General features: G+C 58.0%; 51 protein-coding genes, 5 tRNA genes and 1 other RNA gene (2 of these 57 running past the window's edge). 13 read left to right on the plus strand and 44 right to left on the minus strand.

Features of this window, described 5'->3' with window-relative positions; all coding sequences use genetic code 11:
- From DV711_RS18765 to DV711_RS18885, 25 genes are all read right to left on the minus strand, one after another.
- On the minus strand, positions 1–1,723 hold the 5' portion of the coding sequence (locus DV711_RS18765) for an efflux RND transporter permease subunit (RefSeq protein ID WP_114697269.1). 1,403 nt of this gene lie to the left of the window's left edge; 1,723 of the gene's 3,126 nt are visible here — the first part of the coding sequence; its start codon is at positions 1,721–1,723; its stop codon lies off the left edge, out of view.
- Positions 1,723–2,754, minus strand: coding sequence for an efflux RND transporter periplasmic adaptor subunit (locus DV711_RS18770; RefSeq protein WP_165840171.1), 1,032 nt, complete (start codon positions 2,752–2,754; stop codon positions 1,723–1,725). The genes DV711_RS18765 and DV711_RS18770 overlap by 1 nt, the downstream gene beginning before the upstream one ends.
- Before the next feature lie 106 nt (positions 2,755–2,860).
- Complete coding sequence (locus DV711_RS18775) at positions 2,861–3,676, minus strand: hypothetical protein (protein ID WP_114697271.1); 816 nt, start codon at positions 3,674–3,676, stop codon at positions 2,861–2,863.
- Between the two features lie 169 nt (positions 3,677–3,845).
- Positions 3,846–5,069 carry an elongation factor Tu gene (tuf, locus tag DV711_RS18780; protein WP_114697272.1) on the minus strand — a complete coding sequence of 408 codons (1,224 nt, stop codon included), beginning with the start codon at positions 5,067–5,069 and terminating at the stop codon, positions 3,846–3,848.
- A 37-nt stretch (positions 5,070–5,106) separates the two neighbouring features.
- Positions 5,107–7,203 carry an elongation factor G gene (gene fusA / locus DV711_RS18785; RefSeq protein WP_114697273.1) on the minus strand — a complete coding sequence of 699 codons (2,097 nt, stop codon included), beginning with the start codon at positions 7,201–7,203 and terminating at the stop codon, positions 5,107–5,109.
- A gap of 15 nt (positions 7,204–7,218) precedes the next feature.
- Positions 7,219–7,689: a 30S ribosomal protein S7 gene (gene rpsG, locus DV711_RS18790; RefSeq protein WP_114697274.1), complete on the minus strand. Its 471-nt coding sequence runs from the start codon at positions 7,687–7,689 to the stop codon at positions 7,219–7,221.
- A 144-nt stretch (positions 7,690–7,833) separates the two neighbouring features.
- On the minus strand, positions 7,834–8,205 hold the full coding sequence (rpsL, locus tag DV711_RS18795) for a 30S ribosomal protein S12 (protein ID WP_114697275.1): 372 nt from the start codon (positions 8,203–8,205) through the stop codon (positions 7,834–7,836).
- A gap of 175 nt (positions 8,206–8,380) precedes the next feature.
- Complete coding sequence (gene rpoC / locus DV711_RS18800; RefSeq protein WP_114697276.1) at positions 8,381–12,625, minus strand: DNA-directed RNA polymerase subunit beta'; 4,245 nt, start codon at positions 12,623–12,625, stop codon at positions 8,381–8,383.
- A gap of 65 nt (positions 12,626–12,690) precedes the next feature.
- A complete protein-coding gene (rpoB, locus tag DV711_RS18805) occupies positions 12,691–16,770 on the minus strand; it encodes a DNA-directed RNA polymerase subunit beta (protein ID WP_114697349.1) in 4,080 nt (1,359 codons plus the stop codon).
- Between the two features lie 180 nt (positions 16,771–16,950).
- Positions 16,951–17,322: a 50S ribosomal protein L7/L12 gene (gene rplL / locus DV711_RS18810; RefSeq protein WP_114697277.1), complete on the minus strand. Its 372-nt coding sequence runs from the start codon at positions 17,320–17,322 to the stop codon at positions 16,951–16,953.
- A gap of 63 nt (positions 17,323–17,385) precedes the next feature.
- Positions 17,386–17,880 (minus strand): 50S ribosomal protein L10, encoded by a 495-nt coding sequence (rplJ, locus tag DV711_RS18815; RefSeq protein WP_114697278.1) that lies wholly within the window; start codon positions 17,878–17,880, stop codon positions 17,386–17,388.
- A 284-nt stretch (positions 17,881–18,164) separates the two neighbouring features.
- Positions 18,165–18,860, minus strand: a complete 696-nt coding sequence (gene rplA, locus DV711_RS18820) for a 50S ribosomal protein L1 (RefSeq protein WP_114697279.1) — start codon at positions 18,858–18,860, stop codon at positions 18,165–18,167.
- Entirely contained in the window at positions 18,860–19,294 is a 435-nt protein-coding gene (gene rplK / locus DV711_RS18825) for a 50S ribosomal protein L11 (RefSeq protein WP_114697280.1), read from the minus strand. The genes rplA and rplK overlap by 1 nt, the downstream gene beginning before the upstream one ends.
- A 130-nt stretch (positions 19,295–19,424) precedes the next feature.
- The gene (nusG, locus tag DV711_RS18830; RefSeq protein WP_114697281.1) at positions 19,425–19,967 is read right to left on the minus strand and encodes a transcription termination/antitermination protein NusG; all 543 of its coding nucleotides are present in this window, start codon (positions 19,965–19,967) and stop codon (positions 19,425–19,427) included.
- A 12-nt stretch (positions 19,968–19,979) separates the two neighbouring features.
- Positions 19,980–20,348 (minus strand): preprotein translocase subunit SecE, encoded by a 369-nt coding sequence (gene secE, locus DV711_RS18835; RefSeq protein ID WP_114697282.1) that lies wholly within the window; start codon positions 20,346–20,348, stop codon positions 19,980–19,982.
- Between the two features lie 93 nt (positions 20,349–20,441).
- Positions 20,442–20,517, minus strand: a tRNA-Trp gene (locus tag DV711_RS18840).
- A gap of 56 nt (positions 20,518–20,573) precedes the next feature.
- A complete protein-coding gene (gene tuf, locus DV711_RS18845) occupies positions 20,574–21,797 on the minus strand; it encodes an elongation factor Tu (protein ID WP_114697283.1) in 1,224 nt (407 codons plus the stop codon).
- 115 nt (positions 21,798–21,912) lie between these two features.
- Positions 21,913–21,987: transfer RNA gene (locus DV711_RS18850), tRNA-Thr, on the minus strand.
- Between the two features lie 35 nt (positions 21,988–22,022).
- Positions 22,023–22,097 (minus strand) — tRNA-Gly (locus DV711_RS18855).
- A gap of 25 nt (positions 22,098–22,122) precedes the next feature.
- A tRNA-Tyr gene (locus tag DV711_RS18860) sits at positions 22,123–22,206 on the minus strand.
- 56 nt (positions 22,207–22,262) lie between these two features.
- Positions 22,263–22,338 (minus strand) — tRNA-Thr (locus DV711_RS18865).
- A gap of 29 nt (positions 22,339–22,367) precedes the next feature.
- Positions 22,368–23,090 (minus strand): hypothetical protein, encoded by a 723-nt coding sequence (locus DV711_RS18870; RefSeq protein WP_114697284.1) that lies wholly within the window; start codon positions 23,088–23,090, stop codon positions 22,368–22,370.
- Complete coding sequence (locus tag DV711_RS18875; RefSeq protein WP_114697285.1) at positions 23,090–23,845, minus strand: type III pantothenate kinase; 756 nt, start codon at positions 23,843–23,845, stop codon at positions 23,090–23,092. Before DV711_RS18875 ends, DV711_RS18870 begins: the two co-directional genes overlap by 1 nt.
- Positions 23,835–24,815 carry a bifunctional biotin--[acetyl-CoA-carboxylase] ligase/biotin operon repressor BirA gene (gene birA, locus DV711_RS18880; protein ID WP_114697286.1) on the minus strand — a complete coding sequence of 327 codons (981 nt, stop codon included), beginning with the start codon at positions 24,813–24,815 and terminating at the stop codon, positions 23,835–23,837. Before birA ends, DV711_RS18875 begins: the two co-directional genes overlap by 11 nt.
- A 1-nt stretch (position 24,816) precedes the next feature.
- A complete protein-coding gene (locus DV711_RS18885) occupies positions 24,817–25,323 on the minus strand; it encodes a dihydrofolate reductase (protein ID WP_114697287.1) in 507 nt (168 codons plus the stop codon).
- 194 nt (positions 25,324–25,517) lie between these two features.
- Between DV711_RS18885 and DV711_RS18890 the strand changes: the two genes are divergently transcribed.
- A complete protein-coding gene (locus DV711_RS18890) occupies positions 25,518–26,171 on the plus strand; it encodes a YiiX/YebB-like N1pC/P60 family cysteine hydrolase (RefSeq protein ID WP_114697288.1) in 654 nt (217 codons plus the stop codon).
- A 21-nt stretch (positions 26,172–26,192) separates the two neighbouring features.
- Here DV711_RS18890 and DV711_RS18895 read toward each other — a convergent pair whose 3' ends face one another.
- The 4 genes from DV711_RS18895 to DV711_RS18910 are packed head-to-tail and all read right to left on the minus strand — an operon-like array spanning position 26,193 to position 29,681.
- Positions 26,193–27,161: a DMT family transporter gene (locus tag DV711_RS18895; RefSeq protein ID WP_114697289.1), complete on the minus strand. Its 969-nt coding sequence runs from the start codon at positions 27,159–27,161 to the stop codon at positions 26,193–26,195.
- A 12-nt stretch (positions 27,162–27,173) separates the two neighbouring features.
- Entirely contained in the window at positions 27,174–28,025 is an 852-nt protein-coding gene (locus DV711_RS18900) for a thymidylate synthase (protein ID WP_114697290.1), read from the minus strand.
- Positions 28,022–28,855 carry a prolipoprotein diacylglyceryl transferase gene (lgt, locus tag DV711_RS18905; protein ID WP_114697291.1) on the minus strand — a complete coding sequence of 278 codons (834 nt, stop codon included), beginning with the start codon at positions 28,853–28,855 and terminating at the stop codon, positions 28,022–28,024. Before lgt ends, DV711_RS18900 begins: the two co-directional genes overlap by 4 nt.
- Positions 28,856–28,880: 25 nt before the next feature.
- A complete protein-coding gene (locus DV711_RS18910) occupies positions 28,881–29,681 on the minus strand; it encodes a sulfite exporter TauE/SafE family protein (protein ID WP_114697292.1) in 801 nt (266 codons plus the stop codon).
- 109 nt (positions 29,682–29,790) lie between these two features.
- On the opposite strand from DV711_RS18910, the gene DV711_RS18915 reads away from it, so the two are divergent.
- On the plus strand, positions 29,791–30,549 hold the full coding sequence (locus DV711_RS18915; RefSeq protein WP_114697293.1) for an NRDE family protein: 759 nt from the start codon (positions 29,791–29,793) through the stop codon (positions 30,547–30,549).
- A gap of 50 nt (positions 30,550–30,599) precedes the next feature.
- Positions 30,600–32,399, plus strand: a complete 1,800-nt coding sequence (locus DV711_RS18920) for an ATP-binding protein (RefSeq protein WP_114697294.1) — start codon at positions 30,600–30,602, stop codon at positions 32,397–32,399.
- A 48-nt stretch (positions 32,400–32,447) separates the two neighbouring features.
- Here the strand turns inward: DV711_RS18920 and ptsP are convergent, their stop codons facing one another.
- Together ptsP and rppH are read right to left on the minus strand one after the other, a co-directional pair.
- On the minus strand, positions 32,448–34,724 hold the full coding sequence (gene ptsP, locus DV711_RS18925) for a phosphoenolpyruvate--protein phosphotransferase (RefSeq protein WP_114697295.1): 2,277 nt from the start codon (positions 34,722–34,724) through the stop codon (positions 32,448–32,450).
- A gap of 6 nt (positions 34,725–34,730) precedes the next feature.
- The gene (rppH, locus tag DV711_RS18930; protein ID WP_114697296.1) at positions 34,731–35,294 is read right to left on the minus strand and encodes an RNA pyrophosphohydrolase; all 564 of its coding nucleotides are present in this window, start codon (positions 35,292–35,294) and stop codon (positions 34,731–34,733) included.
- A gap of 254 nt (positions 35,295–35,548) precedes the next feature.
- On the opposite strand from rppH, the gene DV711_RS18935 reads away from it, so the two are divergent.
- The gene (locus DV711_RS18935; RefSeq protein WP_114697297.1) at positions 35,549–36,205 is read left to right on the plus strand and encodes a histidinol-phosphatase; all 657 of its coding nucleotides are present in this window, start codon (positions 35,549–35,551) and stop codon (positions 36,203–36,205) included.
- A gap of 23 nt (positions 36,206–36,228) precedes the next feature.
- Here the strand turns inward: DV711_RS18935 and DV711_RS18940 are convergent, their stop codons facing one another.
- The 7 genes from DV711_RS18940 to DV711_RS18970 all read right to left on the minus strand — a co-directional run bounded on the left by DV711_RS18940 (position 36,229) and on the right by DV711_RS18970 (position 43,833).
- The gene (locus DV711_RS18940) at positions 36,229–37,266 is read right to left on the minus strand and encodes an NADP(H)-dependent aldo-keto reductase (protein ID WP_114697298.1); all 1,038 of its coding nucleotides are present in this window, start codon (positions 37,264–37,266) and stop codon (positions 36,229–36,231) included.
- Positions 37,267–37,316: 50 nt separating this feature from the next.
- Positions 37,317–38,525, minus strand: a complete 1,209-nt coding sequence (locus DV711_RS18945; RefSeq protein WP_243633888.1) for a class I SAM-dependent rRNA methyltransferase — start codon at positions 38,523–38,525, stop codon at positions 37,317–37,319.
- Between the two features lie 186 nt (positions 38,526–38,711).
- Positions 38,712–39,104, minus strand: coding sequence for a glycine cleavage system protein GcvH (gene gcvH / locus DV711_RS18950; RefSeq protein WP_114697299.1), 393 nt, complete (start codon positions 39,102–39,104; stop codon positions 38,712–38,714).
- A 137-nt stretch (positions 39,105–39,241) separates the two neighbouring features.
- Positions 39,242–40,552: an FAD-dependent monooxygenase gene (locus tag DV711_RS18955; protein ID WP_114697300.1), complete on the minus strand. Its 1,311-nt coding sequence runs from the start codon at positions 40,550–40,552 to the stop codon at positions 39,242–39,244.
- Complete coding sequence (ubiH, locus tag DV711_RS18960; protein WP_114697301.1) at positions 40,549–41,847, minus strand: 2-octaprenyl-6-methoxyphenyl hydroxylase; 1,299 nt, start codon at positions 41,845–41,847, stop codon at positions 40,549–40,551. The genes DV711_RS18955 and ubiH overlap by 4 nt, the downstream gene beginning before the upstream one ends.
- A 3-nt stretch (positions 41,848–41,850) precedes the next feature.
- Positions 41,851–43,221, minus strand: coding sequence for a Xaa-Pro aminopeptidase (gene pepP, locus DV711_RS18965; protein WP_114697302.1), 1,371 nt, complete (start codon positions 43,219–43,221; stop codon positions 41,851–41,853).
- Positions 43,222–43,236: 15 nt separating this feature from the next.
- Complete coding sequence (locus DV711_RS18970; RefSeq protein WP_165840172.1) at positions 43,237–43,833, minus strand: UPF0149 family protein; 597 nt, start codon at positions 43,831–43,833, stop codon at positions 43,237–43,239.
- A gap of 257 nt (positions 43,834–44,090) precedes the next feature.
- Here DV711_RS18970 and DV711_RS18975 point away from each other — a divergent pair, with 257 nt between their 5' ends.
- The 4 genes from DV711_RS18975 (at position 44,091) to DV711_RS18990 (ending at position 45,550) form a co-directional block, all read left to right on the plus strand.
- Positions 44,091–44,294 (plus strand): DUF904 domain-containing protein, encoded by a 204-nt coding sequence (locus tag DV711_RS18975; RefSeq protein ID WP_114697304.1) that lies wholly within the window; start codon positions 44,091–44,093, stop codon positions 44,292–44,294.
- Between the two features lie 5 nt (positions 44,295–44,299).
- Positions 44,300–44,608, plus strand: coding sequence for a cell division protein ZapA (locus DV711_RS18980; RefSeq protein ID WP_114697305.1), 309 nt, complete (start codon positions 44,300–44,302; stop codon positions 44,606–44,608).
- 94 nt (positions 44,609–44,702) lie between these two features.
- Positions 44,703–44,882: non-coding RNA, 6S RNA (ssrS, locus tag DV711_RS18985), on the plus strand.
- A gap of 50 nt (positions 44,883–44,932) precedes the next feature.
- A complete protein-coding gene (locus DV711_RS18990) occupies positions 44,933–45,550 on the plus strand; it encodes a 5-formyltetrahydrofolate cyclo-ligase (RefSeq protein WP_114697306.1) in 618 nt (205 codons plus the stop codon).
- Positions 45,551–46,059: 509 nt separating this feature from the next.
- On the opposite strand, the gene DV711_RS18995 is transcribed toward DV711_RS18990, so the two are convergent.
- The 3 genes from DV711_RS18995 to DV711_RS19005 all read right to left on the minus strand — a co-directional run bounded on the left by DV711_RS18995 (position 46,060) and on the right by DV711_RS19005 (position 50,012).
- Positions 46,060–48,687 carry a GAF domain-containing protein gene (locus tag DV711_RS18995; protein ID WP_114697307.1) on the minus strand — a complete coding sequence of 876 codons (2,628 nt, stop codon included), beginning with the start codon at positions 48,685–48,687 and terminating at the stop codon, positions 46,060–46,062.
- Between the two features lie 2 nt (positions 48,688–48,689).
- Complete coding sequence (locus DV711_RS19000; RefSeq protein ID WP_114697308.1) at positions 48,690–48,872, minus strand: hypothetical protein; 183 nt, start codon at positions 48,870–48,872, stop codon at positions 48,690–48,692.
- Between the two features lie 219 nt (positions 48,873–49,091).
- A complete protein-coding gene (locus DV711_RS19005) occupies positions 49,092–50,012 on the minus strand; it encodes an AEC family transporter (RefSeq protein ID WP_243633889.1) in 921 nt (306 codons plus the stop codon).
- Between the two features lie 133 nt (positions 50,013–50,145).
- Here DV711_RS19005 and DV711_RS19010 point away from each other — a divergent pair, with 133 nt between their 5' ends.
- The gene (locus tag DV711_RS19010; protein ID WP_114697309.1) at positions 50,146–50,661 is read left to right on the plus strand and encodes a glycine cleavage system transcriptional repressor; all 516 of its coding nucleotides are present in this window, start codon (positions 50,146–50,148) and stop codon (positions 50,659–50,661) included.
- An 80-nt stretch (positions 50,662–50,741) separates the two neighbouring features.
- On the opposite strand, the gene argH is transcribed toward DV711_RS19010, so the two are convergent.
- Positions 50,742–52,130, minus strand: coding sequence for an argininosuccinate lyase (gene argH, locus DV711_RS19015; protein ID WP_114697310.1), 1,389 nt, complete (start codon positions 52,128–52,130; stop codon positions 50,742–50,744).
- Positions 52,131–52,410: 280 nt separating this feature from the next.
- Here argH and hemC point away from each other — a divergent pair, with 280 nt between their 5' ends.
- The 4 genes from hemC to DV711_RS19035 are packed head-to-tail and all read left to right on the plus strand — an operon-like array spanning position 52,411 to position 56,765.
- Positions 52,411–53,346 (plus strand): hydroxymethylbilane synthase, encoded by a 936-nt coding sequence (gene hemC / locus DV711_RS19020; RefSeq protein ID WP_114697311.1) that lies wholly within the window; start codon positions 52,411–52,413, stop codon positions 53,344–53,346.
- Complete coding sequence (locus tag DV711_RS19025; RefSeq protein WP_114697312.1) at positions 53,343–54,176, plus strand: uroporphyrinogen-III synthase; 834 nt, start codon at positions 53,343–53,345, stop codon at positions 54,174–54,176. Before hemC ends, DV711_RS19025 begins: the two co-directional genes overlap by 4 nt.
- Before the next feature lie 16 nt (positions 54,177–54,192).
- Positions 54,193–55,461, plus strand: coding sequence for a uroporphyrinogen-III C-methyltransferase (locus DV711_RS19030; protein WP_114697352.1), 1,269 nt, complete (start codon positions 54,193–54,195; stop codon positions 55,459–55,461).
- Positions 55,458–56,765 (plus strand): heme biosynthesis HemY N-terminal domain-containing protein, encoded by a 1,308-nt coding sequence (locus DV711_RS19035; RefSeq protein WP_114697313.1) that lies wholly within the window; start codon positions 55,458–55,460, stop codon positions 56,763–56,765. Before DV711_RS19030 ends, DV711_RS19035 begins: the two co-directional genes overlap by 4 nt.
- Positions 56,766–56,837: 72 nt before the next feature.
- Here the strand turns inward: DV711_RS19035 and DV711_RS19040 are convergent, their stop codons facing one another.
- Together DV711_RS19040 and ubiD are read right to left on the minus strand one after the other, a co-directional pair.
- Entirely contained in the window at positions 56,838–57,587 is a 750-nt protein-coding gene (locus DV711_RS19040; RefSeq protein ID WP_114697314.1) for an NAD(P)H-flavin reductase, read from the minus strand.
- Positions 57,588–57,648: 61 nt separating this feature from the next.
- Positions 57,649–57,671: the final stretch of a 4-hydroxy-3-polyprenylbenzoate decarboxylase gene (gene ubiD, locus DV711_RS19045; RefSeq protein ID WP_114697315.1), read on the minus strand. It continues 1,453 nt past the right edge of the window; the window shows 23 of its 1,476 coding nt (coding positions 1,454–1,476); its start codon lies off the right edge, out of view — the gene reads right to left on this strand; it ends in the stop codon at positions 57,649–57,651.

Here is a 57,671-nt window from a genome sequence, read left to right on the forward strand (position 1 = left end):
GCATCGTCAGCGCCAGCGGTGTCGCCGGGGGCATCTCGACATTGACGTAAAAAACCCGCAGCGGGTCGGCGGCAAAGAAGTCGGTTTTGATCTTTCCGGCGGCAACCATCCCGACCGCCACGGTAAAGGGCAGCACCGCCACCAACAGCGAAATCAGCGGTCGACGCAGCGCCTTGATCAACAATCGGATATAGCGGATCTGTAGCCAGTGAGTGGCACGGGCGCGAACCCGCTGGACCGCCGATGGTCGTTCAAAATTAACCTTGGCCGCCATCACGTGGGCCGGCAACATCCAGAACGCCTCGACCAGGCTGATCGCCAACGCGATACAGACCACCATCGGGATCACCCGCATAAAGTCACCCAGGATGCCCGGCATCAACATCAACGGTAAGAAGGCGGCGATCGAGGTCAACACCGCGGTGGTGATCGGCGTGCCCACCTCTTTAAGGGACTCCAGCGACGCCTGCAGCGGCGCCATCCCACGCTGCAACCGGTAGTAGATCGATTCAACCATCACCACGGCATCGTCGACCAGCATCCCCAGCACGATCACCACACCCAGCAGCACCGTCACATTGAGGGTCTCGCCGACTCCGGACAGAACCCAGAAGGTACCGGCCAGGATGAAAGGAATACCGATCGCGGTCAGCAGTGCGATATGGGTACCCAGGAACAGCCAGGCCACCAGCAGCACAAACAGTAGTCCAAGCAGGGCGTTGTTCTGCATGATCGAGATCGACTCGCGGGTCGGAATGGTCTGGTCGTCGACCAGCACCAACTCCACCCCGGTCACCTGGCTGCGCTGATTGCGCTGCTCCAGGTAGCGTTTGAGGCGATCTACCAACTCCAGCGTATTGGCGTTGTCTTTTTTCATCACCGCCAGCATCACGCTGGGACGGGTATCGATCTGGGCCAGCTTACGGGGCTTCTGCCGCGCCCGCTCCACGGCCGCAACCCGGGACAGTGGCACCTCTCCCTGCACCCCGAGCAGCGGCCGTTGCGCCAGCGCATCGGGATCCGACTCGGTGCCATCGATCTGTACCAGCCAGCTCTGGTTACCCTGGGTCAGGGTCCCGGCCGAAGCATCCTTGAAGTACGCCATCACGGTGTCGGACAACTGTACCGGCGAGACACCCAGCGCTTCCAACTGCTGCGGATCGAAGCTGACCAGCAGCTCCGGATCATGCAGACCGACCGCCTCAACCCGGTCAACGCCCTTAAGGCGCTCGATATCCTTGTTGATCTGATAGGCCTGACGGCGCAGATTCTCATCATCAGCCCGACCGATGACCGCCACCGTCGCCGACGGAAAGGCATTGGCACTGGTAATCTCGACAATTCGGGTGTCTTCCGCCTCAGCGGGCAGCTCATCCTCGGCATTCTGGATCTCACGCCGCAGGTCGGCGATCCGCTTGTCGTAAGTGCGGGTGTCGATATCCTCAAACCGCACCAGAATGCTCGATACCGCTTCACGGCTATTGCTGGAGACAAATTTGATATCGGAGATATTGCGAATCGCATCTTCCAGCGGTTCGGTGACCCGCTGCTCGATATCACTGGCCGAAGCCCCCGCCAGTACAGTGGTGATCTGCACCCAGTTGAAGTTGATGGTCGGGTCCTGCTGCCGCGGCAGCATCTGGTAGGCCAGAAAGCCGATCACCAGCACCAGCACGAAGGCCAGGTTGGCCAATACATGATTTTGTAGGAAGCGGGCGTACATCAGGGTGATTCCATCACACTGTCACCGGAGAACAGCGCCTGACGCCCATCGATGATTACCGGCGTATCGGAGCGCAATCCCAGCTCGCCCAGGCTATCCAACGGTAACGGTGCAGGCTGACCTTCAATCGCGTCGGGTAGCGCAACAAACTGAGCCTGGGGAGGCTGGGTTTGGCTATTGAGCACCATGATGCCCAACTGCTGCTGGCGCCGGATCAACAGATCCGCCGGCAGACGCCCCAGGGTTGAGCGCCACAACAGCCGTCCGCTGCTCCCCGGTAGCGCCTGCTCGATATCAAACTCGAGCCGTAGCTCACGGGTACGGGCGGTCGCGTCGATAACCGGTAACGCCGTGCGTAAGCGCACGGGCAAGCGGCGCTGTTGAAACTCGAACTCAAACTTATCGGGCAAGGCGTTCAGCTGCTGCGGTCGCAATTGCGCCACCACCTCCAAGGCATCGAGTTGTTGCAGCGCCAGTAACGGTGTACCCGGGTCCGCCAACTCCCCCAGCCCGACCAACCGCTGCCGTACCAAACCGGCGTAAGGGGCACGGATCTGACAGCGTTCGACCTGCAACGTGGCCTGCTCCAGCTGTTGGCGGTGAGAGGCGTATCGGGCGCGAAGGACATTGAGATCGGTCTCGTGCTGTTCGACCTTCTCTTCACTGATGCTGTTACGGCTGCGAAGATTCTGGGAGCGTTTGAGCTGCGCCCCGGCCAACTTGATCTGGCTCTGGAACTGACGGCTGATCGCCTGCAGCGCCTGATGCTGTGAAACCCAATCGCGGCAGTCCAGTTCCAGCAGCAGCTGACCGGGTTCAACCCGATCGCCGACTCGAACCAGGATGCGATCGATGCGGGCACTGAGCTGGGCACTCAAACGGCTGCTGTTAAGGCTCTCGACCCGAGCCGGTGCACTCTGCTCAGGGTGGAACAGCAGCTGGGATAGCGGTTTACTGGTGACCGGCACCTGGGCCTGTGCCGATCCCACCGCCAAGCTCAACAATCCCAGCCCCCAAAGTAGCCCGCGCATGGTCTCCCTCCAATATGGCCATCCGTTGATCAAGGCCATCATAATGCAGCAAGGGCCAAGTCAGGCCAAGCGTCCCGATAGAAACTCTGACAGTAACCCAGCGTTGCTAAGGGCGACGGACCCTGTGGGCCGCGACTGCCTGCTTGTACCAACAGGGCGGACGGGCCGCCTCGGGAAAATCGTCGGCCAGGCAAAGCCAGCTCGGCTCCGGATGATCCAACGGCTGACGGGCCACGTTGCACTGGGCGGCGGCGAAATAGGTATCCAACCGGCACTGGGGAGTCGCGGGCGTTAACAGCGTCGAACTGACCGACGATTGTGCCGGACGTGAAAACAGCGGGCTTAGTTGACCCCGCTTGCGGGCAAAATAGCGTGCCAGGGTCGCACCGGCCAGTGCGATGCGCTGGCAACCCTGGCGCCCCTGTTGGTGACTAAAGGCCTGGGCACAAGCTTCACGGACCCGCTTGGGAGCGTGCTGCCGACTGGCCGGTAACGCATCCCCCATCCGGATGAACAGCTTGCGCAGACAGCTGGAAGCACCGAAATAATCCGATTGCCCCTCGGCCGAGAAACGCCAGAGATGGGGAGGGCCGGCGATATGGTGGCCTATTTCATGACAGAGCACCAACGCGAAGGCGTCCGGAGTCATATCCGGGTGCCTCGCCAAGCCCCCGGAAATCATAATCAGTCCTTTTTCACCATTAGCATCTTCCATCTTCCAAGCGTTGGCATAGACCCCGTCGGCATCCCAACGAGCGGAAATATTCAGGCGCTGATCATGACGATGAAATTCACGGTGATAGAGCCGCTCCGCCGCTGTGACGATGCGATCAAAGAGTGACTGGTCCATCTCCAAGGCGGCTAACGCAGGGCTGAAGCTGATAATAAGACCAAATAGCGTAGTACGAAGGAAAACGCGCATGGCCGCTCTCCTATTTCAGACCCTCCCTGGCAAATGAGTGGTTCTGATAGCAGGCTCGGCTGCGTCGCTTTAAGTTTAGATGGAATTGGAAGGCAGGCTTGCTACTGACCGTTGACAGTCAGGCACAAAAAAGGCCACCCGAAGGTGGCCTTTTTGAATCAAGTAATAATTACTCGATGATCTTAGCTACAACACCAGCACCAACGGTACGGCCACCTTCGCGGATCGCGAAGCGCAGGCCGTCGTCCATGGCGATCGGTGCGATCAGCTCAACGGTCATCTGGATGTTGTCACCCGGCATAACCATCTCAACGCCTTCCGGCAGTTCAACAGCACCAGTTACGTCAGTAGTACGGAAGTAGAACTGAGGACGGTAGCCTTTGAAGAACGGAGTGTGACGGCCGCCTTCGTCTTTGCCCAGTACGTAAACTTCAGCTTCGAACTTAGTGTGAGGGGTGATAGAACCCGGAGCAGCCAGAACCTGACCACGCTCAACTTCGTCACGCTTGGTACCACGCAGCAGGATACCGCAGTTCTCACCAGCACGGCCTTCGTCCAGCAGCTTGCGGAACATCTCAACACCAGTACAGGTAGTCTTGGTGGTTTCCTTCATGCCAACGATTTCAACTTCTTCGCTGACCTTGATGATGCCACGCTCGATACGACCGGTAACAACGGTACCACGACCCTGGATGGAGAATACGTCTTCGATCGGCATGATGAATGCACCGTCGATCGCACGCTCCGGCTCAGGGATGTAGGTGTCCAGAGTCTCAACCAGGGTCTTAACCGCAGTGGTACCCATTTCGTTGTCGTCTTCACCGTTCAGAGCCATCAGGGCAGAACCTGGGATGATCGGAGTGTCGTCACCCGGGAAGTCGTACTCGGACAGCAGGTCACGCAGTTCCATTTCGACCAGCTCCAGCATCTCGGCGTATTCTTCGCTGTCGGCGCCGCCGCAATCTTCGGCCAGCAGGTCAGCTTTGTTCAGGAATACAACGATGTAAGGTACACCTACCTGACGAGACAGCAGGATGTGCTCACGAGTCTGAGGCATCGGGCCGTCAGTGGCGCCACATACCAGGATCGCGCCGTCCATCTGAGCAGCACCGGTGATCATGTTCTTGACGTAGTCGGCGTGGCCGGGGCAGTCAACGTGGGCGTAGTGACGGTCGTTGGAATCGTACTCTACGTGAGAGGTAGCGATGGTGATACCACGCTCACGCTCTTCCGGAGCATTGTCGATGCCGTCGAAAGCAACAGCTTCACCACCGAATACTTCGGCGCATACGCGAGTCAGTGCAGCGGTCAGAGTAGTTTTACCATGGTCAACGTGGCCGATAGTACCAACGTTGACATGGGGTTTTGTACGTTCAAAAGTTTCCTTAGCCACGGTAATAAACCTCTTAATTTGGCGTATTCGAAATCAATTAAGATTCAGCGTTGATAACAGCTTCGGCGACGGTCTGCGGCGCCTCTGCGTATTTTTCAAACTCCATAGAGTAGGTCGCACGACCCTGAGTCGCCGAGCGCAGGTCGGTTGCATAACCGAACATTTCACCCAGCGGCACCTCGGCACGGATTACCTTGCCAGAGGAGCTTTCCTCCATACCCTGTACGATACCGCGACGACGGTTCAGGTCGCCCATTACGTCGCCCATGTAATCTTCAGGGGTAACAACTTCTACCTTCATCATCGGCTCGAGCAGGCAAGGACTGGCTTCCATGGCGTACTTCTTCAGTGCCTGTGAAGCGGCAATCTTAAATGCCATTTCGTTCGAGTCAACATCGTGGAAGGAGCCGTCGTAAAGACGGGCTTTTAGACCCAGCAGCGGATAACCGGCGATAACGCCGTTTTGCATCTGCTCGGCAATACCCTTTTCGACCGCCGGGATGTATTCCTTCGGAATCGCACCACCCACGATCTCGTTGATGAACTCCAGACCGTCTTCATCGGACGGGGAGAATTCAACAACAACGTGACCATATTGACCACGACCACCAGACTGCTTGGCAAACTTGTGGTTTGCGTCGACAGTTGTACGGATCTTTTCACGGTAGGCAACACGCGGTTTACCGATGTTGGCCTCTACCTTGAATTCACGCTTCATCCGGTCAACGATGATGTCCAGATGCAGCTCACCCATACCTGAGATGATGGTTTGGCCGGATTCTTCATCGGTTTCTACACGGAAAGAGGGGTCTTCCTGGGCCAATTTACCCAGTGCCACACCCATTTTTTCCTGGTCAGCCTTGGTCTTAGGCTCGACCGCAACCGAGATGACCGGCTCCGGAAATTCCATCCGCTCAAGCACGATCACGTCGTTCTGGTCACACAGGGTGTCACCGGTGGTGACGTCCTTCAGACCGATGGTCGCGGCGATGTCGCCGGCCAGAACTTCTTTGATCTCTTCACGGTTGTTGGAGTGCATCTGAACCATACGGCCGACGCGCTCTTTCTTCTGCTTAACAGAGTTGTAAACAGAGTCACCGGAATTGAGCTTACCGGAGTAGACCCGGATAAAGGTCAGCGTACCGACGAAGGGGTCGGTGGCAATCTTGAACGCCAGTGCGGCAAAGGGCGCATTGTCGTCGGCCGGACGAGTAGCGACGGTTTCTTTACCGTCATCCAGCGTACCTTCAATGGCTTTAACGTCCAGCGGTGAGGGCATCAGTTCGATGACCGCATCCAGGACTGCCTGAACACCTTTGTTCTTGAATGCCGAACCGGCCTGCATCGGCACGATTTCATTGGCTAGCGTACGGGCCCGCAGACCTTGCTTGATCTCTTCAGCGGACAGGTCACCCTCTTCGAGGTACTTGTCCATCAGCTCTTCGGACGCTTCCGCGGCGGCTTCGACCATCTGCTCGCGCAGTTCATCGGCCTTGTCCTGCAACTCAGCCGGAATTTCGGCTTCGTCGTAGGTCATGCCCTGGTCGGCTTCGTTCCACAGAATCGCCTTCATCTTGATCAGATCGACAACACCTTTGAACTCATCCTCGGCACCGATCGGGAAATTGATCGGCACAGCGGCAGCGCCCAAGCGTTCTTCGAGCTGATCGACAACCATGAAGAAATCAGCACCGGCACGGTCCATCTTGTTGACGAAGACCATCCGCGGTACTTCGTACTTATTGGCCTGACGCCAGACAGTTTCCGTTTGCGGCTGCACACCGGAAGAGGCGCACAGCACGACAACCGCACCATCGAGAACACGCAGGGAACGTTCAACTTCGATGGTGAAGTCAACGTGCCCCGGGGTGTCGATGATATTGATGCGGTGCTGGTCAAACTGCTGGTTCATCCCAGACCAAAAACAAGTGGTCGCAGCAGAGGTGATAGTGATACCACGCTCTTGCTCCTGCTCCATCCAGTCCATGGTGGCTGCGCCATCATGGACCTCACCGATCTTATGAGACAGGCCGGTATAGAACAGAACACGCTCAGTCGTCGTCGTCTTACCGGCATCAACGTGTGCGCAGATACCGATGTTACGGTAGCGGTTAAGAGGTGTTTTACGGGCCACAGCTTAATCCTCTGATTAGAAGCGGTAGTGGGAGAAAGCTTTGTTAGCTTCTGCCATGCGGTGAACGTCTTCACGCTTCTTAACAGCAGCGCCACGACCTTCAGCAGCATCACCGATCTCACCAGCCAGGCGCAGAGCCATGGACTTCTCGCCACGACGACGTGCGGCGTCTACCAGCCAACGCATGGCCAGAGCGGAACGACGAGCAGGACGAACTTCAACCGGTACCTGGTAAGTCGCACCACCGACACGGCGGGACTTTACCTCAACCATCGGCTGAATGGTTTCGAGAGCTTTGATGAAGGTTTCGAGAGGATCGCTGGCACCACGCTCCTGGATCTTGTCCAGAGCGCCGTATACGATTTTCTCAGCAACAGATTTTTTACCGCTGACCATGACGTGGTTCATGAATTTGGCCAGGGTTTGGTTACCGAATTTGGGATCCGGCAGAATTTCGCGTTTTGCGACGACGCGTCTTCTAGGCATGATAAGCCCCTTAAAATTAGGTCTTCAGGTTAGTCCGGGCACCTACACAACGCATAAAGGCCCGACCTTACTCTTATCGTTAACAATGTCCGGTAGCGCAAGGCTACAGCGGCACAGTGTCAAGCGGTCTGTAATCGAGAGCGATTACTTCGGACGCTTGGCACCGTACTTGGAACGACCTTGCTTACGATCGGAAACACCAGAAGTATCCAGTGCACCGCGAACGGTGTGATAACGCACACCCGGCAGGTCTTTAACACGACCGCCACGGATCAGAACAACAGAGTGTTCCTGCAAGTTGTGACCTTCACCACCGATGTAGGAAGTCACTTCATAGCCGTTGGTCAGGCGTACACGACATACCTTCCGCAGGGCCGAGTTCGGCTTCTTCGGGGTAGTGGTGTAAACCCGGGTACAAACGCCACGACGCTGAGGACATGCCTGCAGAGCAGGTACGTCGCTCTTAGCGACTTTGCGCTTACGCGGCTTACGAACCAGTTGGTTAATAGTAGCCATTCAGCTTAACTCCACGCTTTACTAGAGTTGCCTCTAAAAGCACATACAAAAAGACAGGACACACACGCATCCTGCCAACGAAGGGGCGAAATTTTAATCACCTCGCCCACCAGTGTCAACACAGACCGCCAGCATCATCGATGCCAGCGATCCGAGTGTTGAATTTTTATGGCGATCAGCCTTCCGAGTTCAGTGCCTCGGCCAGTGCCGCCTGGATATCTTCGGCGCTCACGGTAGCAGAACCGGAATCCAGTGCTGCTTCGTGACGCTTACGCTTACGCTCTGAGTGGTACGCCAGACCGGTACCGGCCGGGATCAGACGACCCACAACGACGTTCTCTTTCAGACCGCGCAGCGAATCACGCTTACCGGTTACTGCACCTTCGGTCAGTACCCGGGTGGTCTCCTGGAACGAAGCCGCCGAGATGAAGGATTCGGTCGCCAGCGAAGCCTTGGTGATACCCAAGAGAACACGCTCGTACTGAGCGGCGATCTTGTCTTCAGCCAGGGCCTTCTCGTTCTCTTCCAGCGCCTGGGTGAACTCGACCTGGTCACCCTTGATCAGCGAGGTGTCGCCACCGCTGGTGACATCGACCTTGCGTAGCATCTGACGAACGATAACTTCGATGTGCTTATCGTTGATCACAACGCCCTGCAGACGGTAAACGTCCTGGATCTCGGAAGTGATGTACTTGGCCAGCTCCTCGACACCCAGGATCCGCAGGATATCGTGCGGGTTGGACGGACCGTCGGAGATAACCTCACCCTTCTCAACGTGCTCACCTTCGAACACGTTCAGGTTACGCCACTTGTGGATCAGAACCTCATACGGATCCGCTCCATCGGTCGGAGTGATGACCAGACGCTTCTTACCCTTGGTCTCCTTACCGAAGGAGATGGTGCCGGAGATCTCTGCCAGGATAGACGGCTCTTTCGGCTTACGGGCTTCAAACAGGTCGGCAACACGGGGCAGACCACCGGTGATGTCCTTGTTAGCCGCGCCTTCCATCGGGATACGGGCGATGACGTCACCGACTTCTACGGCACCGCCGTCGTCGATGTTCAGTACTGCTTCACCCGGCATCATGTACTGAGCGGGGCTGTCGGTACCCGGGTGGCACAGCTCGGTGCCGGAGGCATCAACGAAGCTGACCATCGGACGCAGATCTTTACCGGCGGCCGGACGCGCAGCCGGATCCATTACCTCGATCGAGGTCAGGCCGGTCAGTTCATCGGTCTTCTTATTGACCGTGATGCCCTCTTCCATACCGGTGAAGACAACTTTACCGGCTACTTCAGAGATGATCGGGTGGGTGTGCGGATCCCAGTTGGCCACGATGTCGCCAGCGTTGACGGTATCGCCATCCTTAACCTTGATCACAGAACCGTACGGCAGCTTGTAACGCTCGCGCTCACGACCGTGCTCGTCGGTTACACCCAGCTCGCCGGAACGGGAGGTCGCCACCAGGCTACCGTCCTTCTTCTCAACGAACTTGAGGTTGTGCAGGCGGATCTCACCGCCGTTCTTAACCTGGATGCTGTCTACCGCAGCAGCCCGCGATGCCGCACCACCGATGTGGAAGGTACGCATGGTCAGCTGGGTACCCGGCTCACCGATCGACTGGGCGGCGATAACACCAACCGCTTCACCGATGTTGACCAGGTGGCCACGACCCAGATCACGGCCGTAACAGCTAGAACAAACACCATGACGGGTTTCACAGGTGATCGCCGAGCGAACCTTGATTTCGTCGATGGAGGACAGTTGCTCGTCGGTCTCCAGACGGACAACCCAAGATTCATCGATCAGGGTACCGGCCGGAATCAGTGTTTCATTGCTGGACGGATCAACCACGTCTTCAGCCACGACACGACCCAGTACACGATCGCCCAACGGTACGGTCACGTCGCCGCCTTCGATCATCGGTGCCATGATCACACCGCGGTCGGTGCCACAGTCGTGCTCGGTGATAACCAGATCCTGAGCCACATCGACCAGACGACGAGTCAGGTAACCGGAGTTCGCCGTCTTCAGAGCGGTATCGGCCAGACCCTTACGAGCACCGTGGGTCGAGATGAAGTACTGCAGTACGTTCAGACCTTCACGGAAGTTTGCGGTGATCGGCGTCTCGATGATCGAGCCGTCCGGCTTGGCCATCAGACCACGCATACCGCCCAACTGACGCATCTGGGCAACACTACCCCGGGCGCCGGAGTCGGCCATCATGTAAACGGAGTTGAAGGACTCCTGGGTCTGCGGCTTGCCGTCTTCACCCAACACCTGATTGCCGTCGGCGTCGATTACGTCGTCAACCTTCAGGTCGTCCATCATCGCTTCGGTGACCTTTTCGTTGGCACGGGACCAAAGGTCGATCACCTTGTTGTATTTCTCGCCCTGGGTTACCAGGCCGTCGGCGTACTGAGATTCGATCTCTTTAACTTCGGCTTCCGCCTCGTCGATGATCTCTTTCTTCAGGTCCGGGATAACGAAGTCGTTAACACCGACGGAAGCACCGGAGCGGGTCGCGTAAGCAAAGCCCATGTACATCAGTTGGTCAGCGAAGATAACCGCATCTTTCAGACCACAACGACGGTAGGCTTCGTTGATCAGGCGGGAGATAGCCTTCTTCTTCATCGGCTGGTTAACCAGCTCGAACGACAGACCTTCCGGAACAATTTCGAACAGCAGCGCACGACCAACGGTGGTCTCGATGATGCTGGTGGACTCGCTTTCGCCACCGTGGATATCACGGACTTTCTGCGAGATACGCACCTTCACCTTGGCCTGCAGGTCAACCTGCTTGGCGCCATAGGCGCGACTGGCTTCGGCAATATCGGCGAAGGCCATGCCTTCACCCTTGGCGCTGGCTTTCTCACGGGTCATGAAGTACAGACCCAGTACCACGTCCTGAGACGGTACGATGATCGGCTCGCCGTTGGCCGGAGACAGTACGTTGTTGGTGGACATCATCAACGCACGGGCTTCGAGCTGGGCTTCCAGGGTCAGCGGTACGTGTACCGCCATCTGGTCACCGTCGAAGTCAGCGTTATAGGCCGCACAGACCAGCGGGTGCAGCTGGATCGCCTTACCTTCGATCAGAACGGGCTCGAATGCCTGGATACCCAGACGGTGCAGAGTCGGTGCCCGGTTCAGCATCACCGGATGCTCGCGGATTACTTCGGCCAGGATATCCCAAACCTCGGCGGTCTCGCGCTCGACCATCTTCTTGGCCGCCTTGATGGTGGTGGCCAGGCCGCGCAATTCCAGTTTGGAGAAGATAAACGGCTTGAACAGTTCCAGTGCCATCTTCTTCGGCAGACCGCACTGATGCAGACGCAGGTACGGACCTACTACGATTACCGAACGACCGGAGTAGTCAACACGCTTACCCAGCAGGTTCTGACGGAAACGACCCTGCTTACCCTTGATCATGTCGGCCAGGGATTTCAGCGGGCGCTTGTTGGAGCCGGTGATGGCACGGCCACGACGACCGTTATCCAGCAGCGCGTCGACCGCTTCCTGCAGCATCCGCTTCTCGTTACGGACGATGATATCCGGAGCAGACAGTTCCAGCAGACGCTTCAGACGGTTATTACGGTTGATCACCCGACGGTACAGATCGTTCAGGTCGGAAGTGGCGAAACGGCCACCGTCCAGCGGTACCAGCGGACGCAGATCCGGCGGCAGAACCGGCAGCACTTCCATGATCATCCACTCGGGCTTGTTGCCGGAAGCAACAAAGGCTTCCATCAGCTTCAGCCGCTTGGAGATCTTCTTGATCTTGGTTTCGGAGTTGGTGTTCGGGATCTCTTCACGCATGGTGGCGATCTCGCCGTCCATGTCCAGATCCTTCAGCAGTGCCTGGATCGCCTCGGCACCCATCTTGGCTTCGAACTCGTCACCAAACTCTTCCAGTGATTCGAAGTACTCTTCATCGTTCAGCAGCTGACCGCGCTCCAGGGTAGTCATACCCGGCTCGATCACAACGAAGGATTCGAAGTACAGGACCCGCTCGATATCGCGCAGGGTCATGTCCAGCAGCAGGCCGATACGGCTCGGCAGTGACTTCAGGAACCAGATGTGGGCAACCGGGCTGGCCAGCTCGATGTGACCCATGCGCTCACGACGCACCTTCGCCAGTGCAACTTCAACACCACACTTTTCACAGATAACACCACGGTGCTTGAGGCGCTTGTACTTGCCACACAGACACTCGTAGTCTTTGACCGGGCCAAAGATCTTGGCACAGAACAGACCTTCACGCTCAGGCTTGAAGGTCCGGTAGTTAATGGTTTCCGGCTTCTTGACCTCACCAAAGGACCAAGAGCGGATCATCTCAGGGGAAGCCAGACCAATTCGAATGGAATCGAATTCGTTGGTCTGCGTCTGAGACTTCAACAGGTTAAGCAAATCTTTCATCGTCGGCGCTCCTCACGGAGTTATCGACCGGGGCGTTGGCCTGCCCCGGTCCAAGTGATAACTGCTTATTCGTTTTCCAGTTCGATATCGATACCCAGCGAACGGATCTCTTTGACCAGTACGTTGAAGGACTCGGGCATGCCCGGCTCCATCCGATGGTCGCCGTCCACGATGTTCTTGTACATCTTGGTCCGGCCGTTCACGTCGTCCGACTTGACGGTCAGCATCTCCTGCAGGGTGTAGGCGGCGCCGTAGGCTTCCAGCGCCCAGACTTCCATCTCCCCGAAACGCTGACCACCGAACTGCGCCTTACCACCCAGCGGCTGCTGAGTAACCAGGCTGTAGGAACCGGTAGAACGTGCGTGCATCTTGTCGTCGACCAGGTGGTTCAGCTTCAGCATGTACATGTAGCCGACAGTCACCGGACGGTCGAAGGCGTCACCGGTACGACCGTCGAACAGGGTACGCTGACCGCTGTCGTTCAGGCCTGCCAGGCGCAGCAGTTCTTTGATCTCGGATTCCTTGGCACCGTCGAACGCCGGGGTTGCCATCGGCACACCCATGCGCAGGTTGGCGCAAAGTTCCAGAATCTCCTCGTCGGACATCGACGCCAGATCTTCTTTACGACCGCCACCGGAAACGTTGTAGATCTCATCCAACAACTTGCGCAGCTCAGCCACCTTGGCCTGTGCTTCCAGCATTTCGTTGATTCGATCACCCAGGCCCTTGGCTGCAGCACCGAAGTGAGTTTCCAGTACCTGACCAACGTTCATCCGCGACGGTACACCCAGCGGGTTCAGTACGATGTCGACCGGCTGACCGTTTTCGTCGTAAGGCATATCTTCGACCGGCATGATCGCGGAGATAACACCCTTGTTACCGTGACGACCAGCCATCTTGTCACCCGGCTGGACACGACGCTTAACAGCGACGTAGACCTTGACGATCTTCAGAACGCCCGGTGCCAGGTCATCGCCCTGCTGCAGCTTGCGCTTCTTGTCTTCGTACTTCTCGTCCAGCTGCTGACGACGCTCAACCAGCTGCTGCTGGGCACGCTCAAGCTGCTCGGTCAGGGCTTCGTCGCTGACGCGAATCTTGAACCAGTCGGACTTCGGCAGCTCAGCCAGGAAGGCTTCGGTGATCTCTTCACCCTTCTTCAGGCCGGCACCGCCGTCGGCTTTAACACCAACCAGGGCTTTTTGCAGACGCTCGAAGGTCGCACCTTCAACGATACGGAATTCGTCGTTCAAGTCCTTACGAATAGAAGACAGCTGCTCCTCTTCGATCTGGATCGCGCGGGCATCTTTCTCAACGCCGTCACGGGTGAAGACCTGAACGTCGATAACGGTACCCTTGGTGCCGGTCTTAACCCGCAGCGAGGTGTCCTTAACGTCGGAGGCCTTCTCACCGAAGATTGCACGCAGCAGCTTCTCTTCTGGAGTCAGCTGAGTCTCACCCTTCGGCGTGACCTTACCCACCAGGATGTCACCCGGGCCGACTTCGGCACCGATGTAGACAACTCCGGACTCGTCCAGCTTGCCCAGCGCGCCTTCACCGACGTTCGGGATATCGGAAGTAATCTCTTCAGAACCCAGCTTGGTGTCACGGGCGACACAGGTCAGTTCCTGAATATGGATCGTGGTAAAGCGATCTTCCTGAACCACACGCTCCGAGATCAGGATGGAATCCTCGAAGTTGTAGCCGTTCCAAGGCATGAACGCGATCCGCATGTTCTGACCCAGGGCCAGCTCACCCATGTCGACGGACGGACCGTCGGCCATGATGTCGCCGCGGGAAACCTGATCACCGACTTTCACCAGCGGACGCTGGTTGATGCAGGTGTTCTGGTTAGAACGTACGTATTTGGTCAGGTTGTAGATGTCCACACCCGCTTCACCGGCGATCACTTCATCGTCGCGAACACGGACAACGATACGACCGGCGTCGACGGATTCGATCTCACCGCCACGGTTGGCGACCACACAAACACCGGAGTCACGAGCAACGTTGCGCTCCATACCAGTACCGACCAGCGGCTTCTGCGCCTTCAGAGTCGGAACCGCCTGACGTTGCATGTTCGATCCCATCAGGGCTCGGTTCGCATCATCGTGTTCCAGGAACGGGATCAACGAGGCAGCGATCGAGACAACCTGACGCGGAGACACGTCCATCAGGGTTACTTTCTCGGGCGGCGCAACGGTGGTTTCGTTCATGTGGCGAACGGTAACCAGGTCATCTGCCAGGTAGCCTTTGTCGTCGATAGTCGCACTGGCCTGGGCCACATAGTGCTTGGCTTCATCGATCGCTGACAGGTATTCGACTTCGTCGGTCACCTTGCCGTCAACCACCTTACGGTACGGACTCTCAAGGAAGCCGTAGTGGTTGGTGCGGGCATAGGTCGCCAGCGAGTTGATCAGACCGATGTTCGGACCTTCCGGGGTTTCGATCGGACAGACACGACCGTAGTGGGTAGCGTGTACGTCTCGAACTTCGAAGCCGGCGCGCTCACGGGTCAGACCGCCCGGGCCCAGGGCCGAAACACGGCGTTTGTGGGTAACTTCCGACAGCGGGTTGTTCTGGTCCATAAACTGGGACAGCTGGCTGGAACCGAAGAACTCCTTCACCGCTGCCGCAACCGGCTTGGCGTTGATCAGGTCTTGCGGCATCAGGCCATCGGACTCAGCCATCGACAGACGCTCACGTACGGCACGCTCGACTCGAACCAGACCGACGCGGAACTGGTTTTCCGCCATCTCACCGACGGAACGAACACGACGGTTACCAAGGTGGTCGATATCGTCGACGATGCCCTTACCGTTACGGATAGCGATCAGGGTCTTCAAAACTTCCAGGATATCGTCGCGATCCAGGGTACCCGGACCGGTCACTGCTTCACGGTCAAGACGACGGTTGAACTTCATCCGACCCACTTCAGACAGGTCGTAGCGATCCAGGCTGAAGAACAGGTTTTCGAACAGGCCTTCGGCAGATTCTTTGGTCGGCGGCTCGCCCGGGCGCATCATCCGGTAGATTTCGACCAGCGCTTCGAGTTGGTTCTGGGTCGGATCGATACGCAAGGTATCGGAGATGAACGGACCGCAGTCCAGTTCATTAACATAAAGGGTCTCGAAGGACTCAACGCCGGCACTGTGCAGTGCCTCAAGGATCTCCTCGGTGATCTCGGCGTTAGCCTCAGCAATGATCTCGCCGGTAGACGGGTGCACGACATCCCGGGCTACGACCTTGCCGGTCAGGAATTCAGTCGGTACTTCCAGCTCGGTGACCTTGGCCTTCTCCAGGTCACGGATGTGACGGGCGGTGATCCGGCGACCGGCTTCAACCAGCACCTTACCGCTGCCGTCCTTCAGGTCGAAGGTAGCAGTCTCACCACGCAGACGTGCCGCCACCAGCGCCAGTTTGGCACTGCCGTTGGCCAGGGTGTAGCTGTCGGTATCGAAGAAGGTGTCCAGAATCTCCTGAGTGGTCATCCCGAGCGCACGCATCAGGATGCTCGCCGGCAGCTTGCGGCGACGGTCGATCCGAACAAAAACGTTGTCCTTCGGATCGAACTCGAAATCCAACCAAGAACCACGGTAAGGAATGACGCGGGCGGAGTACAGCAGCTTACCGGAGGAGTGAGTCTTGCCCTTATCGTGGTCGAAGAACACACCCGGAGAACGGTGCAGCTGAGAAACAATAACACGCTCGGTACCGTTGATGACGAAGGTACCGTTGTCAGTCATCAGGGGCATCTCGCCCATGTAGACTTCCTGTTCCTTGATATCCTTGATCGCCTTAGTAGATGAATCGCGATCGTAGATAACCAAGCGAACTTTGACTCGCAGCGGCGCGGCATAGGTGACGCCACGCAGTTGACACTCTTTCACGTCAAAGGCAGGCTCACCCAGACGATAGCCAGCGTACTCTAACGCTGCGTTGCCTGAATAAGAAGTAATTGGAAATACGGAGTTGAATGCTGCATGCAGTCCAACTTCTTTTTTATCTTCTGCTGATGCCGCACCAGTCTGTAAAAACTTGCGGTACGAATCGATCTGAATGGCCAGCAGGTAAGGCACATCCATAACGTGAGGCAATTTACCGAAATCCTTTCGGATACGTTTTTTCTCTGTGAACGTGTAAGCCATCAGCATTCCCCAGCTTGTGCACCGAATCAAACATAGGGCAGATAAGCGAAGTCGCCTGTCTGCCAGCAACCGTTATTGGCTGAAAACAGCCCAGATATAACGGCAAAAAGGCCGGTGACTTAGGTCACCGGCCATGTGCGCAATCGATATTACGCAGCTAACGCCATGGGCGTGAAGTTATTACTTAACTTCAACAGAGGCGCCAGCTTCTTCCAGAGCCTTCTGCAGCTCTTCAGCTTCTTCCTTGCTAACGCCTTCCTTAACAGGAGCCGGCGCGCCGTCAACAACAGCCTTAGCTTCTTTCAGGCCCAGGCCGGTAGCAGCACGTACAGCCTTGATGACGTTAACTTTCTTGTCGCCAACAGAAGCCAGAATTACGTCGAACTCGGTCTTCTCTTCAGCAGCGGCGCCACCTTCGGCACCCGGAGCAGCTACAACAGCAGCGGCAGCAGAAACGCCGAACTTCTCTTCCATGGCGGAAACCAGCTCAGCAACGTCCATTACAGACATTTCGGCAATTGCGTTGATGATATCTTCTTTAGTCAGAGACATGATTCAATCCTGATATTACGAGAGCACTGCGTGCTCAAAAAACTTGTATTAGCCGGCCTAAAATTAAGCGGCTTCTGATTCTTTCTGATCGCGAACTGCCGCAATGGTGCGGACCAGCTTGCCAGCAGAAGCTTCTTGCATAACGCTCATCAGCTTGGCGATCGCTTCATCGTAAGTCGGCAGGCTTGCCAGTACGTCGATGGAAACTTGATCACCTTCGAAGGCGGCTGCCTTAAGCTCGAGATTTTCGTTCTCTTTGGCGAACGCCTTCAGGATGCGCGCACCGGCGCCCGGGTGTTCGTTAGAGAAAGCAATAATGCTCGGGCCGACGAAGTTCTCGTTCAGGCAGGCATAGTCGGTGCCTTCGAGTGCACGGCGAGCCAGAGTGTTACGCACAACGCGCAGCCACACTCCGCTCTCACGAGCCTGCTTACGCAGTTCTGTCATATCCGCAACGGTTACACCGCGCGAATCAGCAACCACGGCAGACAAAGCGCTCTGAGCAGCTTCCTGGACTTCAGCGACGATCGCTTTTTTGTCTTCGAGTCCTAGTGCCACTAGTGGTACTCCTGGATTCAAACCGGAATGTCAGACTGATATCAGCCGACCTCGGTTCTGTTACCTTCCCCCCGATCGCACAAGTCGACGGGGACTGAGTCGGTGTTGGATCCAGTAAAAATTCTGAATCGGGTCACCATCTGCGCAGGCGCCCCCTCAGGGAGTCATTAAGAAAACCGTTTACACGATCTCCACCTGCGGTCTTTGACGGCCCTGGCAATCCGTTAACAGATTACCAAGACCCCAAAGTTCTTGGACGCGCCGGATACTATCCAGCGCGTGAATTACATTTCCAGGCTAGCCTGGTCTACCACAAGGCCCGGGCCCATGGTGGTAGAAAGAGTGATCTTCTTGAAGAAAACCCCCTTGGAAGAAGCCGGCTTCATCTTCTTCAGATCAGCAACCAGCGCTTCAATGTTCTGCTTAACTGCAGCCGCTTCGAAGCCAACCTTGCCAACAGCACCGTGGATAATGCCGTTCTTATCGGTACGGAAACGAACCTGGCCGGCTTTAGCGTTCTTGACCGCGGTTTCAACATCCGGAGTCACAGTGCCAACCTTCGGGTTAGGCATCAGACCGCGCGGACCCAGAATGGTGCCTAGCTGACCAACAACACGCATCGCATCCGGAGTCGCGATAACAACGTCGAAGTTCAGATCGCCACCCTTGATGGATTCGGCCAGATCTTCAAAACCAACTACATCAGCACCGGCTGCGGTTGCTTTCTCAGCATTTTCGCCCTGGGCGAAAACAGCAACGCGCACGTCTTTACCAGTACCGTTCGGCAGTACGGAAGCGCCACGAACAACCTGATCAGATTTACGCGGATCAACACCCAGGTTGACGGCGATTTCGATGGACTCTTTGAACTTAACAGTGGACAGTTCGGACAGCAGGTTTACTGCCTCAACGATGTCGTACTGCTTACCTGCTTCTACCTTCTCGGCGATCGCCTTGGCGCGCTTAGTCAACTTAGCCATTACTCTACACCCTCCACGTTCAGACCCATGCTACGGGCAGTACCCGCAATGGTGCGTACCGCTGCATCCATGTCAGACGCAGTCAGGTCAGCCATCTTGGTGGTAGCGATCTCTTCCAGTTGCGCACGGTTAACGGTGCCAACTTTCTCAGTGTTCGGACGACCAGAACCGCTCTTCAGGCCTGCGGCCTTCAGTAGCAGAACCGCTGCCGGCGGAGTCTTGGTGACAAAAGTAAAGCTGCGATCGGCGTATACGGTGATAACAACCGGAACCGGAAGACCAGCTTCCATACCCTGAGTAGCCGCGTTAAAGGCCTTACAGAATTCCATGATGTTAACGCCATGCTGACCCAGAGCCGGACCAACGGGCGGACTCGGGTTGGCCTTACCGGCACCTACCTGCAGCTTGATATAAGCTTCGACTTTCTTAGCCATGATTTTTCCTCAAATGGGTTCAAACGCCTGGCGGCTCCCCGTTAACTCGCTGCCGAAAAACAAAGTGACAGCTACAACAAAGCAGCGAGAAGACTCTCGCCTTCTCACTGCCTAAATCCTGCGCTCAGCCTTAGTCTTTTTCGACCTGACTGAATTCCAACTCAACCGGAGTTGAACGACCGAAGATCAGCACTGCAACCTGCAGACGGCTCTTCTCGTAGTTAACCTCTTCGACCACACCATTAAAGTCTGCAAACGGCCCATCTATAACACGAACCATCTCACCAGCTTCAAACATGGTCTTCGGACGTGGCTGATCCACACCCGCTTCGACGCGCTGAAGAATCGCATCGGCTTCTTTTTCGGTAATCGGCGCAACACGACCGGGATTTTTCGGATCTTCACCGATAAAGCCCATCACACGCGGCGTACCTTTTACCAGGTGCCAGGACGCATCATTAAGCTCCATCTGCACCAACACGTAACCGGGGTAGAATTTGCGCTCAGACTTACGCTTCTGGCCGTTACGCATTTCAACGACCTCTTCGGTCGGAACCAGAATCTCACCGAAGTCGTCCTGCATCCCCTCCAGCTCAACACGCTCTTTCAAGGATTGCATGACGCGCTTTTCGTAACCCGAATACGCGTGTACGACATACCAACGCTTCGCCACAGCGAGAACCCCTTAACCAATAATCCCGGAAACCAGCCAACTCAGCAGCGAATCAATCGCCCAGAGCGCCAGCCCCACAAGCAGCACAACCACAACGACGATAGCGGTTGTCTGCGTCGTCTCCTGGCGAGTCGGCCAGACGACTTTACGAATCTCAACTTTGGCTTCTTTGAATAGATCAAAGAACGCCTTACCTTTGGCGGTCTGAAAAGCAACAAAACCTGCCGCCAGCGCCAGCGCCAACAGCGCCAGAACGCGATATAACAGCGACTCTTCTGAGTAGTAGGAATTGCCTGCCACACCCACCGCAACCAGCAGCGTAACAACAAGCCATTTCACAGAATCAAACTTGGAATCAGTTGAATCCGCTTTTGCGTTCATGTGATGGAGCCTCTAAAGACAGACGGAGCTGATAGACCTATCAACCTTAAGACAAGTTGCCAACCTAACTCTTGATAATTCAGAAAGTTAAGTTGGCAGGCCAGGAGGGACTCGAACCCCCAACCTGCGGTTTTGGAGACCGCTGCTCTGCCAATTGAGCCACTGGCCTGTCACAAAGGGGAGCAAATTATATCCACCCCCCTTTAGCTTTGCAACAAGAAGATGTTATTCGATGATCTTGGCTACAACACCAGCACCAACGGTACGACCACCTTCACGGATCGCGAAGCGCAGACCTTCGTCCATCGCAATCGGAGCGATCAGATTAACAGTCATCTGAACGTTGTCGCCCGGCATAACCATCTCGACACCGTCAGGCAGCTTACAAGAACCAGTTACGTCAGTGGTACGGAAGTAGAACTGCGGACGGTAGCCATTGAAGAACGGCGTGTGACGGCCACCTTCGTCCTTGCCCAGCACATAGACTTCAGCTTCGAAATGAGTGTGCGGAGTGATAGAACCCGGAGCAGCCAGAACCTGACCACGCTCAACTTCGTCACGTTTGGTACCACGCAGCAGGATACCGCAGTTCTCACCAGCACGACCTTCGTCGAGCAGCTTGCGGAACATCTCAACACCAGTACAGGTAGTCTTGGTGGTTTCCTTGATACCAACGATTTCAACTTCTTCGCTGACCTTGATGATGCCACGCTCGATACGACCGGTAACAACGGTACCACGACCCTGGATGGAGAATACGTCTTCGATCGGCATGATGAAGGCACCATCAACCGCACGCTCCGGCTCAGGGATGTAGGTGTCCAGAGTCTCAACCAGGGTCTTAACCGCAGTAGTACCCATTTCGTTGTCGTCTTCACCGTTCAGAGCCATCAGGGCAGAACCTGGGATGATCGGAGTGTCGTCACCCGGGAAGTCGTACTCGGACAGTAGGTCACGCAGTTCCATTTCGACCAGTTCCAGCATCTCGGCGTATTCTTCGCTGTCTGCGCCGCCGCAATCTTCGGCCAGCAGGTCAGCTTTGTTCAGGAATACAACGATGTAAGGTACACCTACCTGACGAGACAGCAGGATGTGCTCACGAGTCTGAGGCATCGGGCCGTCAGTGGCGCCACATACCAGGATCGCGCCGTCCATCTGAGCAGCACCGGTGATCATGTTCTTGACGTAGTCGGCGTGGCCGGGGCAGTCAACGTGGGCGTAGTGACGGTCGTTGGAATCGTACTCTACGTGAGAGGTAGCGATGGTGATACCACGCTCACGCTCTTCCGGAGCATTGTCGATGCCGTCAAAAGCAACAGCTTCACCGCCGAATACTTCGGCGCATACGCGAGTCAGCGCCGCGGTCAGAGTAGTTTTACCATGGTCAACGTGGCCGATAGTACCAACGTTCACATGGGGTTTCGTACGCTCAAAAGTTTCCTTAGCCATTGCTATCTCCCATCAGACGGACCAATTGATGCTGCATCCTTGAATGCAACAAAGGGCAGATATATTGCTATACCTGCCCTTCTAGACTTTCTGCTTACAATTGCAGCCTATGAAATGGAGCTCCAGGGCGGAATTGAACCGCCGACCTCACCCTTACCAAGGGTGTGCTCTACCCCTGAGCTACTGGAGCACATTTCATAACCAACAATGTTGTTACAACTATGTTGGAGCGGGTAGCGGGAATCGAACCCGCATCATCAGCTTGGAAGGCTGAGGTAATAGCCATTATACCATACCCGCATAAGCATATTACCAAGTCGAATAATGGTGGTGAGGGGTGGATTCGAACCACCGAAGCTTGCGCGTCAGATTTACAGTCTGATCCCTTTGGCCACTCGGGAACCTCACCACATTTTAATTCGACTTTACGAGATCGAAACTCGCCCTTACACTTCGCTGTTCAGTTGGTGCCGGCACCAAGAGTCGAACTCGGGACCTACTGATTACAAGTCAGTTGCTCTACCAACTGAGCTATGCCGGCTAACAGCGTCGCGTCAGGAGGCGCAAATATTACTCACGGGCCTGGGGTGTTGCAACCCCCAAACAGAGTTTTTTTTCACTTTTTATTTTCGGGTGTTTTTTGACCAGCATTTGGACCCAGTTCGAGCTGATCAAATTATCATCATCACTCTGTAATATCAGGAAAAATTGCTCTGCCTGCTGCAGCCCAAATTCCACTTCGGCATCGTATCCCTGCTCGACCAAAGCCTTCGATAACGCCTCTGCCGGAAGGGCCTCCCGATAGCTTCCCACCAGCAGCTTTTGTTGCTCATCTTCAACCCAGCGTGCATCCAGGCCAACCACCAGCATCGCATCCACTAACTGCTGCCGCTGTTGCAGATCAGTTGGCGCCATCACAATGACCCGATAGCGCTGCTGCCTGTTTGTGCCAGTGATCGGCTCCAACTCCAACCGCCCCGGTGCATTATTGGCTGTGCTCAACGCTATCCCATCGCTACGTTCAAAGGGGCCGAACCGATAACAGTAGCGCGATGATTTTTCGGCCGGCATCTTAATACCGCCTGCAGACTGCTTCCCCTTCGTCGCTTGCTCAGCGCCGTCCCGGTGTCTCAACACAGTACTAGGCACCTCTGACAGCAGATCCAGCTCCGGAATACCGCGCAACGCCTGCTCGGCCCGATCGGCCAACAAACGTCGCCGCTCCTGCTCCTGATAAAACCAACCGTAGAGCACTCCATTGACCAGCAGCAGAATAAGAAACAACCAACGCATCAGAATCGCTCCTCCTCATTCGATCCCAGCACCTCAGGCAGCGCCCAATCCAGCCCATCCAACACCAGATCCGGACAATACTCCCCTTTGCCCGCTGACTCGATAAACGCCGCCCCATCACCACCGGTCACCAGCAACGCCGCCCGGCTACCCAATAGCCGCTCTGCATCACGAACCACCCGCTCGGCTAGCGCAGCCAGCATCAGTTCAATCCCATGACCGACCGCTTCAGCAGTGCTGCGACCAGGTCGGGTATCCCACCGCTCGGATGATTCGATCGGCAGATGAATCTGGCGAGTATTACCCAACAACCCCTTGCGCATCAGTCGAAGTCCCGGCGCGATATAGCCGCCCAGATGCTGACCATCAGCATCGACATAGTCGATCGTCACCGCACTACCGCAATCCACCACACAGCAACCACCGGGCTGTCGGTTGAAGCCGGCCAACATCGCCAACCAGCGATCGGCCCCCATGGTCGTGTGATCTTGATAGCTATTGATGACACCGGCCTGGCTTGCCTGGGTTTCCGCCTTGCAGAGCGATAAGCTCCACTGCTGCTGACAGTATTGAGCCAATACCGCCTCCGCCTCGTGACAGGCCACCGAGACAACCCGTACCGCAGCAGGTGTATCCAGCCCGCCCCAGGCCTGCCCCAACGCCTGCAGATCGAGTCCCGACGTCGATACAAACCCACGCAGCTCACCGCAGCGCCACTTCAACCGGGTATTTCCGATATCGATATCAAGTGTCATCGAGACTCCGCAAACTCAGTTCACCGCCATGAAACGCCTGCTCCCCCTCGTCGGACTGGAGCAACAGCGCACCGGATTCGTTCACCCCGACACAACGACCCTGTACCGTAAAGCTCTCGGTCGACAACCGCACCAGCTGATCACGGTGAGCATTATGCTGCTGCCACTGTTCTCGGAAAGGAGCAAAGCCTTGCTGTTCAAACTGCTGCATGGCCGGAATCAGCGCGTTGAGCAATCCCGCCAGGACCGCATTTCGATCCAGCGGACGTTGGGCTATGGTGACCAGATCGGTCCAGGGCTGATCGATCTCCTGCGCAGCCGTTTGCGGCATCGCCACATTGACCCCAACGCCGATCACCACCTGGCAGAGACCCGAAGCGTCGCCACTCATCTCCAACAACACCCCGGCCAATTTACGTCCTCGGAACAGCAGGTCGTTGGGCCACTTCAACTCGACCCCGTCAACGCCCAGGGCCTGCATCCCTTGCTGCAACGCCAGACCGACCACCAGACTCAGTCCTTCCAGTGCCGCCGCGCCACCACTGAACGACCAACTCAACGAGAAGTACAGATTACGCCCAAACGGGCTGGCCCAGTCACGCCCCCGACGCCCCCGCCCGGCAGTTTGCTGCTCGGCCAGATAGAGTCGCCCATGGCAGTTCTGTTGCTGAGCCTGCTGCATCGCCAACCGGTTGGTCGAAGGAATCGACAACGCCAACTCGATCTCAGACAGTCCCTGCTGCGCAGCGGGAGTCAGCCCTTGGCGTAGCTGCTCGATCTGTAACAGATTAATCCCACCGGGAACCCGATAACCGCGCCCCTTCACCGAATGACAATCGATCCCCAGCGAATCAAGCTTCTTCAACTGCTTCCAGACCGCGGCCCGACTGACGCCCAACTGCTGCCCCAGCGACTCACCGGAATGAAACTCCCCATCGGCCAGGATGCTCAGTAACGATTCAAGCGCCATCTCAAGCTTTCCGTTCCAGTACGATAAAGCTGTAGTCGTAGGGGTTCGGCTCGACCGCCGCAAAGTCTTGCCGCGACTGCTGCTGCCACTGATCCATCACCAGCTCGGGAAAGTGGGCATCGCCATGAATCTGGTGATGCACCTGGGTCAGATACAGGCGCTGCACCTGCGGCAACGCCTGCTCGTAAAGATTGGCGCCGCCGATGATCAGTGCTTCATCTGCGCCGTTGATCTCGGAGACAGCCTGGGCCTGCTCGATCGCCTGCTCTAGCGAGTTCACCACGGTGATACCATCCGCCCGATACTCGGGATCACGACTGACCACCAGGTTGGTCCGTCCCGGCAGGGGCCGACCGATCGATTCATAGGTCTTGCGCCCCATGATGATCACCTTGCCCATGGTCACCGACTTGAAATACTTCAGGTCCTCCGGCAGATGCCAAGGCAGGGCGTTATTCCGTCCGATGACACGGTTATCAGATTGGGCGACGATCAGGGCCAGTTGCATACAAACTCCAGAACAGGGCTAGCGGAACTCTAAAGGAGCCCAGTGTATGTGCAGCCGCGGACCCTGGCAATTCTCACCCTGAGCGACCGATGCCACCCCAGGTATCACCACAAGCAACCTTGCCAGCTAAACTGGGTCTATTGAGATAGCCGCGCAATACTCGCCTCATCAACGTTACTGATGGAGCCACCACGATGAAAGCCACCCACCAACACGCCAGCAACCTCGACCTGGATCAACTGACCCGACAACTGGAGCAACAGCTTCAGGCCGGTGACATCCTGTTCATCTCGATTGATGCGTTTCTGTATAAGCAGGTCGCCAGGGGAACCGGCAGCTGGTGTTCCCACGTCGGCTTTTCCATCGTGGAACAGGGGCGCTGGTATGTGCTTGAGAGCAAGGTGCCGCGGGTCAGCAAAACACCGCTACGGGACTTTATCGCACGAAGCTGCAACGGCGAGGTCGCGGTCCGCCGACTGCCTGCTCCACTGTCTAGCTCACAGATTCAGTCTTTGAAACAGGCCGCAGCCAAGCGCATGGGGCAGTGGTATCACCTGGGCTTCGACTTCGACTCCAAGCGCCAGTATTGCTCCAAGTTCGTCTATCAGGTCTATCGGGAGGCCCTGGGCGTCGAGCTGGGCAAGGTCCAGACCCTGGAACAGCTGCTGGAACAGAACCCGCAAGCCTGCGTCGGCTTCTGGCGCTGCTGGTACCTGGGCTTCATCCCCTGGCAACGACGCACCCTGACGCCGACCAGCCAACTGCACGATCCGCAGTTACGGACCCTGTTCAGCCACAATATCGCGCTGGAATCGATATCCGAGGGAGCGACGACTCAACATGCCTGAGCAGCAGATTTCAAAAGCGGCCTAGTCAGACTCCGGCTGAGGCGCGGCCATCTGATCCGCCGGGTGAAGCTGAGGTTTCTGGCGCGACTCACCCAGCTCGGCGATCAGCATGCCGGCGATGATCAGCCCCGCCCCGAGCCAGCCCTGCCACAACAGCCGCTCGTCCAACACCAACGCAGCGGCGGCATGGGCGAACACCGGCTCCAACGCAAAGATCAGCGCCACCTTCGGCGCCGGCAGCACGCTCTGGCTGCTGGTCTGAACCCAGTACGCGAATGCACTGGATAGCAACGACAGCCACACCAGCACAAACAGCATCTCCCAACTCAGCAGTAGTTCCAGCAACACCCCAAACTGGAATAACAGCTGCTGTTCGGGCGGATCCAACCACCAGGAAGCCAGGGCACTATAGAGCGCCACCGCTGCCATCTGCAACGCGCTGAGCGCAATGATCGGCAGTCGGCCGGCAAAGTGCCCGGTCATCACAATGTGCAACGCAAAGCTGAAGGCGCAGCACAGCACCCAGAGATCACCCCGGTTGAAACTCAACTCGCCACCGGAGGTCAGCCAGTACAACCCCAGCGTAGAAGCCGCCGCACCAACCCAGACCGGCCAACCGGCACGACTGCGAAACAGCAACCAGCCCAGCACCGGGGTCAGCGGTACACAGAGCCCGGTGATAAAACCGGCATTAGAGACCGTGGTATAGCGCATCCCCTCGGTCTGGGTATAGAAGCCGAGAAACAGCAGAAAACCGAGCCCCAATGAGACCAGTAACAGCGTCATCAAGGGCACCGGCTCCTCCGCTTCGCGTTTTCCTAACAGCAGATGCAGCGGTAACAGACAGAGCGCCGCCAGCGCGAAGCGAACCGAATTGAGCGTCAGGGTCGACAGATGGTTGATCGCCTGATCGACCACCACAAACCCCACCCCCCAGATAAAGCAGACCAGCACCAACAGCCAGAATGCCAATCTCGCTGACAGCGTCATACAGGCTTACCGTCAGACCGAAAAGGGGTAGGCGATCGCATCGTGATGCTGATAGCCCTCGACCTCAAAGTCGTCCAGCGTGACCCAGGTCTCCAGATCTTCAAGGCTCTTGATATCGGGGTTGATCCGCAACTGCGGCGAGGAGAAGGGCTCACGCTTCAACTGCACGTCCCGCATCAATTCAAGCTGATCCTCGTAGATATGGGCGTTGACGATCTTGTGATATGCCCGCCCCGGCTCATGCCCGGTGATCTGGGCCATCAACGCCAGCAGGGTGAATACCTGCACCTGATTGAAATTCAGCCCCAGCGGCACATCACAGGAGCGCTGATAGGAAGTCAGATACAGCTTGTCGCCCAGCAACGAGAAGGTATGGGTATGCATGCACGGACGCAGGCAGCCCATGTGGAATTCACCGGGATTGTAGAACGACAGGATCTCGCCGCGATCATCAATACCGGCACTGAGGTTGTCGACGATCTTGCGCAACTGGTCGACACTGCCGCCATCGGGCTTACGCCAGCCCCGCCCCTGGACCCCGTAGACCCGTCCCATGTCGTTATCGCCGCGACGATGGGGATTGTTCAGCCAGGCCTCATTCTCATTGGCATTGGCCAACCAGGTCGGAGTACCGAGTGCCTTGAAATCGGCGGCGTTATCCAACCCGCGAATATAACCCAACAGCTCGGCGATCGCCGCCTTCCAGTAACTCTTGCGGGTGGTGATCAGCGGAAACTGATTGCCGGCTACATCGTATTCCAGATCAGCGTTGATCAGGGTCAGGCAGCGCTTGCCGGTGCGCTTGTTCTCAACCCACTCACCCTGCTCAATCAACCGCTGACACAGATCCAGATACTGCTTCATTTTTTACCTTCCTTTATCACCGCACCCTTGCTGCCATTGTCATCATTGGATGCTGTCGCTCGATAGGCCAGTCCCATCAGCAGCACCCCGGCCAGCACCATCGGCAGCGACAGCAGCTGCCCCATCGTCAACCAATCGAACGCAATAAAGCCCAGATGCGCATCGGGCTGCCGAGCAAACTCGACCAGGAAACGGAAGCTGCCATAGCCGATCAGAAACAGTCCGGAAACCGCCATGGCCGGCCGCGGCCGGGATGAGAACCACCACAGCAGACAAAACAGGGTCACCCCCTCGAGGGCAAATTGATACAGCTGCGACGGATGCCGGGCCAACTCATCGGCTCGGGGGAAGACCATCCCCCAGGGCAGATCGGTCGCCCGCCCCCAAAGCTCGCCACCGATAAAGTTGCCCAGTCGGCCCAGCCCCAGCCCGATCGGCACCAATGGCGCGACAAAGTCTGCGACCTGGAAGAACCCCTTGTGGTACTTGCGGCCAAACCACCAGATCGCCGCCATCACCCCCAACAAGCCACCATGGAAGGCCATACCGCCTTCCCAGACGGCAAACAGCCACAGTGGCTCGGCCAGAAAACGATCCAGGTTGTAGAACAACACGTAGCCGAAGCGACCACCCAGCACCACACCCAGTGCACAGTAAAAGATCAGATCGGAAACCTGAGCTGGGGTCCAACCCGAGTCGGGACGCCGAGCCCGCCGATTGGCCAACCACCAGGCAGCGGCAAAGCCGCCCAGGTACATCAATCCGTACCAGTGGATCTTCAACGGCCCGAGTTGCAATGCGACCGGGTCGATCTGAGGAAAAGTTATCAAACCACAGACTCCAATTCAGACAGAGTTAAATCGCCGAGAAACCGGTCATCAAGAAACGGCAGCCCACCAACAGCAGCAATACCGCAAAGGCACGTTTCAGTGCCCGCTCGGGCAGACGATGGGCCAGCTTGGCGCCGTACCGGGCGCAGATCGCACTGGTCAATACGATGCCGATAAACGCGGGCAGGTAGATGTAGCCCAGGCTCCAGGGCATCAGCTCCGGATTGCCCCAGCCCTCTTGGATATTGACCAGCGCACCGGTGACCGCGATCGGCAATCCGCAGGCCGCCGAGGTGCCGATCGCCTGTTGAATTCTAACGTTGCACCAGCTCAAGTAAGGTGTGGTCATGGAGCCACCGCCGATCCCGAAGATCGCCGAGCCGTAACCGATTCCTGCCCCCACGGCCCCCAGGCCGGTGCTGCCCGGCACCTGCCGGTGCGGTTTGGGCTTCAGTCCCAGCCCCATCTGCACCGCGATCAACAGCGCGAAGCAGCCGATGATCAACTGCAGCAGCGGCCCACTCAGTTGGCCCGCCGTTTTAACCCCCAGCACCGCGCCGACCACGATACCCAGCGCCAACGGCTTGAACAGATCCCAGCGCACCCCCTGTTTGGCATGATGGGTACGTACCGAGCTGATCGAGGTAACCACAATGGTTGCCAACGAGGTACCGACCGCCGTGTGCGTCAGTACCTGCGCCGACATCCCCTGCAGTTCAAAACTGAACACCAGCACAGGCACGATAATCAGACCACCACCGATACCGAACAATCCGGCGATCAGACCGGCGCAGGCACCCAGAATTAGATAAGTTAACAGCAGCAAGAGAAGGCCTAAATTGAGCTGATTTTGGAAGCTGGCTATTATCGCCTAAACCATCAGTTAATTTCATCTCGGCCGAGCCCGTGATTGATCAATGGGGAAATTCCACGGCATGTGCTTGATTCTTTTTGCCTACAACACCGATCCCCACTACCGTCTGGTGGTCGCGGCCAACCGCGATGAATTCTATCAGCGCCCAACCCGACGGCTTTGCTTCTGGCCCGAAGCTCCGGACCTGCTGGCCGGACAGGATCTGCAACTGGGCGGTACCTGGCTCGGCATTACCCGACAGGGCCGCTTCGCCGCCGTGACCAATTTTCGCCAGGGCCGACGCCAGCCCAGCGTCGGTCTGCTCTCACGCGGCCAGCTGACGCTCGACTTTCTGCTCGGAGAGCAGCAACCGCTGAACTACCTGCAGCAAGCCGATCCCGATGCCTACGATGGCTTTAACCTGCTGCTGGCCGATCAGCAGGGGCTCTACTATGGCTCCAACCGCAACGATCAAAGCCCAAAAGAACTTGAACCCGGCGTCTATGGCCTCAGCAATGCCAGTCTGGACACCCCCTGGCCCAAAGTTCGCGAAGCCAGAGAAGAGCTGGGCAACCTGATCGAGCAGGGCGAACTGAGCGTCGACAATCTACTCAAGCTACTGCAGCACAACCAAAAGCCCGCCGATGATCAGCTTCCCGATACCGGTGTCGGTCTCGAATGGGAACGATTGCTGAGCCCACGCTTTATCCGCAGCGAAGACTACGGCACCCGCTCCAGCCTGGTGTTGCTGCAGCGCTACGATGGCCATACCGAGGTGGTCGAACAGAGCTATCTGCCGGAATGGCAAAAACCCCAAGGCCACTGTTTTTCAACCACCTGAGTCATCTATACTGGCCCCTTTGGCCGTAAGCCAGCAGGACCGCAAATACGATGGAACCGACCCCGAAGCGCCTACCGATTCAGAAGCTACTCTGGCGCTCCTACGTGGGCTCAACCCTGATTCCGCTGGTGTTTGTCGAGATCCTGTTTCTGCTGGCCTACTTCGGCGCCACCGACCAGCTCAGCAGCCGCTACACCCAGGCGCTGGAGCAACAGGCCGCATTCCACCAACTGTCCCTCAGCCGGATCCAGGCCAAAGAGATCAACGAAGCGCTCGACCAGCTACTGCCGTCCCAACTCAAGCAGGCGTACAACCCGATCGCGATCTCCGAGCTGCTGGAGCGTCTCAAACAGCGCAACGTGTTTCAGCTCAGCAACAACAAGCACTACCAGATCTATATCGAGAGCGAAGGCAACATCTACCGCACCGACAGCCTGCGGATTCTGAAAAGCACCGAGAACCCTTTTCTGACCCAACTGGGCGAGATCGAGCGCAAGCCCGAGGGCTACGCCAGCCTGGATGAGGAGAAGATCCAGCTGCTGACCTGGACCCCGATACCGGTTACCGACTGGCAGCTGCTGACGCTGTCATCCTCATCGACACCGGCCCACCTGCTGCAGGAGGGAAGCGACGGCATCCATTCAATTCTGATGATGTCGATCGCGGTACTAAGCCTGGTCTGCCTGCTGGTGCTGGTTATCACCCATCGCAAGTCGCGAAGCCTGAGTAAACGCCTGACCAATCCGCTCAACCAGCTGAATCAGATGATCAGCCATATCGGCGCCGGCAGTTACGAGCCCGAACGGCCGAAGATCGATATCGAAGAGATCGATCGATCCGCCGTCGGCCTGAGTCAAATGGGACAGGACCTGGGCGAAGCCCGGGGCGAGCTGCAGCGGATCAACACCGAGCTGGAACAGCGGGTAGAAGAGCGTACCCAACGCCTGGTGCAGGCCAACAACCAGCTCAAACAGGATAAGGAGCAGCTCGAGGACCTGTACGAGCAGCTCAAGCAGGCCCAGATGCAGCTGATCGAGTCGGAGAAGATGGCCTCGATCGGTCAGCTGGCAGCCGGGGTCGCCCACGAGATCAACAACCCGATGACCTACATCATCGCCAATATCGTGGCGATGCAGGAGTACTGCACCGACCTGCTGAAGCTGATCGAGCAACAGCAGCAGCTGATCGAGGATAGCCGCCAGGCCGACAACCAGGCCCTGCTCGAAGAGCTGGACTTCGCCTTTATCCGGGATGATATACCGGTGCTGATCCAGCAGTCCCTTGATGGCGCCGACCGGGTCAAGCAGATTGTTCAGGGGCTGCGGGACTTCTCCCATACCGGACAACAGGAGTGGGAGCGCAGCGACCTACGCGAGGGGCTGGACAGCACCCTGAAAGTGGCCAACAACGAGATCAAACACAAAGCGGAAGTGGTCAGGGAGTATCAGGATATTCCGACCATCGACTGTCTGCCGTCGCAGCTCAATCAGGTATTCCTTAACCTGCTGGTCAACGCCGCCCACGCCATTCCAGAACAGGGCACCATCACCGTACGTACGCTACGGGAAGACGATGATCATGTCCGGATTGAGATCAGCGATAACGGCAAAGGGATCGCACCGGAAAACCTCAGCAATATCTTCGAACCCTTCTTTACCACCAAGGCGGTCGGCGAGGGCACCGGCCTGGGACTGGCGCTGTCCTACAGCATCATCAAGAGCCACAACGGCAAGATTCTGGTCGACAGCACGCCGGGGAAAGGCACCACCTTCAGCCTGCGACTACCGATTGAGCAACACGAAGCACCCCAGACCCAGGAGCTGGGCAAGAGCCTCAAACAACAAAGCTGAGTGCGTAGAACGGCGGAGGTTCGCGGCTGCCCCGAAACAACCGTCGATCTATTGCGGGGCGTGGGGCCGATCCAGGTGTCCGAGACCGGCGTCAGCCAGCATCTTTTCCAGCGCCTGACGAACCGATTCGGGCTCATCAAACGAGAGCGCCGTATCCAGGAACAGCTTGGCCTGTTCGCTACTGACTCCCCGGATGGCCGATTTCACCTTCGGCAGGCTGGTTGAACTCATCGACAGCACATCATAGCCCATCGCCATCAACAGCAGCGCACCGATCGGCTCTCCGGCCAGCTCACCACAGATACTGACCTGAACCTGCTCGCGATGAGCCTCGTCGACTATCTGCTTCAAGGCTGTCAGAACCGCCGGATGATAGCTGTCGTACAGATCCGCGACCCGCGGGTTATTGCGATCCACCGCCAGCAGGTACTGGGTCAGGTCGTTACTGCCGACCGACAGGAAGTCGACCCGTTTGGCGAAATGCCGGACCTGGTAGACCGCCGCCGGCACCTCCACCATCACCCCGATTTCGGGTTGAATCAGCTGGTAACCATCGTCCACCAGCTCCGCAAACGCCTGGTTGATCAGCGCCACCGCTTCATCCACCTCGACCACACTGGCCACCATCGGCAGTAGAATCCGCAGGTTATCCAACCCCTCGCTAGCCAGCAGCATCGCCCGCACCTGCACCAGGAAGATCTCCGGGTGATCCAGGGTGACCCGGATGCCGCGCCAACCCAGCGACGGATTGTCCTCATCGATGGGGAAGTAGGACAGCGATTTATCGCCGCCGATATCCAGCGTGCGCATGGTCACCGGACTCGGCGCGAAAGGCTCCAACTGACGCCGGTAACTTTCGATCTGCTCCGCTTCGCTGGGGAAGAATTCCTTGATCATGAACGGCACTTCGGAGCGATACAGCCCCACGCCCTCGGCACCGCGCTGCAGTGCCAACGACACATCGGTAATCAGCCCGGTATTAACCCACAGCGGTACTCGATGGCCGTCCTGAGTCTGGGCCGGCAGGTCGCGCAACTGCTCCAGCCCGCGGCTGAGCTCCTGCTCCTCCTGCATGATATCGGCGTAGTAACCGGTCAGCTCATCGGAGGGATCGACGAAAACCCGGCCAGAGTAACCGTCGATAATAATTTCGCGCTTATGCACCCGGGTCGCCGGCAGATCGACCGCCCCCATCACCGTGGGGATCCCCATCGAGCGGGCCAGAATCGCCGCGTGGGAGTTACCCGAGCCGTTGACCGACACCAGGCCAACCAGCTTGTCGGTCGGCACCTCGCCGAGCATTGCCGGGGTCACCTCTTCAGCCACCAGCACCATATTGTCGGGATAGATCGGGCAACTGGTAGCCCCACCCTCCTGCAGGCAGGCCAGCACCCGGCGACCGAGATCGCGAATATCGGTGGCTCGCTCGCGCAGGTAGGCGTCATCCATCATCTCAAACTGATGCACATGCTCATGCACCACCCGGCGCAGCGCACCCGGAGCCCACTGACCCTGCTTGATCTGATGCTCGATCTCACCGGCCAGGGCGTTGTCATCCAGCATGCGCAGATAAACATCGAACAGCGCCTGCTCCTCGCCTTTGAGCCGTCGTGCCAGCGAGCGTCCAACCACCTTGATATCATGACGGACCCGGGTCAGGGCGCTACGGAATCGCTCCAGCTCGGCATCGATATCTTCGATCCGCTGATCCGGTACCGCATCCAGGTCCGCGGGCGGCGACACCACCATCGCCACACCCAGGCCAACCCCCTGAGCACCGGAGACCCCATCGAAGCGGGCATCCTTACGAATCCCTTCGCCGCCATGGTTAACCGAGATCGCCCCGGTCACCTCGGCATGGGCGATGACCCCGGCCAGCTGGGCCGACATGGTAATCAGAAACGCCTCTTCGCTCTCATCGAAGCGGCGCTGTTTTTTCTGCTGCACCACCAATACGCCAAGCACCTTGCGCTGATGGATAATGGGCGCCCCCAGGAACGAGTGGAAGTTCTCTTCCCCCGAACCGGTCATATAGCGGTAGGAGGGGTGGTCGGCGACATTTTCCAGATTGATCGGCTCGGCCCGTGACGCTACCTTGCCGACAACCCCTTCGGCCGGCGCCAGACGAATGTTACCCACCGCTTCCTGATTGAGGCCTTCGGTGGCCATCAGCACGTATTCCTGGGAAGCGGGATCGAGCAGGTAGACCGAGCAGACCTGGGTGCGCATCGAGCGCTGAACCCGCTTGACGATCAATTTCAGCGCCGCTTCCAGATCATCGGCGGCGTTGACTTCCTGAACGATTTTGCGCAACACATCCAACATCGACGGTCACCTATTTGAGCGGGAAGAACGTCGCGAGCGCGATGAGGAGCGCTTGTTGCGGCGTGTTTGGGGAGTAAAGGTGTCGGGTTGACGGACCAACCGGACATGGCGGTCCACCAGCTCCTTGAGCGCGCTACGGTAGACCTCCCGTTTGAACGAGATGACCTGCCCTAGCGGGTACCAGTAGCTGACCCAGCGCCAACCATCGAATTCGGGTTTTCCGGAGTGTTCAAAGCTGACCGCCGAATCATCGGCCGTCAAACGCAGCAAGAACCATTTCTGCTTCTGACCGATGCACAGGGGTTTGGAGTGGTAGCGGATCATCCGTTTGGGCAACCGATAACGTAGCCAGCCGCGGGTGCAGCCCACGATCTGGACATCCTTGGGGTTCAACCCCACCTCCTCCTTGAGCTCCCGATACATGGCCTGTTCCGGGTTCTCGTTGTCGTTGATCCCCCCTTGGGGAAACTGCCAGGCATCCTGACCAATCCGGCGGGCCCAGAGAACCTGGCCGGTATCGTTTGCAAGGATTATCCCAACATTGGGACGAAAGCCGTCTGAGTCGATCACACAACACCATTTTTCTAGTTATCGTAGGCAATCCGTGTCCGGTCGCTGCGGGTGTTTTCACAGATTCCTCAGGGTGCAGAATACCCCGGAAGATAAATAACAACCCTCAGCTATTGTTCCACACTTCAGCGAGATCACCAATTGATAACTGGTTTGACCACTTGGTGATGGGCGATCATTGTCAGTCAGCCCCGGAATCTCTATGCTTGGACCCCTTTGATAACCCCTCGACCTGAAAGCTGACGGAGACGACTGTGGCACTGGCGATTTTTGATCTGGACAACACCCTTATTGCCGGCGACAGCGACCATGCTTGGGGCGAATTTCTGGTGGAGCAGGGGCTGGTGGATTCCCAGTTCTATAAAGAAGCCAACGACCGCTTTTATCAGGATTACCTGCGTGGTCAGCTGGACATCTATGCCTACCAGGCCTTTGCACTGGAGCCGCTGACCCGCTGGAGCGCGGAACGTCTGAAACAGCTGCACGATCAGTTTATGCAGCAGAAAATCGCACCGATCATGCTGGATCAAGCCAAGGCACTGCTGCAGCAACACCGCGATGCCGGCGACTTCCTGCTGATCATTACCGCCACCAACCGCTTCGTCACCGGCCCGATTGCAGAACTGCTCGACGTCGACGACATGCTGGCCACCGAACCTGAGGTAATCGACGGCCGCTACACCGGCGAACTGGTCGGCACCCCCTGCTTCCAGGACGGCAAGGTCGAACGCTTGAATCAATGGCTGGCCGAGCGGGATCACGATCTGACCGACAGCTACTTCTATTCCGATTCGCGCAACGACATCCCCTTGCTGGAGCTGGTTGACCATCCGGTGGCGGTCGATGCCGACGAGGCGCTGACAGAACACGCCAAAACCAAAGGCTGGCAGCGGATCAGCCTACGCGACTAACCTGCCACGATTTCAGCTAGGCCTCAGGGGCAGGGGATCGGATAGCGGGCGTGAATCGCTTCGATCGCCTTGAGCTGCTCTTCGCTCAGCCGTAGATCGATACTGTCGATATTGCTACGCAGCTGCTCCATCGTGGTGGCACCGATAATGGTGCTACCGACAAACGGCCGACTGTTGACGAAAGCCAGGGCCATCTGACTGGGAGACTGACCGTACTCCCGTGCCAACTCGACATAGGCCCGGGTCGCTTCAACGCCCCGTTCGGTGACATAGCGCCGGTAATTGGGATACAGCTTCAGCCTCGATCCCTCCGGCAAACCACCGTCCAGGTATTTGCCGCTCAGCACCCCAAACCCCAACGGCGAATAGGGCAGCAGGTCGATCTGTTCGCGCTGCAGCACTTCGGCCAGGCCGACTTCGGCGCTTCGATTCAGCAGGTTGTAAGGGTTCTGCACCGACACCACCATCGGCAGCCCTTCGGAGCGCGCCAGCTCCTGCAGACGCATCACCCCCCAGGGGGTTTCATTGGAGACGCCGATCTGCCGCACCAGGCCTTCCTCGACCAGCTCAGCCAGTGCCTGCAGCGATTCCAGCAGCGGCGCACCGTCCTTTTCCGGCTGATGGGTATAGCCCAGCTGTCCGAAGAAGTTGGTGGCCCGGTCCGGCCAGTGCAACTGGTACAGATCCAGGTAGTCGACACCTAGCCGCTCCAGACTCCCCTGAATTGCCTGCCGGATATGATTCCGATTCAGGCTCAGGTTGGGACGGATATAGCGGACAAATTCGCCAGGGCCGGAAACCTTAGACGCCAGTACGCAACGATCCCGATTGCCGCGAGCCCTCAGCCAACGACCGATCATCCGCTCGGTATCGCCCTGGGTTGCTGCCTTCGGAGGGATCGGATACAGCTCGGCGGTATCGAAAAAATTGACCCCGCGATCCAGTGCCAGATCCAGTTGTTCGAAGGCTTCCGCTTCGCTGTTCTGCTCGCCCCATGTCATGGTACCCAGGCAGATCCGACTGACCTTCAGATCACTCCGACCCAACGTCTGGTATTGCATCGCCTCTCCTCCGTCACTGCGGTATTAAACCCAACCGTTGACCGGCAGGTTTAGAAACTGGGCAGAATCCTGACAAACATCGACTTCAGGTAATCGGTCTCCGGGATCGCCGGATGGACCGGATGATCGGCCCCCTGATGCCCCTGTTCGATGATCTGCGCCTGGCGATCGACCTGACGGCTGGAGGCGCGAATGATCTCCACCAACCGGTCGCGCTGCAAGTGCATCGAGCAGGAAGCCGATACCAGCAGACCATCCCGGGCCAACAGGCTGATCGCCAACTGATTGATGCGCTGGTAGGCCTGCTCGCCGTTACGAACATCCTTACGCTTTTGAATAAAGGCCGGCGGATCGACCACAATTACATCGAATTTCTCCGCCTCGGCCTTAAGCTGCTTGAGGCCGTCGAAGGCATCACCCTGCAGCGTTTGAACCTGGTCGGCAACGCCATTGAGTTGGGCGTTATGCTCGACCACGTCCAACGCGCTAGCGGAGGCATCCAGACAAAGTACCTCCGAGGCACCAGCCGCAGCCGCCTGCACCCCCCAACCGCCGATATAGCTGAATACGTCCAGCACCCGCTTGCCGGCGACATGCTGCTGAAGCCGGGCCCGGTTCATCCGGTGATCGTAGAACCAGCCGGTCTTCTGGCCGGTCAGTACCGGGGCGGCAAAGTTAACCCCGTTCTCCACCAGCGGCGCCAGCTCCGGCACCTCGCCCAGCGCGGTCTCGACATAACTATCCAGCCCTTCCATTGCGCGCATCTTGCCGTCGTTTCGGAACAGAATCGCGCTCGGCTTGAGCACCTGCTGCAACGCTTCGACCAACTCCGCCTTCAAACGCTCCATCCCGGCGCTGGAGATCTGCACCACCAAGAGGTCATAGAATCGATCCACCACCAGTCCCGGCAAGCCGTCACTGTCGCCATAGACCAGTCGATAGCAATCCTGCTCGAAACAGCGCTGGCGTAGTGACAGGGCTATTTTGAGCCGATGTACCAGCAACGAGCGATCCAGCAACTGAGCCGAATCCCGGCTGACCATGCGGCCACAGATCAGGTTGTTGGGATTCAGATAGGCGACCCCTAAGGGTTTGCCGCCGGCCTGCTCGACCACCACCTGCTCACCCACTTCGAACTGCTTCAGCGGCGTCGCCTTGGTATCGACTTCATTGCTGTAGATCCACAGGTGACCGCCACGTAAACGGCGATCGGCTTTGGCTTTTAAACGCAAGACTTGTAGCGGGGTCGACTGTTGCAAGGTCAGGTACTCTCAATGAACGTTCAGAATTAACGGGATGGGGTTTCAACCCCGGAAGGCGATCTCACCGCTCGGAAAAAGGCACGGTGCGATGGGAAAATAGCGCATAAAAGAAAGCCCTGCCGAAATCTCAGCAGGGCCATTTCGATATCCGGATCGCCTTAGCTGCCCGGATCTTGAATCGGATTAAGACTCCGATTCGCACAGCTCGCCATAGGCTTCGGCGTCCAGCAGACCTTCCAGCTCGCTGGCATCGGTGGGACGGACCCGGAAGAACCAGCCGTCTCCGTAGCTGTCGGAGTTGACCAGCTCGGGGGAATCTTCCAGCTCGGCGTTAACCGCTACCACTTCCAGACCGATCGGCGCATAGATATCGGAAGCCGCCTTCACAGACTCCACCACACCCATATCGTCACCCGAAGCAAAGCTCTCGCCGACTTCCGGAAGTTCAACAAAAACCACATCGCCCAACAGCTCCTGGGCATGGTCGGTAATCCCGATCGTTACGGTGCCATCGCCTTCATCACGAATCCATTCATGGCTGGATACATACTTCAGCTCAGCAGGGATGTTACTCATGGGGTCGTCCTCTCAACGAAAAAATTTCGAGCCCGGATCCACCGGGAAGTCCAAAACCGTATTCTAGCCCGGTTTTTTCACCAAGGGGCCAGAAATTTCACCATTTTAGCCGGTGATCACAACGTTAACCTGATGTTCTAGCCCAGACCGGTCTGCTCCAAAGGGCGCTGCGCCAGCTGGGGCAGATCGCCTTCCAGCCCCAGCGCATGACGTACCAGCAACCGTTTGAGCGGGCCGGTCGCCGCGACCTGTTTCATGCCCACATTGCGCAACCAGTGCACCACCGGCGGCACCTCCCCGTAGAGATGTCGAAATGCCGCCATGGTTGCCATCATCTGCAGGTTCTCACCCTGGCGACGGCGCTGATAACGGCGTAGCCGCTGCAGCTCACCCAACGGCAGTCCCAGCTCGCTGGAAGCCAACAGCTCTTCGGCCAGTGTAGCCGCATCCAACAACCCTAGATTGACACCCTGCCCGGCCAACGGATGGATCGTATGGGCCGCATCCCCCACCAAAGCCAGTGACGGTGCCACATAGTCCTTGGCATGACGCTGGGTCAGCGGAAACTTGAAGCGTGGATCGACCTCGGTGATCCGCCCCAATCGAAACTCGAACGCCTGCCCCAAGGCTTCGCTGAAGGCGGCATCATCCATCGCCATCAGTTCATCGGCATGATTGGGCGAAGTCGACCAGACGATCGACAACTGATGGCCGTTACCGGCCAACGGCAATAGCGCCAGCGGGCCATCCTCGGTAAAGCGCTGCCAGGCCGTCTGCTGATGCGGCTGCTCGGTGGTGATGGTGGTGACGATCGCGTGGTGTTGATAATCCCACTCACTCAGCGGCATCCCGGCCAGATGACGGGTGGCTGAGCGGGCGCCGTCAGCAGCGACCACCAAACGAGCCTTGAGCCGACTGCCGTCATCGAGGGTCAATATCCGCCAGCTCTCGAGACCATCGGTGTCAGGCTCGGACAGGGTGGCGATAGTACGGCCGCCGAGCCATTCGATATTGTCATGCTGTTCCAGTGCCTGCTGCAGTCCCGCCAGGGTGACCCGGTTCTCGACCAGGTGCCCCAAATGGGCTTGATGCTGTTCCGCCGCAGAGAAGCCGATTTCCGCGGTGCCTTCACCGTCCCAGACCCGCATCCGCTGGTAAGGCTCAACCCGCAACTGCGCCATGGTTGGCCAGGCATCGAGGGAACGCAGAATCTGCTCCGAGGCCAGGCTCAACGCACTGACCCGGGGATCGAATCCCTTCTCCGCCTCCGCTTTTACCCGGGCAAGTCGCCCAGCCGCGTCGGTCTGCATCGGATCGATCACGACCACCGACAGTGCACTGGATCCCAGACCGCAGGCCAGGGCCTGGCCCACCATCCCGCCACCGACGATGGCAACGTCGACCTCTCGCTCTAACCCGGTTACGGGTGCGACGTCATTTTCGCTCATGCTAACTCCTCAGCTACCTGACTCCGGCAAGAACTGCCCAATTCCGGCAAGGCCACATCCAACCCCATCGCACTATCGGCAAAGGCATGCTTGAGCGGCGATGCCAGCTCCATTCCCAACAATCCGACATTACGGGCCATCACCAGCAACGACTGATCGTTGGAGAACAGCATGGTGGCACGATCGCTGAAACCGATGGTCTTGTACTGATCCCAACCCAGTTGATCATGGAACCGATTCAACGTTTCCAAGCCGCCCAACGGGCGCCCCTGCCGCTGGGCCGCCAGTAGTTCCTGAGCCAACACCATCGCGCCACGCAGGGCCAGGTTGAAACCCTGGCCGGCGATCGGGTGCAGCGTATGGGCCGCATTACCCAGAACCACCACCCCACGACGGACCTGCTCGCGGGTTCGCATCAGTTTCAGCGGATAGCTGTGGCGCTCTCCGACCCGGGTAATCCGACCGGCACGGTAGCCAAACTGTCGATGCAGCTGGCGTAGAAAGGCATCGTCATCGATGGCCAGAAGCTCGTCGGCCTGCTCCAGCGGAACACTCCAGACCAGCGCAGCCCGAGGCTTACCTTCGCCATCATCTTGCAACGGCAACAGCGCCATCGGTCCTTGATCGGTAAAACGTTCGTAGGCGATAGCCTCGTGAGGACGGTCCAACGTCAGGTTGGCGATCAAGGCGCACTGCTCATAGGGCGTCTCAGTACTGTCAATATGCAGCTGCTCCCGCAGCCCCGAACGACCGCCATCACAGATTACCAACAGACTCGCCTCAATCCCCCGAACTTCACCGTCGTGTTCGTATTCGATAAGACTGCCCTGGGCGGTCGGGCGCGCGGCCACGACTTCGGCCGGGCAGCGGAACTCAATCCCAGAATCAGGCTGCTGCAACGGCTGCATCAGCACCCGTCCAAGGCTGCGGTTTTCCACCACATAACCCAGTGCCGATACGTTCTCCTTGTCGGCATCCAAGCGTACCGCGCCGAAATGGCCCTTGTCGGAGACCCGGATATGGCGAATCGGGCAGGCGCTGGGCGCCAATGACGACCAGACGCCGAGACGTTCGAACAGATGCCGGGTACCCAACGACAATGCGGTCGAACGGGCGTCGTAGCTCGGCTGCAAAGGCTGATCGCTCTGCTGCGGCATCTCAAACGCTTCAAACACCACAATTTTCAGCGGCGACTCGGCTGACTTTTGCCCCGCCTGTTGGCCCTTGGCCAGCGCCAGCGCCAGCGCCGCACCGACCATACCACCACCAACAATGGCGATATCACAGTTTTCCATCACTTAGTCCTCGGCCGTTGACTGCATCAACTGTTCAATGGCGTCGATCGATTTAGGTACCGACTCGGTCAGTACCTCGTGCCCCTGGTCGGTCACCAGCACATCATCCTCAATCCGGATCCCGATACCCCGCCAACGCGGCTCAACCGTCTCGTTATCCGGCGCAATATAAAGTCCGGGTTCGATGGTCAGCACCATACCCGCCTCCAGCGGGCGCGACTCACCCTGCTGCTTGTATTCACCGACATCATGGACATCCAGCCCCAGCCAGTGGCTGGTGCGATGCATGTAAAAAGGCTTGTAGGCTTCCTGCTCGATCAACTCGTCGGTCTCGCCCTGCAGCAGCCCCAGTTCAACCAAGCCTTCGACCAACACATTCAGGCTCGCCTGATGGGGATCGTCAAATTCAGCACCGGGCTTGACCACCGAGATGGCGACCTCCTGGGCATCCAGCACCAACTGGTAAATGGCTTTTTGATCGGCGCTGAAACGGCCGTTAATCGGGAAGGTGCGGGTGATATCCCCGGCGTAACCCTCGACTTCGGCACCGGCGTCGATCAGCACCAGGTCTCCGTCCCGCAGGATGTCGCTGTTCTGGGTGTAGTGCAGGACACAACCGTTGGCGCCGCCGCCGACAATGCTGGCATAGGCCGGGAAGCGACAGCCGTGGCGACCGAACTCATGCTGAATCTCGGCTTCGAGGCGATACTCTCCCCAACCGGGACGACATTTCTGCATCGCCCGCCGATGGGCCGCGGCGCTGATCTTTCCGGCAGCTCGCATCAACTGCTGCTCGGCCGGACTTTTGATCAAACGTAGCTCGTGTAACAACGGATCCAGGTCGCCACGCTGCTGCGGTACCTGCTCGGCACTGCGCAGGCGCTGTTGAAGATTTTGGCACCACCCCTGGAGCTGTGCCGACAGCTCGGTATCACGGAAGCTGAAATAGAGTTTCTCGATCCCCTGCAATTGCGGCGGCATCAATTTATCCAGCTGTTCCAGCGTGTAGCCCTTATCAAAGCCAAATCGGGATTCGACCCCCTCGGCGCCGACCCGGTAGCCGGTCCAGACCTCCTGCTCAGGATCGCGGGGCTGTACAAACATCAATGATCGCAGCGCCCCCTGCCCATCCTTGATCAACAGCATCAGCGCCTCAGGCTCTGGAAAACCGCTCAAGTAATGGAAGTCGCTATGCTGGCGGAAGGGATACTCGGCATCGCGATTACGAACCTTCAGGCTCGCCGCTCGCAGCAGCACCGCAGACCTTGCCGGCAACAGCGCCAGCAGCCGCTCCCTTCGCTGTTGATGCTCAGAGATGTCGATGGGTTCAAAATCGATCGTTGGCTCGATCGAGGCTGGGATGGATTGACTCATTGATCCGAACTCCGCTCAATGCAATGGCGTATCGGGCGGCAGCTGGGCACCCCCTTCAGTGACCACGCGCTGATTACACTCGGAGAACACCAGTAAAGCCACCATCCGCACGTACTCGAAGATCTCGATAAAGTCCGCTTCACTCTCCTCTTCAGCGCCTTCATCCACCGCGATCTGGGCAATCTGTGACAGATCCCGAATACCGTCGCGAGCATCTTCGCTCAACTGTTCAGCCGGCTTGCCCTTGCCCAGCGCGTAGCCGCAAAGAAAACCGTGACACCAGAGCCCCAGCTCTTCGGCCCGCTGCGCCAGCTCCACCTCTTCGTCGGGAATCAGCGGTTGCAGATCAAAACCGCCCTCTTCCAGCTGCGCCAGTGTTACCTGATAGAGGGTCGACAGTCCGGCTCGCAGAGCGGCGCTGAGCTCCTCTTCGATGCCCAGTTGGCTCGCGGCACTCTGGAACCAGGAGTCCAGCGTCAGACGGTTACCCGCCGACAGCAGGCCACAAAGATAGCCGTGCAACTCAGCCGGCGAATGCAATGCGGCATGCTGTAAAAACAACTCGGCCAGCTGATCAAAGTTACTGATATCGGAAGACGCTTGCTCTGCCACGGCGGAAAAACCTCTGAACAGGTCCGGATAGGAAATTGCCCAACCCAGACGGGAGAAAAAGAAACAACAAATCCTACCATTTGCAGGGGGTTGGAACCACGATGTCTCGCATCAGCCAAGTCAAACGCCCCGTCACGGTTGCTGAAGCTAAAAACCACCCAGAATACGGATATACAACCCTTCGGCGATGGCCAGATGATTGACCCCCGCCCCGCCCCAACCTACTATTCTGGGCTAAGTCCAAACGAGTGAGCGGTATGCTGGAACCCACCCCATCTGATCTGTCGAGCCAGGTGCAATCCCTGTTGGATTACTGCGCCCAACTGGAGCGCCAAAACAGACAGCTGCGGGAGCGCCAGCAGAGCCTGTTGCAGGAGCGGAATCGGCTACGGATCGTCCGCGATGAAACCCAGAAACAGGTGGAGGCGATGATTGACCGTCTCCGGGCAATGGAGCGGTAAGGACGATGAGCGACGCTAATAAAGTTCAGATTCAGATCCAGGGAAAAGAGTTCCTGATCAGTTGCCCGACGGAAGCCCAACCGGAACTGCTGGCATCAGCGCAGCTTTTGAATCAACGCATGGACGAGATCAAGCAGAGCGGCAAGGTCTACGGACTGGATCGAATCTCGGTCATGGCGGCCTTGAATCTAACCCACGAATTGCTGCAGACCCAGCGCGAACTGGAAGCCTTGAAACAGCAGCAACAGCACCTCAGCGATCAGATCGCCAAAGCGATGGCCGGTAAAAACGACACCGACAAAGCCCCGGCCTGAAGTCCCTCAGCATTAGCCGGAGGCGGATTGCCAACCACAAACTCGCCCCAAGATTCAAGACCTGACATTGCGATGCCACGGCGTATAATAGCCCTGCTCCCTTCGGTGTTTGGCAGTCGGTATAGTCCCTCGAGCCGATAATCACATTTCCGGAGGTTCTCAGTTACCATTGATGTGCATGTCCGCAAGACGGGAAGCCTAATATGGTTCGGGAACCGCCACCTTGAACCTTCGGGTTCAGGGCCGACATCGACACCGGCACTGCGGGGAGCCTCTTTTTCTACTTCGGCGTTCGCCTCCCTCTACCCAGCACCTAGAGATCCGATGAATCGCGCCCAACTGAGAAAACATCTACGCCAGCAGCGACGGGCCCTTAGCCCGGCTCAGCAACGTCGTGCCGCGGCCGACCTTGCCCGCTGTCTGAAAACTAACCCCCAGTTCGTCCGCGCCCGCCGAATCGGATTTTACCTACCCAGTGACGGTGAGATCTCCCCGTTACCATTGATCGAAATGGCCTTGAAGATGGGGAAACGCTGTTTCCTGCCGGTACTACATCCGGTCTACCATAACCGACTCTGGTTCGCCCGCTATCGCCCCAACGCAAGCTTACGAAAGAATATCTACGGCATCTCGGAGCCGGATATTCGACTCGAGCCCCGCGTCCAACCCTGGGCGCTGGATCTGGTACTCCTTCCGCTAGTGGGTTTTGATCCCCATGGGGGCCGTCTCGGGATGGGCGGGGGTTATTACGATCGCAGCTTTGCCTTTACCCGCCGACCCAGAGCAGACCAACGCCCTGCCCGGCAATCGCCGAAACTGATAGGCCTGGCCCACGAACTGCAGAAGCAGCCAAAACTGGAAATGGCAGATTGGGATATTCCACTGGCAGCGGTGGCTACCGAGCGTCGGGTTTATTGGAGCGGAAACAGCACCGCCGGATGATCCCGGAGGATGAGAAGTAAGACTTGGCCTGGCGTTAGCGGTTGATTGCAGCCACTGCCAGGTCGGTATTGCTGACGCCGGTAATTACGAAACCGACGACAAAAACCAATACCAGTACCAAGACGAGATCAGGACCCTTTTTCATATTGTCGCTTTTTCTTCCAACGGACTGCGCGAAAATAAAGTCGGCAAGAATCGCACAATTTAACAAAAATGCAACACTTGATATTAATTAATTCCTGCTTGGTTTTTCGGCCGCGCTACGCAAATATTTAGGCACGACCAATTCCAATCTAGTGAATGGACGTCAACGGCCTAAATAAGTTCAATCGGATAGAAAAATAATTCCCCTGATTAGGGAATCTGATGCTTTGGCCGAGTCCTAAACTGAAATAGCTTAAATCAAAAAAACTCGGCTAGTGTCTGAATAAATTGCTCAAGGTTGCTTATAACGATAGGCCTCTGTTTCTATCAGCGAAGACAGAACATTGAATATCACACAGCCAGAATTAATTGGACTCTGAATCGGGTAAACCTTGCTTGCCACTGTCGGCCAAGGCCTTTTCGGTCCATTTTCGTTGAATCAGCCCCCCCAGTACGTAAGAGACGGTATCAAGGAAATCGATCTCTTCATCACCCGGCTGATGGCCTTCACTTAAATACAGAATCAACACTCCCAACAACCGTTCTTCATAACGGATCGGCACTGCATAATGGCCGTGGGCGGATAGGCGGCAGTGTTGATCGGGCTGTTGGGACGACACCGCTTCGGTATGGATCAGCTGACGATTCTGGGCCACTCGACCGCAGATACACTGGCCAAAAGCTACCTGGTCGCAGCGGGTCAGCTGATGCGGGTCGAGCCCCTGGGAGACATACAGCCTCAGCTGCTGACGCTCGTCATCGGCAAGGAAGATCGCGCCCTTAGACTCGGCTTGGAGCCAACGCTGCTGACAGACCAGCGCGAGCGCTCGCTCCAACGCCTGCTTTAGCGGTTTAGGCTCCAGCGTGGTTCGCAGCAACTCATTCAACAGGCGTTGCGAATTCACCGAGCGCTCCAACTCTCGCTCGATTTTTTTCCTTGCCCGGATCTCCCGCTCCCGCTCCAATACCCGGTTTTCCAACTCACGGGCGTGTTCGCGCTGAATCCGGTCACGTTCCTCGAAGTAGGAGATTCGTTCCAGCAGCTCATCCGGGGTCAAGCGCAGGTTGGCCAGGATACCGGCATATACGTGGCTGACCTGCTCATGCTCCACCTTGGAGTAACTCAGATGTTTCTTCATCGCCTTATGGGCAGCGGCCGTACCGATACTACCGGCGAGCACTCGCTCCAGCTCACGATGGAAGCGCAACAGTTCACCCGCCGAGAGAAAATCTTTCTCGATCACCCCCATCCCTTCGCTGATCTGGCGGATCTTGCTGCGGGCAATTTTCTCGCTGAAGTACTGCTCCAGCAGCACCCGAGCTTCCCCAAGTTTCTCGTCTTTGGCGATCTGACCCGCCTCATCCGGTCCCTGCTCGACACCTTCGGCCGAATAGCGGAACGCATGAACATAGGAGCTGGCCAACTCCAGCTCCGATTCTTTCTGCGGCAGTAACACCGACCCCAGCAGGTAGGCGGCGGTATTGAAGAACAGCGACCAGAACGAGGCGTGGGTCACCGAATCGAACCGATCCATGCCGAACAGCGCCTCGGGTTTGAGCCAATAAATCCCCCAGGGACCATCGGTGACCAGACTCAACGGCAACTGGCCAGACTGCGCCAACAGCGGCACCATCAGGGTGTAGAACCAAACCAGAAAGCCCAGTCCCAGCCCCATGGTGGCACCGGCCTTGTTACCCTTGAGCCAGAACAGGCCGCCAAATATGACCGGGACAAACTGCAGCGCAGCCACGAAGCCCAGCATCCCGACATTAGCCAGTGCCCGACCGGTGGTCAGCTCACGGGCAAACAGATAGCTGACCAGAATCACCACCGCAATCGTCAGCCAACGGGCCGGCAGCAGATAACGCCTCAGGCCATGCAACGCCTCGATCCGGTCGATCAGCGGTACCAGCAGATGGTTGGTACTCATGGTCGCCAGGGTTACCGAACTGACGATAATCATCCCGCTCGCCGCGGCCAGGCCGCCCAGAAATACCAACATCGACAAGGCCTGCTGATCGGCCTGCAACGGCAACAGCAACACATAGGAGTCGGACAATTCAACCGGCAGCCCGAGCGCTCGACCGGCGGCCGCCAAGGGCACCACAAAGAGACTGATCAGCAACAGATAGGCGGGCACCAGCCAGATCGCGGTACGGATATGGTTCTCGTTGCTGTTCTCAACCACGGCGGTATGAAACTGACGCGGCAGAAACAGAATCCCGGCCATCGACACAAACAGAACCGTCATCCAGCGGGTATAGGCCGAGGTTTCGCCGCTACCGACCCGGGTCAACTGTTCCCAATCGGCCTGGGGTAAGGACGCATAGAGTCCGTCGAAGCCACCGAACAGGCCGAAGGTGGCGAAGATCCCCACCGCCAGAAAGGCCACCAGTTTGACCACGCACTCGACCGCCAGCGCCGTCATCATGCCCTGGTGGCGCTCGGTCGGATCCAGCCGCCGCGCCCCGAACAACACCGTGAAGGCGATCAGCAGTACGGTAGCCCAGAGCCCCAACCCATCCCAGTCCAGCTGACTGGTGGAGCCGCCGGTAATCACACTGAAGCTGCTGACCACCGCTTTCAGCTGGATCGCGATATAGGGCAGCGTTCCGATCAGCGCAATCAGCGTCACCACCATCGCCACCCCTTGGGAGCGGTCATAACGGGCCGAGATAAAGTCGGCGATACTGGTGATATGCCGCCGCTCCTTGATCCGCACGATCTTTCGCAGCACCACCCACCAGAGCCCGATCGCCAGCGTCGGTCCCAGATAGGTCGGCAGATAGGCCAAGCCCTGTCGAGACGCTAGCCCGACACTGCCGTAGAAGGTCCAGGAGGTGCAGTAAACCGTGATGGACAGGGCGTAGACCCAGGGGCGTTCGGACAGGTATTGGGATATCGACGGACTACGCTCGACCAGTTGGGCAATGGCGAACAGAGTCGCCATATACCCCAAGAAGACCAGGAAGACGGTACCGGCGCTGAACATGATCAGGACCTATCCGGCTTACGGAACAGCACAATATTGAAGAACACGATCAGGGCCCAGAAGCCGAAAAAATAGAGAATACGTCCACCCGGGGATAAGGTCCGCGCCACCTCCATCAGCGGCCAAGCGAACAGCAGCAACCCGCCGACAAAGAGCAGAATGGGAAATTCCGGTTTATTGATCACCGCCTTTCTCCAATGTCCTTTCCAATTCAAAGGCTCACAACGTTGAGACCAGGTCGGCGGAGGCTGGAAAAGCCGGCCGTGACGAAACTCGCATTATCCGGAGCTCCGTTGGAAGCGATTTTCAGGTCCGTCGGCACAAAGCTATTACAACCTGAGAATAGATAAAACCACTAAAAAGTCACGTAGGACATTAGTTTAGCCGGCCATCCCGGGCAAAGATCAGCCCAGCAGCGCCAACAACAACGGCATCGTCAGCATCGCCAACAGCGTCTGCACCGTGATGATCGCCGCCATCAATGGCGCATCGCCGCCCAGCTGCCGAGCCAGAATATAGGCCGCCGGTGAGGTCGGAACCGCGGCAAAGACCAATAGCACCGCGCGGGCCTGATCGGGCAGTTGCAGCAGTACCGCCAGTCCGGCAAACAGCAGCGGGTAGATCAGCAGCTTCAATAGGCAGGCACTCCAGAGCGCACTACCACCGCTCTTGAGAGCCCTTAGCTCCAACCCAAATCCAACCGCCAATAGCCCCAGCGGCAACGCCGCCCGGCTGAGCAGTTCCAATACCGGCACCAGCGGTGCCGGCATCCCCAAGCCACTGAGATTCAGCACCGCTCCCAGCAGACAGGCCAGTATCAGCGGGTTGGTAAACAGCGACCTGAACAAGGCTCCCCAACCGCTACGGCCGTTGCCCAGCAACACAAACAGCACCACGCAGGCGATATTCTTCAGCGGGATCATCAATCCCAGGAACAACGCCCCCCAAAGCAGCCCGGTCTCACCAAACAGCTCCGTCGCAGCAGCCAGGCCCACATAGGTGTTGAAGCGCACCCCGCCTTGAAAAAAGGAACTCGACGCGGCCTGCCCCAGCCCCAACCAGCGACCACACAGCAAGGTGATCAGGATCATCGCCGCCAGCACCAGCAACAGCGCCAGGATCACCGAATCGACCCCGGCCACCGGCAGCTCGGTGGTCGAAATCTTCAAGACCAGCAATGACGGAAACAACAGATAGTAGGTAAAACGTTCGGCCAGCGGCCAGAATTCCAGCGACGGAAAACGCAGCCATCGCAGGCCGACACCGATCACCACCAGAGCAAACACCGGCCCAAGGGCGGCAGTGACGGTCAGCAGTTCGTTCATAGAGCAACTCTTGAAAATGGCGGCGTTGAGAATCCGTGATTGGCCGTTCGCAACGTTGCGATGCAACGTTGCAGTGGGATTCGGCTCGGGCCTACAATGCAAGGGAGATTAAACAAGCTGCTAGGGAGCGTCTATGAAAACTTCTCTGATCCTGACCGCAATCGGCGCCGACAAGCCCGGTCTGGTCGAACTGCTCTCCACCACGCTGGCCGAGCACCGTGCCAACTGGCAACAGAGCAGCATGTCGCGCCTGGCCGGCCAGTTCGCCGGCATCCTGATCGCCAGTGTCGATAACGATAAGGTTGAGTCGCTGCTCAAAGCGCTGGATGGCCTGTCAACCCAGGGGTTGACCGTCAGCGTGGTTACCGAAAGCGGCAGCATCGACGAACCCAAGGGGCAAAGCCTGACCCTGGAACTGATCGGCCACGACAAGCCGGGCATTGTTCGTGATATCTCCCGCGCGCTGGCCAGCCGCAAGGTCAGCGTTGAAGAGCTGGCGACCGAAGTGGTTAGCGGCTCCATGTCGGCCGAGCTGCTGTTCAAAGCCAAGGCCTCGTTGATCGTGCCCCAAGGCGTCGATCTGGACGATCTACAGGATAGTCTCGAGGCGATCGCCTCTGACCTGATGGTCGATATCACCCTCGACTAAACCGGCTTTGCTACCCCAATAAAAAAGGGCCCCTTGGGGCCCTTTTTCGTTTGCCGGATTCGGCTTAACCAGTCTTACGCTTATCGAGCCGCCAGCACCTCTCGGGCACGACCGACAGCGGCGCGGACCTGATCAGGTGCGGTACCACCGATATGATCGCGGGCGGCGACCGAGCCTTCCAGGGTCAACACCTCGAACACATCGGCTTCGATGGTATCGGAGAACTGCTGCAGCTCGGCCAGCTCCATCTCACCCAGGTCCTTGGACTGCTCGATACCGTAGGCGACCGACTTGCCGACGATCTCATGGGCATCGCGGAAGGCAACCCCTTTGCGGACCAGGTAATCGGCCAGATCGGTGGCGGTGGAGAAGCCTCGCAGGGCCGCTTCACGCATATTTTCCTTCTTGCTGGTGATCGCCGGGATCATGTCGGCGTAGGCGCGCAGGCAGCCCTGCAGCGTGTCGATCACGTCAAACAGCGGCTCTTTATCTTCCTGGTTGTCCTTGTTGTAGGCCAGCGGCTGAGACTTCATCAGCGTCAGCAGCGAGATCAGGTGACCGTTGACCCGACCGCTCTTGCCACGCACCAGCTCCGGCACATCCGGATTCTTCTTCTGCGGCATGATCGAGGAACCGGTGCAGAAACGATCCGGCAGGTCGATGAAGTCGAATTGAGCCGAAGTCCAGAGCACCAGCTCTTCGGAGGCCCGCGACAGGTGGGTCATCAACAGGCTGGCGGCAGCGCAGAACTCGATCGCGAAATCCCGATCGCTGACCGAATCCAGCGAGTTCTCGCTGGGACGCTCAAAGCCCAGCAGCTCAGCGGTGTAAGCCCGGTCGATCGGGTAGGTGGTGCCGGCCAGCGCTGCCGCACCCAACGGCATGATATTGACCCGTTTGAGGCAGTCCAGCAGACGGCCGTGATCGCGCTCGAGCATCTCGAACCAGGCCAGCAGGTGATGGCCGAAGGTGACCGGCTGAGCTGTCTGCAGATGGGTAAAGCCCGGCATGATGGTGTCGGCTTCACGCTCGGCCACATCCAGCAGGCCCTGCTGCAGGCGGGTCAGTTCGCCGAGGATCACTTTCATTTCGTCGCGCAGGTAGAGGCGGATATCGGTGGCCACCTGGTCGTTCCGAGAGCGGCCGGTATGCAGCTTCTTACCGGTGATACCGATCTTCTGGGTCAACGCCGCTTCGATGTTCATGTGCACATCTTCCAACGCCACCGACCACTCGAAGTCACCCCGTTCGATCTCGTCCATGACCTCCTGCAGACCACCCAGGATCGCATCACGCTCCTCTTCGGTCAGCACCCCGACCTTGGCCAGCATCTTGGCATGGGCCATCGAACCCTGGATATCCTGACGATACATGCGCTGGTCGAAATCGACCGAGGCGGTAAAACGGGCCACGAAGGCATCGGTGGCTTCGGAGAAACGACCACCCCACTGCTGATTGGTATTGGACATAGTGTTTGCCTGATCCTGCGGTACGGCTCAATCGAGCCATCCATAAGTAAACAAATAATCGGATAAAAAGTGAGCCGCGAAGTATAGCACCGAGAGCGGTTCCAACCCCAGTCCCGCCTCGGCTCGATTCAGGGCCAGAAACCACAGCGGTCCGACTTAACCGAGATCATCGCCACGACCTCAACAATGGGATAATTTGCCGTGGCGGCGCCGGGGTTAAGCTGGCGGCGTAATCTGATAAACTCCGGGCTACTTTATCGCCCGCTGTAAGAGACAAGTCATGACCGACAATCTGATCCGTATCGCCACCCGCAAAAGCCCGCTGGCCCTGTGGCAGGCCGAATTTATCAAAGCCGAACTTCAACAGGCCCACCCCGGACTGGAAGTGGAGCTGGTCGGCATGGTTTCACGGGGAGACAAAATTCTTGATGCACCGCTGGCCAAGGTCGGCGGCAAGGGCCTGTTCGTCAAAGAGCTGGAACAATCCCTACTGGCCAACGAGACCGACATCGCCGTTCACTCGATGAAGGATGTGCCGATGGAGTTCCCGGAAGGTCTGGGACTGGCGATCATCTGCGAACGGGAAAACCCCACCGATGCCTTCGTCAGCAACCGCTACAACAGCCTCGACGAGCTGCCCCAGGGCGCCGTGGTCGGCACCTCCAGCCTGCGCCGCGAAACCCAGATCCGCGAACTGCGTCCGGACCTGGAGATCCGTTTCCTGCGCGGTAACGTCAACACCCGCCTGGCCAAGCTCGACGCCGGCGATTACGACGCCATCATCCTCGCTTCCGCCGGCCTGATCCGACTAGAGATGGCCGACCGGATCAAGAGCCAGATCGACGATACCGTCAGCCTACCCGCCGGTGGCCAGGGAGCCGTCGGCGTTGAGTGCCGTACCGATGACACCCGGGTGCTGGAGCTGCTCAAACCGCTGCATCATCAACCGACCGCCTACCGGGTCGAGGCCGAGCGCGCCATGAACAAGCGCCTGGAAGGCGGCTGCCAGGTTCCGATCGGCTGTTTCGCCACCCTGAACGATGCCGGAGACGAACTCTACCTGCGCGGCCTGGTCGGTCGCCCTGACGGCTCCAAGGTGCTGCGCGCCGAAGTTCGCGGCGGCGTTGAGAACGCCGAGGCGCTTGGCATCCAGCTGGCTGATCAACTGCTGGATATGGGCGCCAAAGAGATCCTGCAGGAAGTCTACGGCAAGTGAGTCAGTCCCGGGGGAGCGCCGGACAAGCCCAGCCTCTGGCCGGGCAACGCATTCTGGTGACCCGGCCGGCCCACCAGGCCGACCCCCTGTGCCGGCGGCTACAGCAACTGGGGGCGGAACCGATCCGCTTCCCGCTGCTGAAGATCGCCGAAACCGACCCCAGCGCCCCCCACTACCCATTGCTAAAACAGCAGTTCTTGGATCTGGATAACTACCAGGCGGTCATTTTCGTCAGCGCCAACGCGGCTCGCCTGGGCTACGACTGGATCGACCAGTACTGGCCCCAGCTGCCGATCCGGATCGACTGGCTGGCGGTCGGCAGTGCTACCGCCGACTGCTTGAGCAAGCTGGGGATTCAACCCAGCAGTGGCGACGGACGCATGGACAGCGAAACCCTGCTGCAATTACCGCAGTTGCAACAGGTCCAAGGGCAGCGAATCCTGATCTGCCGCGGCAGCGGTGGCCGTGAACTGTTGGCAGAGACGCTGCGAGGACGCGGGGCGCAGGTCGATCTGGCTGAACTTTATCGCCGTGAGATACCCGAATATGATGCAACGGAAATCGAAAGTATCATTTATAAATCATCCGCTTCAGCTATGTTAGTAAGCAGTGGCGAAGCACTGAGCAATCTGATCAACCTGACTCAACCCCACGGGGGAGGAGTCGGCCAGCTCGCCGAGACCCCCTTGGTGGTACCCAGCCAACGGGTAGCCGAACTGGCAAAACAGAATAAATTCAACCACATCCGGGTTGCGGCTAACGCCACCGATGACGCCATGATTGATGTACTGATGGATCTCGGAGCAACCCCTGGCAAGATGGAACAGTGAGATGGGAAAACGCTCCATGAATAATAAAGAGCCCAACCAGAAGACCCCGGACGACTCAGATACGACCGAACAGGAACTCAATTCGGCCGATAGTCCTGAGACGCCTGCTGAGGATAAGGCCGAACAAGCTGAAGCGGAGCAGTCGGCAGAAGTGGCTGACGCAGAGGTTCAGGAACCGTCTGACGATAGCGAGCAGAGCACTCCCGAACAGCCTGTAGCTGAAACGGCCAGCCAGGAGCCAGCTAAAGCCGGTATCTCCAAGCTGGCGGTTCTGGCGCTGCTGCTGGTGCTGGTAGCACTGGGTGGCCTGGGTTATGGCTATACCCTGCTGCAGAAGATGCAGATCCAGCAAAGCGAGCAGCTGGCTTCGGTCAAGGAGCAGCTGGGCAGCACCAACGACAACAACCGGAATACCCAACAGCAGAATGGTCAGATTCTGGGCGAACTGAAGCAGCTGCGCGAAGGCAGCAGCGCCCAGCAGCGTAATGTCGACGAACTGCAAAGCCGTCTCTCCAAGGCGATGCAGCAGGTCAGCAAGATGGGCACCGATACCCGCAAAGACTGGCTGCTGGCCGAAGTCGAGTATCTGCTGCGACTGGCCAACCAACGCGTCCTGATGGAGCGCAGCTCCAGCGGCGCCCTGAGCCTGCTCAAGAGCGCGGACCTGATCCTGAAGGAGACCGATGATGTCTCAATCTACCCGATCCGCCAGGCGCTGGCCAAAGACATCGTCGCTCTGGAAGCCGTTCCCAGTCTGGATATCGACGGCATCTACCTGAAGTTGGCCGCCATCAGCACTCAGGTCGGTAACCTGCGTCTACTGCCGATCACCGACAAGCACCAGATTCCCGAGATGCTGAAAGAGATCACCCCGGACAGCGTTTCCGAGAGCTGGAACGACGGCCTGGCCAAATCCTGGGCCAACGCGATGGATCGCTTGGGCAACCTGATCGTCGTTCGCCGCGCCGACGAGCCGGTCAAGCCGCTGCTGTCGCCGGAGCAACACTACTTCCTGACCCAGAACCTGCACCTGATGCTGGAGCAGACCCAACTGGCACTGCTGCAAGGTAAGCAACAGGCCTTCGACGCCGGTCTGGATAAGTCCGGCAACTGGATCAAGACCTACTTCGAGAAGACCGACGCCACCAGCACTGCACTGGTGAAATCTCTGGACGAGATCAAGGGCACCCAGGTCGCACCGAAGATGCCGGACATCTCCGGCTCGCTGAAAACCCTGAAGACCTACCTGGCCGAGCTGCATAAACTCGAAGGAGCGGGCCAATGAAACTGTTGCTGATCTTCGCTCTGATCGTTCTGCTGGCCGGCTCGCTGGTCGGTGAGCTGATCGTCCAGGATCCGGGCTATGTCCTGGTCAGTTTCAAGGGCACCATCATCGAGACCAGCATCTGGGGTCTGGGGCTGATTGTGATCCTGAGCTTCACCGCTTTTTATCTGCTGCTGCAGCTCGCCCAGTACCTGATGACTCGTCGTCGCAGACTCAACGAGTGGCGTAAGAACCACGCCCGCAACAGCGCCGATCGCAAGACCCTCAACGGTCTGAACGCGCTGTCGGCCGGCAACTGGTCCAAGGCCGAACGCCTGCTGAGCCAGGCGGCACCCAACTCCGGTGTCTCGCTGGTTAACTACTTGGCGGCAGCCCAGGCTGCCCACGAGCAGAACCAGCACGACAGCTGCGATGCCCTGCTCGACGAAGCCCGACTGTCAGCACCGAAGGCTGATGTTGCCGTGGGTATCATCCAGAGCCAGATCCAGATCGACCGCGGTCACTGGGAATCGGCGCTGGCAACCCTGACCCGGCTGCGCAGCAAAGCGCCCAAACACTCCTATATCCTCAAGCTGTTGACCCAGACCTATACCGAACTGAATGACTGGGGTTCGATGGTTCAACTGCTGCCCGAGCTACGGAAGCAGAATGTCTACCCGCCCGAGCAGCTACAGCAGCTGGAGCAGAAGATCTATCTGGGCCACCTGACCAAGAGTCTGGAGTCGGTCGGCGACGGTGAAGGCAACGATGCGCGTCAGCGGATGCTGGGCCATGGTTGGAAATCCGTACCCAAGACGCTGCAGAGCGACAACAACCTGATCGAGCGTCAGGTCGAGCTGCTGCTTGAGTGCGATGGTGGTGCCAGCGCCGAGAAGTTCTTGAGCGAGCGCCTGAAGAAGCAGTGGAGCTCCGAATTGGCAGAGCTGTACGGTCGTATCGATGGTGCCGACGTTGCCAAGCAATACCGTCAGGCCCGAGATTGGGCCCAGGCCCATGCCAATGACGCCAGTCTGCAACTGACCCTGGGACGCTTGGCGCTGCGTAATAGCGAGTGGGAGCAGGCCCAGAGCTACTTCCAGAAGAGTCTGGAACTGTCTCCGTCGCAGGAAGCCTACGCTGAGCTGGCGCGGCTGCTGCACAACCGCAGCAACGGCAGCACCGACCCTCAGGTACTGGACCAGTATGTCGACAGCCTGACCGGCTCACTACCGGAGCTGCCGCAGCCTGAAATTCAGCCAGAACCGGCGCCTGCCGAACCGGAAGGCAGCAACGATGAGGCCGCCAAGGCACAAGCCGCCAGCTAATCCGGCACGACCTTGCACCATGAAAAAAGCCGCTGATCTACAGCGGCTTTTTTAGTTGCGAGAGAAAACTGCTCAGCTACGTGGTGCGTAGCTGTAAACGTCTGAGAACATCTGTCCGTCGCCCATTCCACGCTCACGAAAATCATCCTCGACTGCATAGACCATCGCCGGCGAGCCGCAGACGTAGATCAGCGGCTGCTCCAGTGACGGAAAGTCCTCCATCACCGACTCGTGTACCAGTCCGATACGGCCGGACCAGTCGTCACCGGTGGGGTCGGACACTACCGGGTGAAAGTAAAAGTTGGGATGACTCTGCTGCCAACCTTCGATCAGCTCGTGACCGTACAGATGCTCCGCCTCACGCACACCCCAATAAAGATGCAGCGGATTAGGCATCTGCTCGGCCAGGGCATGTTCGATCAGTGCCTTCATCTGAGAAAAACCGGTGCCCGCGCCGATCAAAATAATCGGTTGAGACGGATCTTGCGGCGCCTGGTCCAGGTAGCACTCCCCCTGCGGAAAACGTACCTGAACCTGCGACTGGTTCTTGAACGTATCGATCACCCGGGAGGCCAGACCACCCTCGCCCAGATCCTGAATCTGCAACTCCAGCAACGGCAGCGCGGCGGGAGCCGAAGCCACGGTATAGGGCACAGCCGTCGGTGATGCTTCACCTTCATCCAGCAACAATTCCAAGTACTGGCCAGCCCGATGGACTAGCGGCTGCAGCAACCGAAGTTGGATACGGTAGATACCGTCGGTCAGTTGAGTAACCTCTTCGACCTGACAGTCGCTGATGGAGGCTTGGCTAGTTGCGGCCATAAATTCGTCTCTACTCTCGTTCTAATCTCTAGTGGGTGGTTGTCTCAGGCCCAGTCACCGGTTATTGCGGCAACTTTATATTCA

The organism is Motiliproteus coralliicola, from assembly GCF_003345655.1.
Lineage (GTDB): Bacteria > Pseudomonadota > Gammaproteobacteria > Pseudomonadales > Balneatricaceae > Motiliproteus > Motiliproteus coralliicola.

Coding starts and splice junctions, on each gene's coding strand:
- DV711_RS18770 (WP_165840171.1), bottom strand. CDS start 2,754: ATGCGCGGGCTACTTTGGGGGCTGGGATTGTTGAGCTTGGCGGTGGGA.
- DV711_RS18775 (WP_114697271.1), bottom strand. CDS start 3,676: ATGCGCGTTTTCCTTCGTACTACGCTATTTGGTCTTATTATCAGCTTC.
- rpsG (WP_114697274.1), bottom strand. CDS start 7,689: ATGCCTAGAAGACGCGTCGTCGCAAAACGCGAAATTCTGCCGGATCCC.
- rpsL (WP_114697275.1), bottom strand. CDS start 8,205: ATGGCTACTATTAACCAACTGGTTCGTAAGCCGCGTAAGCGCAAAGTC.
- rpoC (WP_114697276.1), bottom strand. CDS start 12,625: ATGAAAGATTTGCTTAACCTGTTGAAGTCTCAGACGCAGACCAACGAA.
- rpoB (WP_114697349.1), bottom strand. CDS start 16,770: ATGGCTTACACGTTCACAGAGAAAAAACGTATCCGAAAGGATTTCGGT.
- rplL (WP_114697277.1), bottom strand. CDS start 17,322: ATGTCTCTGACTAAAGAAGATATCATCAACGCAATTGCCGAAATGTCT.
- rplA (WP_114697279.1), bottom strand. CDS start 18,860: ATGGCTAAGTTGACTAAGCGCGCCAAGGCGATCGCCGAGAAGGTAGAA.
- rplK (WP_114697280.1), bottom strand. CDS start 19,294: ATGGCTAAGAAAGTCGAAGCTTATATCAAGCTGCAGGTAGGTGCCGGT.
- secE (WP_114697282.1), bottom strand. CDS start 20,348: ATGAACGCAAAAGCGGATTCAACTGATTCCAAGTTTGATTCTGTGAAA.
- tuf (WP_114697283.1), bottom strand. CDS start 21,797: ATGGCTAAGGAAACTTTTGAGCGTACGAAACCCCATGTGAACGTTGGT.
- DV711_RS18870 (WP_114697284.1), bottom strand. CDS start 23,090: ATGCGTTGGTTGTTTCTTATTCTGCTGCTGGTCAATGGAGTGCTCTAC.
- DV711_RS18875 (WP_114697285.1), bottom strand. CDS start 23,845: ATGACACTTGATATCGATATCGGAAATACCCGGTTGAAGTGGCGCTGC.
- birA (WP_114697286.1), bottom strand. CDS start 24,815: ATGGCGCTTGAATCGTTACTGAGCATCCTGGCCGATGGGGAGTTTCAT.
- DV711_RS18885 (WP_114697287.1), bottom strand. CDS start 25,323: ATGCAACTGGCCCTGATCGTCGCCCAATCTGATAACCGTGTCATCGGA.
- DV711_RS18890 (WP_114697288.1), top strand. CDS start 25,518: ATGAAAGCCACCCACCAACACGCCAGCAACCTCGACCTGGATCAACTG.
- DV711_RS18895 (WP_114697289.1), bottom strand. CDS start 27,161: ATGACGCTGTCAGCGAGATTGGCATTCTGGCTGTTGGTGCTGGTCTGC.
- DV711_RS18900 (WP_114697290.1), bottom strand. CDS start 28,025: ATGAAGCAGTATCTGGATCTGTGTCAGCGGTTGATTGAGCAGGGTGAG.
- DV711_RS18915 (WP_114697293.1), top strand. CDS start 29,791: ATGTGCTTGATTCTTTTTGCCTACAACACCGATCCCCACTACCGTCTG.
- DV711_RS18920 (WP_114697294.1), top strand. CDS start 30,600: ATGGAACCGACCCCGAAGCGCCTACCGATTCAGAAGCTACTCTGGCGC.
- ptsP (WP_114697295.1), bottom strand. CDS start 34,724: ATGTTGGATGTGTTGCGCAAAATCGTTCAGGAAGTCAACGCCGCCGAT.
- DV711_RS18940 (WP_114697298.1), bottom strand. CDS start 37,266: ATGCAATACCAGACGTTGGGTCGGAGTGATCTGAAGGTCAGTCGGATC.
- gcvH (WP_114697299.1), bottom strand. CDS start 39,104: ATGAGTAACATCCCTGCTGAGCTGAAGTATGTATCCAGCCATGAATGG.
- DV711_RS18955 (WP_114697300.1), bottom strand. CDS start 40,552: ATGAGCGAAAATGACGTCGCACCCGTAACCGGGTTAGAGCGAGAGGTC.
- ubiH (WP_114697301.1), bottom strand. CDS start 41,847: ATGGAAAACTGTGATATCGCCATTGTTGGTGGTGGTATGGTCGGTGCG.
- pepP (WP_114697302.1), bottom strand. CDS start 43,221: ATGAGTCAATCCATCCCAGCCTCGATCGAGCCAACGATCGATTTTGAA.
- DV711_RS18975 (WP_114697304.1), top strand. CDS start 44,091: ATGCTGGAACCCACCCCATCTGATCTGTCGAGCCAGGTGCAATCCCTG.
- DV711_RS18980 (WP_114697305.1), top strand. CDS start 44,300: ATGAGCGACGCTAATAAAGTTCAGATTCAGATCCAGGGAAAAGAGTTC.
- DV711_RS18990 (WP_114697306.1), top strand. CDS start 44,933: ATGAATCGCGCCCAACTGAGAAAACATCTACGCCAGCAGCGACGGGCC.
- DV711_RS18995 (WP_114697307.1), bottom strand. CDS start 48,687: ATGTTCAGCGCCGGTACCGTCTTCCTGGTCTTCTTGGGGTATATGGCG.
- DV711_RS19005 (WP_243633889.1), bottom strand. CDS start 50,012: ATGAACGAACTGCTGACCGTCACTGCCGCCCTTGGGCCGGTGTTTGCT.
- DV711_RS19010 (WP_114697309.1), top strand. CDS start 50,146: ATGAAAACTTCTCTGATCCTGACCGCAATCGGCGCCGACAAGCCCGGT.
- argH (WP_114697310.1), bottom strand. CDS start 52,130: ATGTCCAATACCAATCAGCAGTGGGGTGGTCGTTTCTCCGAAGCCACC.
- hemC (WP_114697311.1), top strand. CDS start 52,411: ATGACCGACAATCTGATCCGTATCGCCACCCGCAAAAGCCCGCTGGCC.
- DV711_RS19030 (WP_114697352.1), top strand. CDS start 54,193: ATGAATAATAAAGAGCCCAACCAGAAGACCCCGGACGACTCAGATACG.
- DV711_RS19035 (WP_114697313.1), top strand. CDS start 55,458: ATGAAACTGTTGCTGATCTTCGCTCTGATCGTTCTGCTGGCCGGCTCG.
- DV711_RS19040 (WP_114697314.1), bottom strand. CDS start 57,587: ATGGCCGCAACTAGCCAAGCCTCCATCAGCGACTGTCAGGTCGAAGAG.